The 53,230-nt window shown below is 44.5% G+C and carries 36 protein-coding genes, 1 tRNA gene, 3 pseudogenes and 2 riboswitches; of the genes and pseudogenes, 2 read left to right on the top strand and 38 right to left on the bottom strand.

All coding sequences use genetic code 11. The annotated features are described in order from the left end of the window. From AB4Z17_RS07165 to AB4Z17_RS07190, 6 genes and pseudogenes are all read right to left on the bottom strand, one after another. Positions 1-621 (bottom strand): annotated as a pseudogene (locus AB4Z17_RS07165) (sensor histidine kinase); the annotation flags it as partial. Positions 622-750: 129 nt separating this feature from the next. Further along, positions 751-879: a hypothetical protein gene (locus tag AB4Z17_RS07170; RefSeq protein WP_441958965.1), complete on the bottom strand. Its 129-nt coding sequence runs from the start codon at positions 877-879 to the stop codon at positions 751-753. 113 nt (positions 880-992) lie between these two features. Next, positions 993-7,085, bottom strand: coding sequence for an endo-1,4-beta-xylanase (locus AB4Z17_RS07175; protein WP_441958967.1), 6,093 nt, complete (start codon positions 7,083-7,085; stop codon positions 993-995). 327 nt (positions 7,086-7,412) lie between these two features. Further along, positions 7,413-7,802, bottom strand: a complete 390-nt coding sequence (locus AB4Z17_RS07180) for an endo-1,4-beta-xylanase (protein WP_441959007.1) — start codon at positions 7,800-7,802, stop codon at positions 7,413-7,415. Between the two features lie 305 nt (positions 7,803-8,107). Further along, positions 8,108-8,178: transfer RNA gene (locus tag AB4Z17_RS07185), tRNA-OTHER, on the bottom strand. A gap of 253 nt (positions 8,179-8,431) precedes the next feature. Then, positions 8,432-9,820 carry a family 4 glycosyl hydrolase gene (locus tag AB4Z17_RS07190; protein WP_441958969.1) on the bottom strand — a complete coding sequence of 463 codons (1,389 nt, stop codon included), beginning with the start codon at positions 9,818-9,820 and terminating at the stop codon, positions 8,432-8,434. Positions 9,821-9,995: 175 nt separating this feature from the next. Between AB4Z17_RS07190 and AB4Z17_RS07195 the strand changes: the two genes are divergently transcribed. Next, positions 9,996-10,847 carry an AraC family transcriptional regulator gene (locus AB4Z17_RS07195; RefSeq protein WP_441958971.1) on the top strand — a complete coding sequence of 284 codons (852 nt, stop codon included), beginning with the start codon at positions 9,996-9,998 and terminating at the stop codon, positions 10,845-10,847. Between the two features lie 271 nt (positions 10,848-11,118). On the opposite strand, the gene AB4Z17_RS07200 is transcribed toward AB4Z17_RS07195, so the two are convergent. The 7 genes and pseudogenes from AB4Z17_RS07200 to AB4Z17_RS07230 all read right to left on the bottom strand — a co-directional run. After that, positions 11,119-12,240, bottom strand: coding sequence for an NADH-dependent flavin oxidoreductase (locus AB4Z17_RS07200; protein ID WP_441958973.1), 1,122 nt, complete (start codon positions 12,238-12,240; stop codon positions 11,119-11,121). Between the two features lie 226 nt (positions 12,241-12,466). Beyond that, positions 12,467-13,492: an LLM class flavin-dependent oxidoreductase gene (locus AB4Z17_RS07205; RefSeq protein ID WP_441912441.1), complete on the bottom strand. Its 1,026-nt coding sequence runs from the start codon at positions 13,490-13,492 to the stop codon at positions 12,467-12,469. 103 nt (positions 13,493-13,595) lie between these two features. After that, positions 13,596-13,760: a hypothetical protein gene (locus AB4Z17_RS07210; RefSeq protein WP_441912440.1), complete on the bottom strand. Its 165-nt coding sequence runs from the start codon at positions 13,758-13,760 to the stop codon at positions 13,596-13,598. A 36-nt stretch (positions 13,761-13,796) separates the two neighbouring features. Further along, on the bottom strand, positions 13,797-14,774 hold the full coding sequence (locus AB4Z17_RS07215) for a TIGR03571 family LLM class oxidoreductase (protein WP_441912439.1): 978 nt from the start codon (positions 14,772-14,774) through the stop codon (positions 13,797-13,799). Beyond that, positions 14,767-15,891: an NADH:flavin oxidoreductase gene (locus tag AB4Z17_RS07220; RefSeq protein WP_441958975.1), complete on the bottom strand. Its 1,125-nt coding sequence runs from the start codon at positions 15,889-15,891 to the stop codon at positions 14,767-14,769. The genes AB4Z17_RS07215 and AB4Z17_RS07220 overlap by 8 nt, the downstream gene beginning before the upstream one ends. Before the next feature lie 166 nt (positions 15,892-16,057). Next, positions 16,058-16,360: an ArsR/SmtB family transcription factor gene (locus AB4Z17_RS07225; RefSeq protein ID WP_441912437.1), complete on the bottom strand. Its 303-nt coding sequence runs from the start codon at positions 16,358-16,360 to the stop codon at positions 16,058-16,060. A 403-nt stretch (positions 16,361-16,763) separates the two neighbouring features. After that, positions 16,764-17,079, bottom strand: a pseudogene (locus AB4Z17_RS07230) (DEAD/DEAH box helicase); the annotation flags it as partial. A gap of 314 nt (positions 17,080-17,393) precedes the next feature. Here AB4Z17_RS07230 and AB4Z17_RS07235 point away from each other — a divergent pair. Further along, positions 17,394-17,840, top strand: a complete 447-nt coding sequence (locus tag AB4Z17_RS07235; protein WP_441958977.1) for a GlcG/HbpS family heme-binding protein — start codon at positions 17,394-17,396, stop codon at positions 17,838-17,840. A gap of 127 nt (positions 17,841-17,967) precedes the next feature. Here the strand turns inward: AB4Z17_RS07235 and AB4Z17_RS07240 are convergent, their stop codons facing one another. From AB4Z17_RS07240 to AB4Z17_RS07360, 25 genes and pseudogenes are all read right to left on the bottom strand, one after another. After that, complete coding sequence (locus AB4Z17_RS07240; protein WP_441912435.1) at positions 17,968-19,107, bottom strand: zinc-dependent alcohol dehydrogenase; 1,140 nt, start codon at positions 19,105-19,107, stop codon at positions 17,968-17,970. Positions 19,108-19,259: 152 nt separating this feature from the next. Beyond that, positions 19,260-19,346 carry an IS3 family transposase gene (locus tag AB4Z17_RS07245; RefSeq protein ID WP_441959009.1) on the bottom strand — a complete coding sequence of 29 codons (87 nt, stop codon included), beginning with the start codon at positions 19,344-19,346 and terminating at the stop codon, positions 19,260-19,262. A 696-nt stretch (positions 19,347-20,042) separates the two neighbouring features. Further along, complete coding sequence (locus AB4Z17_RS07250; protein ID WP_441958979.1) at positions 20,043-21,494, bottom strand: amino acid permease; 1,452 nt, start codon at positions 21,492-21,494, stop codon at positions 20,043-20,045. Between the two features lie 154 nt (positions 21,495-21,648). Further along, positions 21,649-21,837: riboswitch (Lysine riboswitch) on the bottom strand. Between the two features lie 543 nt (positions 21,838-22,380). After that, a pseudogene (locus AB4Z17_RS07255) lies at positions 22,381-22,548 on the bottom strand (sigma factor); the annotation flags it as partial. A 95-nt stretch (positions 22,549-22,643) separates the two neighbouring features. Next, positions 22,644-23,786 carry a DUF6155 family protein gene (locus AB4Z17_RS07260; protein ID WP_441958981.1) on the bottom strand — a complete coding sequence of 381 codons (1,143 nt, stop codon included), beginning with the start codon at positions 23,784-23,786 and terminating at the stop codon, positions 22,644-22,646. Positions 23,787-24,118: 332 nt separating this feature from the next. After that, positions 24,119-25,030 (bottom strand): sensor histidine kinase, encoded by a 912-nt coding sequence (locus AB4Z17_RS07265; protein WP_441958982.1) that lies wholly within the window; start codon positions 25,028-25,030, stop codon positions 24,119-24,121. Positions 25,031-25,544: 514 nt separating this feature from the next. Continuing rightward, positions 25,545-26,711: a DUF4317 domain-containing protein gene (locus AB4Z17_RS07270; protein WP_441958984.1), complete on the bottom strand. Its 1,167-nt coding sequence runs from the start codon at positions 26,709-26,711 to the stop codon at positions 25,545-25,547. Positions 26,712-26,987: 276 nt separating this feature from the next. Next, complete coding sequence (sigK, locus tag AB4Z17_RS07275; protein WP_053374990.1) at positions 26,988-27,689, bottom strand: RNA polymerase sporulation sigma factor SigK; 702 nt, start codon at positions 27,687-27,689, stop codon at positions 26,988-26,990. Positions 27,690-27,852: 163 nt separating this feature from the next. Further along, positions 27,853-28,470, bottom strand: a complete 618-nt coding sequence (locus AB4Z17_RS07280) for an NUDIX hydrolase (RefSeq protein ID WP_441958986.1) — start codon at positions 28,468-28,470, stop codon at positions 27,853-27,855. 4 nt (positions 28,471-28,474) lie between these two features. Continuing rightward, complete coding sequence (locus tag AB4Z17_RS07285) at positions 28,475-29,125, bottom strand: HAD family hydrolase (protein ID WP_441913744.1); 651 nt, start codon at positions 29,123-29,125, stop codon at positions 28,475-28,477. A 13-nt stretch (positions 29,126-29,138) separates the two neighbouring features. Continuing rightward, positions 29,139-31,628 (bottom strand): outer membrane protein assembly factor BamB family protein, encoded by a 2,490-nt coding sequence (locus AB4Z17_RS07290; protein ID WP_441958988.1) that lies wholly within the window; start codon positions 31,626-31,628, stop codon positions 29,139-29,141. 804 nt (positions 31,629-32,432) lie between these two features. After that, entirely contained in the window at positions 32,433-32,780 is a 348-nt protein-coding gene (locus AB4Z17_RS07295) for a hypothetical protein (RefSeq protein WP_441958989.1), read from the bottom strand. 78 nt (positions 32,781-32,858) lie between these two features. Continuing rightward, a complete protein-coding gene (locus AB4Z17_RS07300; protein WP_076269462.1) occupies positions 32,859-33,830 on the bottom strand; it encodes an ABC transporter permease in 972 nt (323 codons plus the stop codon). After that, entirely contained in the window at positions 33,823-34,734 is a 912-nt protein-coding gene (locus AB4Z17_RS07305; RefSeq protein WP_441911272.1) for an ABC transporter ATP-binding protein, read from the bottom strand. The genes AB4Z17_RS07300 and AB4Z17_RS07305 overlap by 8 nt, the downstream gene beginning before the upstream one ends. Beyond that, positions 34,731-35,519 carry an SGNH/GDSL hydrolase family protein gene (locus AB4Z17_RS07310; RefSeq protein WP_441958991.1) on the bottom strand — a complete coding sequence of 263 codons (789 nt, stop codon included), beginning with the start codon at positions 35,517-35,519 and terminating at the stop codon, positions 34,731-34,733. The genes AB4Z17_RS07305 and AB4Z17_RS07310 overlap by 4 nt, the downstream gene beginning before the upstream one ends. Positions 35,520-35,557: 38 nt before the next feature. Next, positions 35,558-36,283 (bottom strand): uracil-DNA glycosylase family protein, encoded by a 726-nt coding sequence (locus AB4Z17_RS07315; RefSeq protein WP_441958992.1) that lies wholly within the window; start codon positions 36,281-36,283, stop codon positions 35,558-35,560. A 33-nt stretch (positions 36,284-36,316) separates the two neighbouring features. Beyond that, on the bottom strand, positions 36,317-38,095 hold the full coding sequence (locus AB4Z17_RS07320) for a glycerophosphoryl diester phosphodiesterase membrane domain-containing protein (RefSeq protein ID WP_441958993.1): 1,779 nt from the start codon (positions 38,093-38,095) through the stop codon (positions 36,317-36,319). A 186-nt stretch (positions 38,096-38,281) separates the two neighbouring features. Next, positions 38,282-40,411: a right-handed parallel beta-helix repeat-containing protein gene (locus tag AB4Z17_RS07325; RefSeq protein WP_441958995.1), complete on the bottom strand. Its 2,130-nt coding sequence runs from the start codon at positions 40,409-40,411 to the stop codon at positions 38,282-38,284. 220 nt (positions 40,412-40,631) lie between these two features. Next, positions 40,632-42,152: an S-layer homology domain-containing protein gene (locus AB4Z17_RS07330; protein ID WP_441958997.1), complete on the bottom strand. Its 1,521-nt coding sequence runs from the start codon at positions 42,150-42,152 to the stop codon at positions 40,632-40,634. A gap of 76 nt (positions 42,153-42,228) precedes the next feature. Then, a complete protein-coding gene (locus AB4Z17_RS07335) occupies positions 42,229-45,951 on the bottom strand; it encodes a DUF4430 domain-containing protein (protein WP_441958999.1) in 3,723 nt (1,240 codons plus the stop codon). Between the two features lie 170 nt (positions 45,952-46,121). Further along, a riboswitch (cobalamin riboswitch) is annotated at positions 46,122-46,323 on the bottom strand. Between the two features lie 147 nt (positions 46,324-46,470). Then, entirely contained in the window at positions 46,471-48,456 is a 1,986-nt protein-coding gene (locus AB4Z17_RS07340) for a methyl-accepting chemotaxis protein (protein ID WP_441959001.1), read from the bottom strand. A gap of 259 nt (positions 48,457-48,715) precedes the next feature. Then, positions 48,716-50,086, bottom strand: a complete 1,371-nt coding sequence (locus tag AB4Z17_RS07345; protein ID WP_441959003.1) for an ABC transporter substrate-binding protein — start codon at positions 50,084-50,086, stop codon at positions 48,716-48,718. A gap of 305 nt (positions 50,087-50,391) precedes the next feature. After that, positions 50,392-51,375: a carbohydrate ABC transporter permease gene (locus AB4Z17_RS07350; RefSeq protein ID WP_076269452.1), complete on the bottom strand. Its 984-nt coding sequence runs from the start codon at positions 51,373-51,375 to the stop codon at positions 50,392-50,394. Beyond that, the gene (locus AB4Z17_RS07355; protein WP_076269451.1) at positions 51,372-52,265 is read right to left on the bottom strand and encodes a carbohydrate ABC transporter permease; all 894 of its coding nucleotides are present in this window, start codon (positions 52,263-52,265) and stop codon (positions 51,372-51,374) included. Before AB4Z17_RS07355 ends, AB4Z17_RS07350 begins: the two co-directional genes overlap by 4 nt. Further along, on the bottom strand, positions 52,265-53,230 hold a 966-nt coding region (locus AB4Z17_RS07360), incomplete at its 5' end, for a DUF5696 domain-containing protein (protein ID WP_441959005.1). The genes AB4Z17_RS07355 and AB4Z17_RS07360, both read right to left, overlap by 1 nt.

Below are 53,230 nucleotides of genomic sequence, written 5' to 3' on the forward strand. Positions count from 1 at the left end.
ATCTTTGTGAATGACCGTTTTAGAAACCGCAAATACGTTGTCTTCACCTTCATACAAGAAGCCGAACTTGATCAAACCTGTCCAAGAAGGTAAATAGAAACGATCATCCGCTCCATAACCATCGCCGAATATGCGGGACGCATAAGCGTTATCGGCAAACCCGACGTCCACCCAGTGATGATTCGAGGTGAGAATGCTTACCGCTTTGATTTTTGTGTTAGGCTCCACAATATTGCTGATCGTCTCTGAAAGAGTTTTTTTCATCGATAGGTTATTTAAACCTTCAACCGGCTTGCTCGCATAGAACTCATTATTTAATAATAAATCGTTATACAGCACGTTCTGCAATCGATAATCGCTGGCTAGAATTTTTGAATAATCTTCCATTGTAGAAATCAGGGTGTGAAGGTTATTTTTGATGAGCACAAGCTCTCGAGATGAATTATTGATCTCTTTCTCAATAATGGCCTTTTGTGAAATCGTGTTGGAAAAATACGACTGAGTGGAAATAAATACGACAATGATTAATAAATTAGCGATGAATATTTTATTTTTAATGGAAATACCGCCTATATACTTCGAGAACCCTTTCATAGCGCGATTGCTTCCTTTCTCTTCCATACATCGTTTTTTTGTGGGAACCCTGACTATGAGAGTAGGCTAATCTGAAGGGTGTGGATAGGATGCCTTTATGCATAAGATATTTATGTGGGGGGATTACTTTTAAGAATAGCATAGGTTTAATAAGTGTCAATTTGAATTGCTTGTGTTTTTACTCAGTTTAAATTTACTAACAGCGGACTTCAATCCAATTCKACCGCTCTCAATCTCTTGCACGATGGCTAATTTATCTGAGGCGCTAAGTTTATTTTCGGACATGAAAAATACTCCCCTCACAGCAAACAGGTTATATATTATTTCACCTGTCTACCGTATGGGGAGCATATCAAGATTCAATCTGCAGAGCAGCCTCTTTAGGCTATCTGAAACTCTTATTTACTCCAAATTCGCTGCAGGATAACTGCCGCTTCGGCGCGAGTGAGRGAGCTGTTCGGCGCTAGTTTGCCGCTCGATCCTTGCACGATACCGGCATTTACCAGTGCTGCAACGCTGTCTTTCGCGTAAGAAGCTACCGATGCCTCGTCGCTGAATGCATCCAAAGTGCCGCCTGTCGGCAACGCTTTGCCTGCGGCTTTCGCCGCGCGCGCCGCGATGACCATCATGTCTTGACGCGAGATCTTGCTGTTTGGATCGAACAGATTGCTGCCCGTGCCTTGAATGATGCCGAGCTGAGCAGCGATCTTGACCGCATCGTAGTAGTATGCGGAGGAATCCACGTCGGAGAACATCGTTACGGAAGCATTGTTACCTTTAAGCTCCAATGCGCGAACGAGCAGCGACAGGAAGTCCGCTCTCTTGATGGAAGCATTCGGATCGTACGCGTTCTCGCTCGTGCCGTTAATGATGCCACGAGATGCCATCGCTTCGATCGCTTTCATCGCCCATGGTACGGATTGAAGATCTCCGAACGTTTTCACGACGAACAAAGCTGCATAGATACTGAAGTGAGTCGTCGAGAATTTGACCGTACCGCTTGCTGCATCGTAGCGGGCATTCGGCACAGGTGTCGCTTTGCCGCTGCCGTCGATGTACCAGATGATGATGTGATCCGGGTTGCTTAGCTCTTCAGCCGTCGGCGTGTAAGGTACGGAAACCGTTACAGGCGCGTTCGGGTTGTTCCAAGCGACAACGGAGTCGCCTGCCAAAACTTCGAGGCTAATGACCGGATGGTTACCGATTTGCTGGCGGACGTCATTGCTGAGTGCTTCTGTCGAGACCTTGCCCAAGCGAACCGATACGAACTCGGAGCTGCCGACTCTCGTGCCTGCCAGCATGTTGCCAGTAAGCTCGACCGTGCCGTTCACCGTCTTGATCACAAGTACTGTCGATCCGGAATCTTTCAGACTTTGAAGCGGCAATTGCACGTCGTATGAATTTGCGCCTGCTGTTGCAGGAATGTTGATCGTAACTTTTTTCTTGCCTGCAGCGTTAGTTACAGCTTGATCGAACGCTTTCTGCAGATTGGCGGCAGAGATGTTGGACGATGCCTTACCGTTATTCACGGTAACTTTTGGTGTGATCTGGCCATTTTCAGCCGGTTGTTCAGTCACCGGAGAAGGCGTGTCTGTACCGGGTTGAGGCGAAGCGTCGCTCGTTGTTGCAGTCACAACTGTGGATGCATCCGACACCAATTCCCCTTTAACTGCCTTCACGTAGTAATAGTACTTCGTCGAAGAGGTCAAATTCGTATCCGTGAATTCGGAAACCGGTACGCCGGAAGCGATTACCGTGAACGAACCGGATTCGGACGTTCCACGATAGACGGAGAACGTTACGCTCGTGTCTGAAGTGGTGTTCCAATTCAGCTTGATTGAGGATTGGCTTTGAGCATCAGCCTTCAATCCCGTAGGTGCCTCCAAAACCTCCTCAGGCGGCGTTACAACCAGAGGAATCGTCGTTGCATTTGCGACTGTGGATGCATCCGATACCAGTTCCCCTTTAACTGCCTTCACGTAGTAGTAGTACTTCGTTGAAGCATCCAGACCCGTATCCGTGAATTCGGAAACCGGTACGCCGGAAGCGATTACCGTGAACGAACCGGATTCGGACGTTCCACGATAGACGGAGAACGTTACGCTCGTGTCTGAAGTGGTGTTCCAATTCAACTTGATCGAGCTAGCGTTCACGGCAGAAGCCGTTACGTTCGCAGGCGCCACCGGTGGCGTTGCAGGAGAATTCTTACCGGAAAGCGTAAGCACTCCAAAAACGGACGTGTCTTGATAACCTTGRCCGGTCAAATCGTTCCATACGGCAACGCTCTGACGAGCACCGTTTTTACCATCGTTGATTTGCACGTCAAAGCCTAGCTTCATGTTGTTTTCCGGTGTGATCGATGTTAACGGTATTTTCATTTCTACCGTGTAGTTCGTTCCGGAAAGAGAGGTCGCTGACTCGAAACCAGCTGCTTTGCTTGATGGATTGAAAGATGCCTGGTTGTTATAGTTTACTCTGTATTGTCCATCATCCGATTGATAGGAAGCTGTCTTTCCATTATTCTCGTCTACGAACACTTCGACGGAATCTTGTTCATGCGCGTTAGGGCTAGTGCTGTCCAGTTCCGCATTACCAGTAACTTGGATTAGCATATACAGGTTGTGATCATCCCATAGCGCTCTGGCTACACCGCGTGCACCTTGCCAGGCCATCTGGAACTTGTTGATCGAGACTTCAGGCGCATCGCTCCAGATCGCGTCAATGGTACCGTCTATGACTGGCGTACCATATTTAGCGGAAGTTTGACTAGCGGTTGCCGAAGAAGGCGGGTGCTCCGCTATGAACTTGCTCGGATCGATAACGCCATAATAGGCTTGCTTTGCTTGCAGGTTGTTATCGAAGAGCAACGGCGGTTGTTCTTTTCTCCAGCTCGTCGAATCATTCAGACCCCAGAAGGTGACTCTTGCGATATTCGCGGCGTGCTCTTTGTAAATTTGGAATAGCTGCGCGTACAAGTAGCCTTGCGCGATTGCTTCCTTTTCGGTGATCGTGCCGCCGTTGCCGGCCGTTATGTCCAGTTCGGTAATGCTGACTTCAACGCCCAAGGAGATAAACCGCTCCAACGACGCTTTAACGTTGTCCGGCTTCGTGTTGACGTTGTAATGCGCCTGCATGCCGACGCCGTCGATCAGCTTCTTGCCAGGATGCGTAAGTGCGTACTTGTCGTTGAGCTCTTTGACCATATTGTAGATGGCCGTAGCTTTGTTCTGGTTATCATCGTTGTAATCATTGTAATAGAGCTTGATATCCCAAGACGGGTTCGCGTCAAGCACTTCTCTTGCCGCCAAGAACGCTTGTTCCACGTAATCGTTACCGATTGCCGTTTTCCAAGGAGAGGTGCGCAGGGCAGCAACCCAGTCCGTCGGATTAGAGGGATTGTCGTTCATCGCTTCGTTGACGACGTCCCAAGAAATCAAATTGTTTCCATATTTTTCTGCGTAGTGCGTCATAACCGTTTGGATGTGCGTTCTCATATTGGCGAGTGCCTCGTCGCGGCTCAAAGGCGAACCGTTCGAAGTAGTCATCCATGCAGGCGTCTGCTGATGCCATACGAGCACATGGCCGTGTACTTTCATCCCTGCGGCGATCGCTTTATCGATAAGCGAATCCGCATAAGTGAAAGTACCTTTCACCGCCTGCGTTGCATCTGGTTTCATGGCGTTTTCCGCCGTTACGACATTATGATGCAATTTGAGAAGCTCCAGGCGAGTGCCATCGAAATCCGCCGCGGATACCGCGTTGCCGATCAAGAAATCGTCTTGATACTTTGTCTTGATTGGCGTCAAGTCTTTTTGTACGGAGATAGGGATCGAGCCCGTGTTCACAAAGCTGATATCGTCGATGTAGAAAGAAGCAGTCTTGTTGCTGGAGCTCTCGACGTAAATGGTCAAAAATTCGTCGCCTACGCTGGAGTAACGATAGGTGCCTTCAAGCTTCACCCAACCGTCGGCAGCATTCACGGTTTTTGCTTGTATGGTGTTGTAGCTGGCGGTGCTGCCGTTGCCGACTTGCGTGGACAACTGAAGCTGCGAGCTGGTCGGCGAGATCAGCTTGACCCATGCCGTTACTTTGTACTCGCTGCCTTTGTCTACGTTCTGCTCGACGCGAATCGTCGGACCGTGCCAAGAGTCTGTACGATCTGCTACTTTCAAAGCATAAGAACCGTTGTCGGTATGGTTGGCTTCATTCGTAACGGTCAACGTTTCTGTTTTAGCGCGGCCATCAAAGCCGCCCTGCGATTGATCCTCGAACGTAATAGTAGTGAATGGCACAGCTGGAGTTCTTGGAGGTTCGGCGCCAGGCGTAACGTCTTTAATTACGAATTCGTCCATATAGAAGTCGGCTTTCGCTGTGGCGGTTTCATCTGGACTGTAGACGTTAGCTTCGATCCAAACTAGGAATTCGGTCGTGCTGGCAGGTACTTCGTAGCCTTTCAGTTCGAACGTCTTCCAAGCGGAGTCCGTAACGGCTTGGTTGCCGATAATCCATGGGTAGTTATCCGTACCGCCGGATTTGACTTTCGCGCCTAAGTGGTAGTTATCGGTTCCTTGAGCGGACCGGAGTTTGAACGAGATATCGTATTTATGACCGGATACCAACTTGCTGGTCAAATTAAGCGATACGGCGCTCTTTCTGTCCGAACGGTCCTTATACAGAAGGGATTTCGTTCCCTCGGATGCGTAGTCAGACGATACTACCGCAGTACCGGTGCCGTTCCATCCCAGATCCGTCCAACCGCCGAGCTGACCATCCTCAAAGCTTTGGGACAGGACGAGGAATCCTGGAGGAGGAGCTGCGCTTTTCTGGGTAATGACGATGTCGTCGATCGCGAAGCTTGTATTTTTACCGGCGTCTTCGGATTCGAAGTAGAGTTTAATTCCCGTAGCGGCGGTGTTATACGTATAAGTACCGCTCAGTTTCACCCAAGCACCGTCGGTGACCGTCGTCAACCCGATTACTTCCTTAAACTGGTCGTAGGTTAATCCAGATTGCTCAATCGATGCCTTTAGCTGCGTAGAAGCCGCTCCGGTATCCAGCTTAGCGTAGGCGGAAATTTCGTATTCAGCGCCTTTTTCAAGCATATTCGTCAACACTAGGCTAGGCCCGTGGTAATTTTGGGCGCGTCCCGTCACGAGAAGCGCGTTCGATCCGGAGTGGGAGACAGCATTCGTTACGGTCGCCGTAGCGCCGTTGCCGGTCCACCCATTTATGCCGTTTTCGAATTTCTCGACAAGAACGGCCGGTTTGACGACTTTCACTTGGAAATCGTCGACGTAGAAGCTAGCGGTTTTACTGCTGCTGCTCTGTAAGTAGACTTGCAGGGCATTGGCGTTCATGTCGTATGTATACTCGCCTTTGACTTGTACCCAAGCATCGGCTRTTACCGTTGCCGCGGAGCCTGGATTCAGGTACTCATTGGCTGCCCCAGTCTGTTGAGCGCCGAATTGAATGGTCTCGGAGCCGGTCGTTCCCTCTTTGAGTTTAACCCATGCGGAAAGCTCGTAAACTGATTCCTTGTTCAGTTTGCCGGTGGCGGCGAGGTTAAAGCCCGGGCCGTTCCAGTTGTCTGTTCTTCCTTGCACTAAGAGACTGCCAGTTCCGCTATGAGCGGTATTGGTCGAAGCTGTTACCGTCTCGGTACCGCGCTTAAACCATCCTTGCGTGCCGTTCTCGAAGTCGTTCGAAACGACGACGTTCCCGATCGCTTCCGGTGTGGGAGGCGTAGGTCCGCCGATCGCGGCTGCGAAGGTATTTAAAGTATCGTCTTTCTTAATGAGAATACGTCCCATCGCCAAGGCGTCGTCATCACCGCTCCAGGCTTTGAAACCGACTTTAATTCCGTTCTCCGTCGCGGCTGCTTTTACGTCCGCGTTGTAGTTGCCGTAAGGATAGGCAAGAAGGATCGGATCTTTGCCAGTAATTCCTTTCAGGAACGTATTAGCGGATTGGATTTCCGCGGCCGCGGTCGCTTTGGTGATGCTAGTCGTCCACACGGCTTGATCATGCGTCTTTGTATGGTTTTGAAGACTGATGTTCGGGTTGTTTTTAAGCGTGTTCAATTGGCTCAGCGTCATTCCCCAAGAACCGATATTGTCCTGGATGACGAAAGATACCGCTTTCATATTGTACTGCGTCAATACTGGAAGCGCGTTTGTAATAAAATCCGGTGTTGCGTCGTCGAACGTCAGCAGAATCGGTTTCGAAGGAGCGGTTGCCCCGTTCACGATAATGTCGACGTACTGTTCCGCGGATACGGTGGTATAGCCGTTATCGTTCAGATACTTCATTTGTTTTTTGAAGTTGGCTGTGCTGTATTGATAATCTCCGGATGGATTATCGGTGATTACATGGTACAGGATGACAGGTACCGTTGCGCTCGCTGCATTCACATTTGGAGCATACCAAATTTGCGGCACTAACAGTGCAGCGGCTAACAGTGATAGCAATAGCTGTTTGAAGCGTCTACTCATTTGATGTCCTTCCCCCTATAATGGATTTTGATGTCACCTAAAGCGCTTTCATTCTTGGTGTTGAATGGCTTCTCCTTCCCGTATCTTCAATTATAATGAGCGTTTTAATAGGGCGGCACCTAACGAAGTAGAGATTCTACTATAAAAATTAAAGAAGATATTAGATCCGAACATATGAACCACCTGCTAAATACAAATAAAAGGATATATCTAATAAATGAACATCATTCAGTAGTTATTGCTATTTCATTTTGAAAAATATGAAGGCTGTAACAGACCTCAACAAATGAGGATGGCGCGGAAACAACCTTCTCGCCATCCTCATTATTAGTTAATGAAACTTTTATTTACTCCAAATCCATTGCGGGATAACTGCCGATTCGGTGCGAGTGAGGAGGCACTCGGATCGTACGCGTTCTCGCTCGTGCCGTTGTTTTCATTAGCCTTATCGAATGCATTTTTCAACATCGCTTTTTTAACGACGTCCCACGAGATGATGTTCTGCGTGCTTCTCTTGTTTAACTTGCTAAAATGCGTGAGAACCACGTTAATATAGTCATTCATGTTTGTATACGTCCCAGCCTCGGTCAGTCCTGGGTTGGACGGAGTCAGGTCGGATTCAGAGATCTTAGCGTTGTTCAGCCACGGAATCGATTGGCTTTCCCAGACGAGCGTATGCCCATGTATTTTTAGGTCATTGTCGATCGCGCTTTGAATTTACGTGTATGCTTCTAATGGATCCTCTTCATCATCGCCAACCCCAAGCTCCCTAAGAGCCTCAGTATTAGCGATAAACTGCGGCAGAGTTACTGGTCAGCATGTTAGCTGCACCTCTAGTACCACGTCCACTCAGCATGTTTGACGTTACAAAGAACCAAGCATTTGATTTCATTTTAGTAATTATGTAAAATAATTGCTGAATTTCAGCATACATACCTAAACTGTTCAAATGTTCTCAGTTAGGGATTTGAAATATCCAAGAAATAAAAAAACGGCATCTCTGCCGTTCTGATAATAAGGTATGGTGGAGCTAGGCGGAATGAACCGCCGACTGATCGTTGCCAGCGACCTATTCACCCCTATCTATAACCCCATATTTAGTAGTTAACTCGCCGTTTTTATGGGTGTTAAACTGGTAATGGTGTTCTCCCAGCTGAGCTAAGCCCCCGTGTTATTTCTTCGCCTTACTTCGTCTTACTTTTAGGGTAGTGTAACCAACCAGCTCGTGCTCCCAACTGAGTTAAACCTAACAAAAATAGCTCATGCAATTTCAGCATGAGCTATTTCAAGTCTATTGTTTTGAAAATATTGTTTAGGCATTCAGATTGTATGTTTGCCGTACTAGTTTACTCATACCAATATTCGGGAATGATCTCCCTTTCCTTTTCCAACAACTCTTTAATAATTAAATCCGCATCATGTATGGAATTCACAAGCGGATCGGTCATCATCGCTCTTCTCAATTTCGTGAAGCTCCGTTCAACAACAGCCTCCGCAGTCAGTTCGTGCGTATCCAGCACCAGCTCCTGCATGCCCCGGATTCCCCTCGGCATTTCACCCATATGAAGCGGTTTGATTCCATCCATGCTTACTTCGCTTAACAACTCAAGAAACGAATCGTTATTCATGTTGGTCACCGCACCGTTATTGAGCGTATTAATAAAGAAACGCTTGTTCAAATTCCCCACCATGTTTTCGATAATATCCGTAGCGTGATCGGGTCCGAAAGATTTCATATAATCGGCGATAGGATTTTTCCCTGTGACGAAGTCATCCACTTGCCGCCACATTTCCTCATGCCGTTTATACCGGTCTTCCGTTTCCCAAATCGATAACGGCGGGATGGCGTCTTCCGTCTTGCCAAGTCCCTGCCAATACCGGACGTATTCTTTGGTATGGGCCGTACATGTTGGAATATACCCGAAAATGTTATAAAGCTCATAAGTGATTGCATCGTTATAAAGCGCCTTTGCTCCTCTATCCCCACCGTTGTTTTCCGTTCCTGCCGACCTCCTTAATGCCTCGGCAATCGGAGCCATAACATTCTTTCCGTCATACTCCGCCTTAAGCAGCCAGGTGAAATGATTGACACCGGCAACGCGGAAATCAAATTTCCGGTCGATCTCCTCTTTGAATTCGCTTTGATCCTGAATGATACCCGCTCTAATCGCGTAGTAAGCTTTCTTGTTCGGCATGTGATGGGAGTCGCAAAGCGCAAAGGATTTAAGTTTCGGAGCATATCGGCTTAACGCGATCCCATGTACGGTAGATGGATTGATGTAATTGATAACCCACGCATCTGGACAAAGCTCCTCAATATCTTTAGCGCATTCCATAATGACTGGCAGCTCTCTCATTGCCCTGAATATTCCGCCTGGACCGATGGTATCCCCAGAGCACATCCGAATTCCATATTTTAAAGAAACCTGGCAATCGATGCCACGGTATTTGACGGTATCCTCAGCAAAGCTGAGAACGACGAAATCAGCTCCCTTCAATACCTGTCTCCTATTCGTCGAACCTTCCACTTTGAGAGATACATTGTTTTCCTTTGCAACCATTTCAGCGAGCCTTACCATCTTGGATAGTTTTTCTTCGTCAGTATCTACTAAAGAAAGTGTTCCGTTATTCAAATATTTAGAGTGAACCATTTGCCAAATTGACTGCCGCCCAAAGAAAAGACTCCCAGCCCCAATGATAACTACCTTCGGTTGTGAAACATTCGAATCCATCATGATCAAGTCCTCCTAACTGGTTATAACCTAATTATAGGAGAATGGTTTAAAAGTAGAATATGAGATAGTTTGACCTTCATGTCAAATAGTACGAATATTTGTGATTAATAAATCCAGTGATATACTAAAATAATATGAGAAATGTCTTCTGGTTAAGGAATGTAGAGGGATGCCAATGGATAAGAATATGACGGATATGGGAATTCTGAATGAATTGTCGGAATTGATCTCGCTTCGAATGAAATCGTTCTTTGAGCTTACCCACGACACGAAATGGATTGAACACAAGGCACATACCGACTATGATCTTTGGTTCGTTCAATCCGGAATCGTTACCATTACTATCGATGGTTTTGAACATACCGCAAACCCGGGAGATGTGGTCTTTTTTTACCCGGGGGTTCCCTATATGGCAGCAGCTAGTGATAAGGGATGCCGGTTTATTTACACTCATTTCGATTTTGAAATCGGCAAACAGCAACGAATTCTAAACGATTTTCAGCTCTCGGGGATCATACCGCAAGAGCTGATCCGGGAAGAAGCCATTTTGTTCGGCAAAGCCTTTACGCAATCGAATTTATTACGAAGCATGCCAGGGAACCGTTTATATTTAAAGGCTTGTCTAACGGCCGTTATTGCCAAAATTATTGAACTCTACGGACATGGCCAATATACCGGCTCATTTCTGAATGGGAGAACGTCAAGAAAAGTGGAGAGCAATTTGGACGTGTTGCAGCCGGTATTCAAATATGTTAATAACAATCTGCACAAATCTATTAAAATAAATGAGCTTGCAGCGTTTGTAGGCATATCAGAAAAATACTTTATCACTTATTTCAAGAAAGCCTTGGGCATTACTCCGGGACAATATATTTACCAGATTAAAATGAACAGGGCAAGAGAATATTTGAACGAAAAGAAATATACGATTCAACAAATTGCTAACCTTCTGGGTTATCCTGATCCGTTTACGTTTTCGAAATCTTTTAAAAAATACTATAACGTTGCACCTTCAAAGTTCGAGTAAAAAGCTGTCAGAGGACATGTCCCCAGACAGCTTTTCGCCTCCCGTTTCAGTTCAGGCACAAAAATAACTTGTTTCTCATTGACCCGATAGCGATCGCCGAGGTTCAAGCGTAATTTATATGAATATCATCAATAAATTGATAAGATGGGGATCCTTCATCAGCATCTAACTAAAATTAAAAAGCCATTTTGTTATGTGTTCTGGCTCTGTCCAATATCTCCACGCTTTTTCAATGGACTTAGAGAAAGATTTATATTTGCTCTAACTCTGCTTAAACGATGGGGAACCAACCTGGTATGCTTTTATAGTATTCCCACATCTGATCTGAAATCACCAGCTCTTTTTGATCTTCTTTTGATAAAGTGGTACGAATTTTTTCTTCTTCACCAGCTTCTACCTTCTGTACCCAATGCGGTTCCATAATCAGTTCCCGCCCTAAAGCGATTAAAGGTATCCCTGTTTCCAATGCTTTCATCACTTCATCGGGTGTGCGCARCATCCCAACACCCATTACTGGAATTCGATCACCAACTCGATTATGAACCATTACACCACGCGATGTTTGATCATTTGCATCACGGATCGAGCCGTTCCAAAATGCTCCCACCGAAATGTGGAGGTAATCCAGTTGCTGATCAGCCAATCTGTCCACTAAATGCAACGTATCATCCATGGTGATACCCGGATTCTCCCTTTCTTCAGGAGATAGACGATAGCCGATGATGAAAGGTTTTTTTGCATGTTCCTTAACGGCTTTCTTAACTGCTTCTACAACAGCTAGCGGGAAAGCCATACGCTTTTCGAGCGTGCCTCCCCATTGATCCGTTCTTCGATTTGAGTGTGGAGAAAAGAATTGCTGAATTAAATACGTATTGGCACCATGAATTTCCACTCCATCGTATCCTGCTTCGATGGCTCTTCGAGTTGCTTCTCCAAAGGCCTTAACCATATCAGTTATCTCTTCAGCCGTCATTTCACGCGGTTCCACAGCATCCTCGCGTTCCGCTGCTACAGCACTTGGGGCAATGGGCTGAAGATCGGGCAGTAGCTCAGGCGGACACATTCTACCGCCATGAAAAATTTGCAAGATGGCCTTGGATCCTTTTTCTTGGATAGTTGTTGCTACCCGTTTTAGACTAGGAATTAAAGAATCAGAATCCGCTCCAAATTCGCCAGGGAACCCTTTTCCGTTTCTGGTTACGTAAGTGCATGCGGTAATCACGATGCCCACACCACCGGCACGCTCATGATAATAGGCAACTTCTTCATCTGAAACCTCACCATTTTCATGGGAAGCAGTATTGGTCRTGGGTGCCATCACAATTCGGTTCTTTATTTCGATGCCAGAACGGAAAGTAAATGGTTTAAAAGCAACTTCRAATTTAGAATTCATGTTTGTATTTCTCCTTTTGTGTTATTCAGGTAGGTTAACGCTGCCTAAATATTTTCATTTCTAACTTGATTATCTTCAGCTTTGTTCGAGACCCGACTATAGCAGCACCATATCAAGTCAGAGAAACCAACGAGATAAAACAATTAACTTGATAACTATCCTCTGTGTATCCTACCATTTTTATGCTACCGACTAGCATGGTTTAGGTATGATGCTTACTAGTGGGTTACGGCTTGATGATATCTGCGAGGATTTCGTAGGAACGCAGGCGTGCCTCGTGGTCAAACACCTGGGCGATGACCATTATTTCGTCAGCTTGGGTATCGTTCAAGAAAGATTGCAGCTTTTCTTTCACCGTTCCAGGACTGCCGAAGATGGATGAGCCGAGCTGCTGCTCCAACGCTTGTTTCTCGTACTCACTCCATAAGCTGTCCATGCTGTCCACAGGCGGTTGCAGCTGCACTTCCTTGCCACGGATCAGGTTTAGAAATTGCTGCTGCAGCGTCGTTCCCAAACGGTTCGCTTCCTCATCCGTATCGGCGGCAATAACGTTGACGCCGACCATCGCGTATGGCTTCTCCAGTACTTTCGAAGGCTTGAAAGAACGCCGATATAATTCCATCGCCGGCACGGTGTTGCCGGGCGAGAAGTGACTAGCGTAAGCAAACGGCAGACCGAGCTGACCGGCCAGCTGTGCGCTGTACCCGCTGGAGCCGAGCAGCCAGATGGGAATAGTTAGGCCCTCCCCGGGGATCGCCTTGACATGCATAGTGCCTGATGCTAACGAGGGATCGAAATAGGCCCGCAGCTCATCCAATTGCTCATCGAAATCCTGGCCGTCATTCCTGCCGTCGCGACGCAGCGCGCGAGCGGTACGCTGATCAGTACCGGGTGCCCGTCCAAGACCGAGATCGATGCGTCCCGGGAACAGTGATTCAAGCGTCCCGAACTGCTCCGCGATCACTAGCGGCGAATGATTGGGAAGCATGATACCACCTGAGCCTACCCGGATTGTGGATGTGCCAGCCGCCACATGGGAGATCACAACGGAAGTGGCGGAGCTGGCGATAAAAGGCATATTATGGTGTTCCGCGAGCCAGTATCGGTTATAACCCCACTTCTCTGCATGCTGGGCAAGGACCAGTGTGTTGCGAAATGACTCGGCTGGACTGCCGCCGGCGACAATAGGAGATAGATCTAGCACGGAGAATGGTATATCACTCAGTCTTTTGTTTGTTTTATTTGCAGACATATCGTCTTCCTCTTTTCATAATTGTTATTTTGCCGCGTTCGCCAAAATTTCATAAGAACGCAAACGGGCCTCATGATCGAAGATTTCGGTGTGCGCCATGATTTCATCCGCCCCGGTTGCAGTCCGTTGACGGATTAGATTTGTAGCCCCATTGTTCGGCTTTCTTTGCCAAAAGAAGGGTATTGGCAAGTGACTGTTCAGCCGAACCACCTTCAATGATAGGTGAGGGATCGAGCACGGATAATGGCGTATTCGCAATGTTTGACATGATGGCATATTTCCTTTATTCATTATTGTGTGAGATTCATGTTGTAATGGTCATCTGATGGGTAGGGAAATAAGGCAATACCTCTTCACCCAGCTCCTGGATGACCTCCTCCGGAGGACGCCAGGAAAAATACAGGACAAAAGCGAGATGGTTGACGCCTATTCGCTGAAATCTATGAAGCAACTCCACCAAATGATGGCGTCCGAGACGATAGCCTAATGGAATTTCCTCCGGTGAATCATCAGGATTTTCCGATAAATCAATAAATAAAGTTTGAGAGAATGGTTTAAATACGCCGGGCGCTTTCATCTCCGTCAATGTGCGATAATCCCGGATAAGCATTTCCTGTTTATCAATACTTCTGGGGTACTGTATCCAACCATCGCCATGTTCAGCAATCCAATTCATGGATTGTTGGCTGAATCCCGTCACCATCGTCGGAATTGCTGTTACGGGACGGGGAATCAACTGCATATCACTGCCGTCAAAAACGCCTAGGTTCGATTCAATCGCTGCATTCTCATTCCGCAGTAGCCCGTCAAGAAATTCATAGCTCTCCCGGAAGAGCTCACCTCTATCCTCTCTTTGGACTCCCAAAGCCGTAAAATCCATTTCGCGATCCCCCGAAGCTACACCCATAATCAATCGGTTCGGAAACAAGCGGTGTATCGATGCGGCTTCCTTTGCAACCCGGACCGGGTGACGTAACGGAAGGACGACACCCGCAGTCCCTAACACGATTTCTTTTGTATGCGCGGCGAGATAAGTTAAATAAATCCATAAATCATACATTTGGCCATTATCGTCTATGTGAAGATTCTGCATGGTTACATCCCGCAGCCAAAGTGCAGCAAATCCATAATCTTCGATTTTGCGAGCAAGATGCAGCTGATTCTCCATGTGCGGCGTCTTTGTCATCTTTTCGGTTGGTAACACAAACCCAAGCGTCAACTTATTTTTCTGATACATTTTAGGGTATCCGTCATACTCCAACTGCTTGCCCACCTTAATCATTTGTAATTACTAATTCCTGTTCCTTTATATTGGCTTTTGGTCCTAAAATTTCTGGATTAAACTCCCGCAGAGGCTGCTCTGTCAGGATGCGCTGAGGCCAGTCATGGTTGGCAAGCGCTCCTTTACCCAAGGTAATAAGATCAGCATCACCACGCATCAATAACTGTTCCGCTTTATCAGGATCTTCGAGATTGCCATTCGCCATCACTGGTACAGTACCGAATTTCTTAGCCAATGCGGCAAGTGTAAGTTCAGTTCCTTCAAATGCCGGCCGAGTCGCATCATATTCGGTTACATGGATATAATCCAGGCCCGCCCTGCTCAAACTTGAAAAAATGATTTCGGCATCCTTTTCGGCCCCAGCCCATTTATGATAGTAATCACTGACTTTCCCTTGAGAGATACGGATTCCTACGACAAAATCAGTCCCAACCGCTTCACGCACTGCGTTAGCGACCTCAATCAGAATACGGATCCGGTTCTCTGTTGAACCTCCATATTCATCCGTTCTTTCATTCATATAATCCGTCAGGAACTCATCAAGCAAATAGCCGTTGGCACCATGGATTTCCACGCCATCGAACCCTGCTTCTTTTGCCCTCTTKGCCGCTTCCGCAAAACCATGAACAACCTCTTGGATGTCTTCTTTTGTCATTTGTTTTGGTTTCTTGTAAGGTCCCTCCCCGACRTAGAACGGAAGCTGTTCACCTTTTGCTGTTAAGTCAGAGGGCGCGATGATCTCGCTCTTATAACGATTTCCTTGTGACTGCGCACCTGCATGCATCAATTGGACAATGATCTTTGATCCGGCTTGATGAACCGCCCCGGTTACTTTTCTCCATGCATCGATATGCTTCTCATTTGCAATTCCTGACTGGTTCAGATACCCTTGGCTATACATTTCATCGGGATAGACGCCTTCCGTGATCAAGAATCCAAAACCGCCCTTTACAAAGCTTTCATAATAATTCATCATGATTTTGGTTGCTTGCCCGTCTTCAGATGCGCTGATTCTGGTCATTGGCGCTACACCAATACGATTCTTTAGTTTCAGTTTACCAATCTGTATATCAGACAAAAGACGGGGAAATTTATTTAGGTGAGCAGCTGTTGTCATGTCGATTTCTCCTTTAAATTTGGTTGGTATTGTTTAACAAATTATGCCCCATATTTGGATAATTCATTTGTATATCTATATATCTATTTTTATCGATATATTAGGGAATTAGATACATGGAAGATATCCAATGCAGGGTATCAGCCATGTATGCCTGTATCCGATCCTATAAATCATCTTTCATAAAAACAGCCAATTCTTGAATAGCCTCTTCGTTTCTTTTGTAATACGTCCATTGACCATAGCGGTTCGCTTGTAACAAACCGGCCCTTTGAAGCAGTAAAAGGTACTGAGAAACGGTCGATTGAGATAACCCTGCCTTTTCCTGAATGTGGCTGACACAAACCCCGATTTTTTTACTGTCACCGCCCTCTTGCGTGGGAAAGTGTTTCTCAGGTTCCTTTAACCAATCGAGAATATTCAAGCGTGTTTCATTCGCCAGTGCCTTAAAGATGAGTATTGGGTTCATGACAATTATTATATCGTTAAATCTCGATATGTCAATGCATTGTGATGCCATAGTTGAAAATACTGTTCTCAGTCCCTTTGTATACCTGTCACCTTCAATATTCCGAGCCCATCCCCACAATTTTTCGCCGTTAGAGGGGGTACGGCTCCCCGAGGTTAATCTTAAATTAAGATACCTAAATAAAAAAACAGACTGTAGGTTTTTATAACCAAAGCCTGTTTTGTTATTGTTGTGTCAGTCTCCCTCTCGAAAATCCTATCTTTATTAATGATTACCAACACAATTGAAATCTTACAACAAAATGCTGGTCTAATTCTATTTTAGAGCAGTGTATATTACCCATAGAACTAATACCTTCGAGTCATACTGTCACATCTCATTTATTGATTTAGTAGCATCCGTCTCCCTTAATTATTAAATAAACAGATTGCTTTATCCGATTCACGGTTGAAGATAGTCGGCGTAATTTCAACTTTCTCCAATTTAACCAGCAGTGATTTGACTATTTTGGATATTTCCGGCGGCATTGTTGCCGAGAAGAATAGAGTTTGTTTTTTGCCGGGCATTTTTGTAATGATTTTCTTCACATTAATAAAGCCCATATCCAGCATTCTGTCGGCTTCATCAAACATTAATATTTGGACATATTATAAATCAATACATTTTTGATTGATTAAATCGATGAGTCTGCCTGGAGTTGCAATAACAATATCCGCACCTAGTGTAGTATAGTTATCTTTGCTTAAAGCTTTTAAAAATCGCAGGTATAATATACAACTCCTTAAATGTCATTTTGTCTCCTTCATTTATATATATTAATCACGCAACTTTTAACATTTCCTGTATTGTCTCCACAAACCATTCCTTTCCGTCATAACACTTTAGGATAATACAATAGAGAGCAAGAAAAGAAGCGGAATCTTACCCGCTCCATTTATGGATGTACGAATGCCTATGATGACGGGATCGAATGCATACCTAAAGCGCATAATTCATATCATGTATCGAATCAGTCGAGAGGGAGAGGACGCAGATGTTGAAAATCACTCTAGAAGTCGCCAAAGTGTTGATTCAAGCAGCGGAACTCCGGGCAAGGGAGCTCGGGATCGCGGAAGTGATCGCCATCTTAGACGATGGCGGGAATTTCGTTGCTTCTCATCGGATGGACCATGCCTGGCTGGCCAGTGTCGACATCGCCCATAATAAGGCTTGGACGGCGGTCGCGCTAAAAATGCCCACGGCGAGCCTTGCTCCGTTGGCGGTCCCGAGCGGGGAGCTGTACGGGATCAATACGACCAACCACGGACGCGTTGTCGTGTTCGGAGGGGGGATTCCGTTGTCGTTCGATGGGAGAATCGTCGGGGCGGTCGGCGCAAGCGGCAGTACGGTCGCAAACGACATTGAAGTTGCGGAAGCAGCGGTACGGGCTTTCGAAACCTATCCGAAGGCACGGATCGGGTCTTCTGGGAGCTTGCTGTAAACCTGGCGGCTCTAGCCCTATAACGAAACTAGGTCCCGCGAATATTGGCGAAAAATCAACTAAACACTTGGGGCTGTCCCTCAGGGTATAATACCCCGTGGCACAGCCCCTCTTCTCATGCCATCATTTAAGGCTTCAGGACGAATTTAATGCATTCGTCCGCATGGTTGTAAAAGGTGTTGTACGCGTTATGCGCCTGATCGAGCGGCACTTTATGTGTGATGATCTCCGTCGGATCGAACTCGCCTGCCATAATTTTTTGATACAGCATCGGCATGTAATGAATCACGGGCGCCTGTCCCATGGTCAGCTTCACGTTTCGTTCCCAAATGTTTCCGAACATGAACTGGTTGTATTTAGAACCGTATACCCCAGTAATCTGAATCGTGCCGAATTTCCGCACCGCATTCATCGCGATGTTGATCGGGCTGAGCGTTCCGCCAACCAGCTTGGCCTTCTGCTCTTCTTGCTCCAATGGCGTCTTCTTGCCGTCCATTCCGACGCAATCGATGACGACATCCGCACCCCCGCCCGTTATTTCTTTTATATGGAGCCCCATGTCTTGGAAATCTTCAAAGTTGAAGATTTCGACTTTATTCATTTTTTTGGCATGGTTCAGCCGGTACGGGATATTGTCGATCGCAATGACCCGTTTGGCCCCTTTCATCCACGCGAATTTTTGCGCCATCAAGCCGACTGGGCCGCAGCCAAGCACCACCACGGTATCCCCCTGCTTCACGCCGCCGTTGTCCACGCTCCAATAGGCCGTTGGCAACACGTCGGACATGAACAGGAGCTTCTCGTCCTCCAGTTCGCATGATTCCGGAATAACGAACGGCATGAAATTGCCATACGGCACGTACAGCAATTCGGCTTGTCCGCCTAAGTACCCCCCGTAACGTTCCGTAAACCCGAAGTAGCCGCCCGTATCTACTTGGGGATTCGGGTTGGAGTTATCGCATTGGCTCTCCATGTCGTGTTGGCAGTAATGACAATTGCCGCAAGAAACATTAAACGGCAGAACAACCCGGTCGCCTTTCTTGACCCTTGTTACCTCGGGACCTACATCTTCGACGATCCCCATCGGTTCATGTCCGACCACATACCCGGCTTGAGCTTGGATCGCTCCTTGGTAGATGTGAAGATCGGAACCGCATATGGCGGTCGAGGTGATTCTGACGATAATACCGTCTTTTTTCTGAATCGTCGGATCCGCAACCTGTTTCACTTGCATGTTATTTATGCCTTGGAAAGTTACAGCCTTCATAATCGCCCTCCTGTTATGACATGCCTTGAATTTGCATGCATCCTTCTATTATGGAATTGGAGAGTAAGGATCATACATTCGATGTACGGTATTTTCGACAGCCGCGGAGTGGATTCCCCTGATCTCCTTGACACATAGTTAAGACCAAAGAATCACCTAGATTGTAGTTCGTACTCCAGAGGCGTTTTATAACCGAGAGCGGAGTGTATGCGTTTGGTGTTATAAGCATTTCGATATATTCAAAAACAACACGTTTCGCTTCCCCTGCGGTAGAAAACCCTCCTTGATTCATTAGTTCGCGTTTTCATGTTTTTATGTCGCCAAATACAGAAAACCACCGGTCTGCAAAGGGAGTGAAGTAAGAGACAGGGCGTAGTCGAACTATTTCCCCACCTCTCCTTCCCGAACCGGACTTGCGCCTCTCAGCGCATCCGGCTCTCCATTTAAGTGTTGCTCAAAGCAAAGGCGACTTCATCATAATAGGACTCAATTGCGCGGTGTTTCTCTGAATGCAGAATGTATGTGTTTTCGGCCTGATTTCGCCATGTGAACCACCTTTTGCGTCTTTCTGCCTTCTTCTAGCACTTGTAAGACAGCTTCCACTTTAAAGGCCTTGTCGTACTTTCTTCGTTTCAAAACAAACAACCCCTTTACACAAGTTAATCTTGTGTAAAGAGGTTTGTGGGAAGTCCAGATGCTGGCCTTGTACTCTATTAAATTAAGAGATATGTCCACAGTTCATTACTACATTTTTCTACAAAAATGTTCAACTTCCTTTTCATGCTCTAATAAAATAAAAACTCAAGCAAGATTCTCTTAAGTTTCGTAATATTTGTTTTATGGTAAATGCGGCTCTCAAAAATGCTACATCCTCACGAGCAACACACAGCACTCCACATGACTTGTCTGTCCCATTGCTCATGATTCCCTGCATTCTAGTCAAATTTACAATCTTTAAGAGGAATGACTTTGGTCTTGTACACAAATTTATAGCCTAGCCATACACCTAAGAATAACGGAATTCCGATATAGGAAACAAGCACGCCATACCAATCGATCGTTTCTCCAGTGAAAGCTTTAAAGTTCTGGCCGATAATAACGAACATGCATAATGCAAAGGCAAAAAGTGGACCTAACGGGAACCACTTGGCTTTATAAGGAAGTTCACTTAAATCCCGACCTTGTGCAACGAATGCCCTACGGAAACGGTAATGACTAATTGCGATTCCAAGCCATGTAATAAATCCGCACATGCCAGAAGCATTGAGCAGCCATAAATACACAACCCCATCACCGAAGAAGGAAGCTAGGAACGCAAGCATGCCGACTGCACAAGTGACCAGCAGCGCATTAATAGGAATACCGCGTTTGTTCAATTTCTCTAGGAACTTAGGTGCTTTGCCCTCTTTGGCAAGTACCCACAGTACACGTGTAGATGCATACATTCCCGAGTTACCAGCAGACAGCACCGAAGTCAAAATGACGGCATTCATAATAGCAGCCGCGAAGGCGAATCCCGCTTTTTCAAAAACAAGGGTGAACGGACTAACTGCAATATTCTCAATACCAGCTTGCATCAAGCTCGGATGTGTAAAAGGAATCAGCATACCAATTACGAAGATTGCAAAAATATAGAAAAGCAGAATACGCCAGAAGATCTGTTTAATGGCCTTCGGTACGTTCTCACGAGGGTTCTCACTTTCACCCGTTGCAATGCCGACAAGCTCGGTTCCTTGGAAGGAATAACCCGCTGCCATAAAGATACCAAGAAACGCTAGAAAACCACCATGGAACGGCCCACCGTCTAGTGTGAAATTACTGAAGCCAGTTGGCTTCGAGCCTCCCATTATACCAAATATCATAAGCACCCCAACAATCAAGAAGATGATGACAACGGCAATTTTGATCAATGCAAACCAGTATTCCGATTCACCATATCCTTTGACAGACAGTAAATTCAAACCGAAAATAATGGCAAGGAACAGGATGCTCCACAGATAAGAAGGACTATCAGGAAACCAATATTTAATAATAAGAGTTGCTGCTGCAAGCTCAGAGGCAATCGTAATCGCCCAGTTAAACCAGAAATTCCATCCCAGGGCGAATCCCAAAGAAGGATCCACGAAGCGGCTCGCATAGGTGTTAAAAGATCCCGATTCCGGCATATAGGTTGCAAGTTCTCCCAAACTAGTCATAAGGAAGTACACCATAATACCCACCGCTATATAAGCGAGAAGAGCTCCCCCTGGACCAGCTTCAGCTATTGCACTACCACTAGCAAGGAACAAGCCTGTACCAATGGAGCCTCCTAGTGCAATCATCGTGAGGTGACGAGCCTTTAGCCCGCGTTTCAACTGCTGTAGCTCAGTCGAATTGTTTGATGACATTAAAAACACTCCTTAATCATGATGTCGATCCATTGTTCTGGAGTGGGAAACAAGAAGAAACGGTGACACTGTCTTTCAGAACAAACGTTTCTTATGGTCACAAAAAAAAACGCTCACAGAGGTGAACGTTTTATATCATTCCCAACTTATCTTCTTTGAAGATAGCTCATCACAAATTTACTTATCATAAATTTGTGACAGTTCTGCACCTTCCGGCAACAGTCCCAGCCCAAATGCCCAGAGCAGCAATCAAACTTCGGCGGTAGTTCCTTTCAACAGCTTCAATGACGTTCTCTGCGTCTCCACTGATTTACTTCTAACAACCGCGACCTCTACCTCACCGTTTGATAGGATGAGGGTTGTATTCAATTTAATTTACAAGAACATTATAGCGAACATTGAGAGGGTAAACAATGGTATAAAAAGTATATTAGAATCTAAAACCGAGGGAGAGTAACATAATGTGAAATAAGAGGGTGTCCCATAAACTGGACATTATTTATTTCTTGTCATAAGTCTTGCAGACATGTCGGTGGGATTTTTGCTCATCCAAGTTAACAAACCGTGTTCTCATTCGTTGCAGTTGAAGGGATTTTGTCTTTCATAGTGTCGCTATTCACGTAACTGAAAAGATAGGATATAAAATGAATAAGTGGCTAGATGAGTAGGGATTAGACGCAGATTATTGACCAAAAAAATCAATGAACAAGAAGTAAAAGAAGGGTGCACGACTTCTCGGCACCCTTTCATTAGCAACACTATACACTCTACATGTCTGGAGTATGTATACAGTAAAAAAAACCAAACGGAATCTCTGCCATTTGGTTTCTTTTATTAACATCGTACAATCAAACCCTACCTTTATCACTAGATCAGATGTAATATAAGAGCTGTCTTTCCTAGTCTTCTTTAAAGCCCGAAGGTGCATAAGTATTTCATTCTCGATACAACGAGCAGCAAATGTAGCGAGCTTCGTCCCTTTCCCGGTTTAGAAGCTCTCGATCGCTTTAATTAGACCGATTGTCCCAATGCTAATTAAGTCCTCAAGATCCTCCCAGTGTTGTTGATTTTTTAAAATTTTGCGGATAAAACCTGGTCAATTTTACATTACTTAATTAACATATAGTAAGTAATGAGACTACACTAGCTTCATACCAACTCTGAATTTAATTCACTTAGGTTGTCATAAAATCCCCATCCGGTACCTATTGAATTAGATACAACACTGTTAATGCGAGACTCATACTCTTTAAATAGCTCACCCGTTACGTCTAGATTCACCCTGTCTATAATATCAGCATATACCGATACAACACTTGAATAGAAGCGTTCGTTGATATCGCCGTATGTTACGGTAAACTCGACGCCATTTTCAACATAAATAAGCATTAGCTCAAGCGTTAACCTTTCATTTCCCGTAAACTTCTCAAATTCGGAAATCGCTTTTTTCGCTTCTTTCAGTCTCAGTTTTCCATGTCCGCTTTTCGGAAAAAACTCATTTTCAACCTTATCCCTATACTCTTGAAAAAGAGCTTTCTCAGCTTCTTCGCCTATAATCCGTACGGCAAGAATCTTACCTATCTCTTTGCTGACTTCAAAGCTTGTTATAATCAACTCTCTCAGCTGATCAGGGCTCATTTGCTTCAAATGTTTGTTTAACGCCGACTTTGTAAGCTTTGCCGCCTTCGATGCTTTCGGCTTCTGGTGAGGCAATTTCGGAGATACTTTGTTCTGCTTATGGTGAAGTAAGACGTTGACTTCATCGCAAGCAAACTTTTCTGGATCATAGTCTTCCTCCAGCCACTCTATGAAATGATTGTGATCCGGATGATTTGGCATTCGGATCGCTTCCAACATATGCTGAAAGCCCCATGGACCGCCAATATCCTCAGGCGGGCAATTGCGTGCACCTCCCAAGCAAAGTGGGTATAACGATTCTTCCTTCGCACTCTCTGGGTCTACAGAATTTATTTTTACCAGTTTGATTGAATGCTCCCAGCCATCTCCAAAGTCATACATGTAGCTGATGTCCGTATTCTCAAGATAAAGATGACTGATTACCGTTTCTTTCTTTGCATTCAGAGTCTTATTTTGTTGAAAACCGTATTCCGGGTCAATCAATCCGATAATCTTTCCACTAACGTTAAAATGATATAAATGCGAATCGGTCCATCCCATTACGATTTGAATAATAGTATGTAATTGATGAAAAGTAATTTCCGGATGAAACTGAAATTTCCGCCATATTTTCGGCTCAATTGCGTTCAATTCGATTGTACAGATATAGTTCACTACGATTTTCTCCTTTTTTGGGGATTTGTTCACTAAATTGGATTAATCCTATCTTTAAACGTTAATTAATTAGTTTATCGTTACCTCTTAATTTTTCATTGACGACAGTGTTTGTGAAGTCAACCCTATCCGCAAATCCATCATCCGATTCCCGTTTGGGGGTCCTCAAAAAGATCTAAACACAGCGTAACATTCCTCGAAATCGGTATACGACTCTTCTTATATCAAAAAGTATATCACAAACCTACATTCGAACAATCAACCAGCCACTGTTGATATGCACGTCGTCCTCGACAATTAGAATTTTGGGGTGGTTCGTGTCATTGTACACGTCAACTCTCCTTTACGATTTTCTTAAAAGCTAAGCTGATGCAAAACTGCTCATCGTTCAGGTCAGCTTGCACATAACCATTCATTTTCTCCATCAGTGATTTCACGATAAAAAGTCCCAGTCCTGAAGATTGGTTCGTACGCGACGGATCTGCTTTGTAAAAGCGAGTAAATATGTTGTCAAGGCTCAGCAGATGATTTCGCTTCAGTACATTGGAAAAATGAAACAAAACCTCGTCCTGCTTCTCCTCATTACGAATGCTTAGAGCACCTTCACTGTGCATAAAGTAATTTTTGATCACATTCTCAAATACTCTTTCCAACGCACTTTCATTTCCCACTATAAATAGCGGTGCTTCCACCATGCAGATGTTTGGTTCATAGCCACTTCGCAAAAAATCGTCGATAAAGGTAAACAGACGTTTATTTAACACTTTTATCACATCAGCTGGCTCAAGCTCCAAGATGTAATCTGGGTTTTTCAGTTTCGTATATAGGAACAGCTCGTCAACAAGTGTAATAATCTGTTTCATTCTAGTCTGTGCCAGACTAACATACTCTGTTTTTTCTTTAAGATACTCGGATCGTTCCGCCAATTGCAGATAGCCGTCAAGTGAAGTCAGCGGGGTTCGTATATCGTGGGACAAGCTCATAATGGTCGCGTGGATTTCTTCCTTTTGTTCGCTAAAATCTTGCTTCAACTTTCGTTGATCACGAAGCATTGCATTACATAAATCGATTAACCGATGAATTTCTTTTGGCTTAATTTGTGTTTGTATCATTTTGAATGAGTGATGGTCTGATATAAAAGATAATTGGTTGCCGATATCCTTAATTTGGTTTTTGTAATATACAAGATAAACGGATTGAATGATTAAAGCAGCCAGTATGATGATTAAAACAATATAAAACATAGAATTACTTCCTTTCTGACACTTGAACCATCTCGTTCTTCTGTATTTCAACTCTCTAACTCTTGGAAATTTGTACTTGAAGAATATATTCAATAATTCATAATTATTTCCTCAATAACGGTCTATTTCGACAACATTCAAATTTATACACTAGTTATTGTCTCAAGAAGGTACCATTAAGGCAATAAACCACATAATAATAGTTTATACAGTGCATGTATATCCATAGAGACAAACAAAGCCCAGACAGTATACTGCCGGGCTTCAACTTGCAAGAAAATGTGGCTCTTAGCTGCTATATTATTACCAACAACACACAGCAATCCACATGTGTCGAGTAGACAGTGTGAACAAACTTTATACGATGAGCACCATCCCGGTGACTTATCCTCCAGCAAGACTATCTCCTCTGCTCGCTGTTGTCTTATTTTAATATTTTCATTTCCTCAAGAACACATTATGCGCCGACCTATTCAAAGGCTGCAACCGCATCAACCAACGCTGTCAACTGAGTCTATAACGTCTCTGTACTGAGCGTAAATCCTTCGACTACGGCATCTTCGTCGATCTCAATCAGGATGCATCGTTTCCCTTGATAATTCACCTGTCTCACATATTTTAAATCCTGCGGGCTGACCGAAATCGAGGCTACCTTTGTATCGATCTTAATCGATTTTGRAGTGAATTTCGGCATAACGCTGCTTGCCTTCATTTCATAGTTCCTATCGTCGACAATCGTTTGAAACGCACGTTCCACTTTATCCGTTGTCACGTTATCTATGCCGCTTATTGTCAGCACACGTTCCACATCTTTATAATCCAACTTCGGGGGTTCTTCTTTATCTTCGTTGGTTTCGATTACTTGGTGGATCTCCTCGTACACCTGTGCGAGAGTGGCTACGTCGAGTTGTTCGCCCACCACTTCCTTCACGATGTCTTCGAAAATAGCCCTCTCTTCCATTGCCGTCATGGATCTTTCGGCATTTAAGACCTGTCCGATGAAGTGCGGATCTGGATAATTCGATTTTGCCGTACAATACAGAATGCGGTTCACATCGGAATAGTTATCCGTCACGCTAGGGTAAAAGAACCCGTGCTCCGGCGAACTTAACTTGATAATCGGATCTACAATGACATTGTACTTAAATTCCCTCTCCACATAATCGAACAAGAGAGTCTTCTTTTGCTTCTCCGTGGAATTCATGCTGCATAGAATGAACGGATGCGCGAACAGTTCGTCCTTCCCGCTCTCTTCGGCTTCTTCATTTCTGCCCTTGGTCGGCCGGAAATACTGTCCACGAACGAACGTGACTACTGTATCCTGTTCATACTTGGTATCCACCAACATTTTATCCACCAACAGCAGCATCAGGTCCTTCCATTCTTCAGGATTGCCTGTCGACAAACCTTGGTGAAGTATCACTCGCGTCGGATCCTCTGCTTCCTCCTGAAACTTCAACTCGAACAACTTCTGATCCAATTCTCCGGTCAGCAGTTTTTTGAAATTCCCCATATACAACTCCTGCTTCTCTCTATCCACCAGAGCAAACGCCTGGCTCTCCCAATGATAGACCTCGTTGCTATCCTTCATAATATACACGTTGAGAATGTCGTTAATATTCATCATATCGTGATCCAGCTTAAATTGCTTGCGTATATGCGCGACTTCTTTCTTTATCATGATTCGTTAGACAACTCCTAAGAAGTAAATTGGTTTTATCAGTATAAACGATATAACAGCCCTTCGCTAGAAGGGCTGTTAATGTTACTTATCTTCAGTTCCGTTCCAAACCAGCACCGCCACACACTCCACATGTGTGGAATGCGTATACAGAAAAAAACCAAACGGAATCTCTATCGTTTGGTTCCTTTTATTGATGTAACATAGTTCAATCTATTCATAACTTTATTGCTACATACGATAATGTCAGATGTACTATAAGAGCTCAGGTCAGTCTCACCGCTTCGCCTTATAAAATTCATGATAAAGCTTCATTAGAGCCCTCTTCTCAATCCGCGAAACATAACTCCGCGAGATCCCGAGCTCCTTCGCAATCTCCCGCTGCGTCCGCTCATCCCCGCCATGCTCCAGACCGAAGCGCCCGATGACAACTTCCTTCTCACGGTCATCGAGTATATCCAAATTCTTATATATCTTCGACTTTTCAATTTTCAACTGCACCTTATCGACGATATCATCCGCTTCAGTACCGAGGATATCGATCAGCGTAATTTCATTGCCTTCCTTATCCGTTCCAATTGGATCATGAAGTGATACGTCTTTCCTAGTCTTCTTCAAAGACCGAAGGTGCATAAGTATTTCATTCTCGATACAACGAGCAGCAAATGTAGCGAGCTTCGTCCCTTTCCCGGTTTGGAAGCTCTCGATCGCTTTAATCAGACCGATCGTCCCGATCGAGATCAAATCCTCGAGATCCTCCCCAGTATTGTCGAATTTTTTCACTATGTGAGCGACAAGTCGAAGGTTATGTTCGATCAAAAGATTTCGTGAACGTTGATTACCTTCCGCCATCAGTTGCAGATGTTTAGTTTCCTCCTCCTCTTGAAGAGGCTGGGGAAAAGCATTATTTTTGACATAAGAGACAAGTAGCGAAAGCTGTTTAATAAATAGTGCTATTGCCGAAAACAATCCTGGCATGCTCAGTCACCCCCACGATGTATTACAGATGAACACTGATGTCTGTTCTCCATTATATGTGGGTAGCCGCCTAGAAGTGCATGTACGGTATTTCGACAATTGAAAATAAAGCCGCTTCATCTCAAGGTATATAAAATATTACGATCCCGATTATTGCAACAGGTCAATCCAGAATAATCTCTTTATTTGGGTTTTCCAGAAACTCAAACAATGTTTGAATCTGTTTTTTGGTGTTTCTCTCCGCAGACAGCTCAGGCAATTGATCTATCTCAAAAAAATCAACCGCGCTTGTTTCTACTCCGCCAGCGGCCTCTCCACCAACGATTTTACAAAGTATAAAAAACTTATATACATGGTAAGGCTCAGGCGGATGATCATGGAATTTTTTATCCAATACAGCGAGCAAACGAACGGGCGCAACATCAAACCCTGATTCTTCTTTGACCTCTTTCACTGCAATCTCCGAAGGCGAATAACCGATATCCGCCCAGCCTCCCGGCAAAGCCCATGCGCCATCCAGCTTCTCACGAACAAGCAGTATTTTATTTTCCTTAAAAATCACACCACGAATATCGACCTTTGGCGTCGCATAACCAGAATCACTTGCGAAAGTTAGAGCAATTTTCTCCTCACTGACCAAAGTATAGTTCATCATAACTTCTATACTCATCTGCCGCAGCTGTTCATAACGTTCTATATCATAAACATCCTTCGTGTACGTAAGTCCCGTTTGAGCAATCGCCTGCATCTGTTTCGCCCACTCCAACCACTTCAATTCCATCTGTTTATCCCTCTTCTTTCATGATGTCAAGAAATTCAGATACGGTTTTCAAAATAGCATCGGGCGGTATATCAAACACGCTGCTTTGGAACGTTGACAGCCATTGCACGCCATAGGTCCGTAAGCCAGCAGATTTACCTGCCACAATATCTGCATTGCTGTCGCCAATAAATACGGTTTTGGATTTATCAACGCCAAGGATTTCTAATGCCTTATATATACCTTCGGGATCAGGTTTGGGCTTCACGACATCATCACCAGTAATCACCACATCAAAGTAACTTATTAAATTCAGCGCTTCAGATGAAATCTGGAACGCTCGCCTGCTTTTTCCTGTGATGACTCCGATTTTGATCCCCTTTCCCTTCAAATGTTCTAGCAAATCAATAATAGCCTGATCCTTTTCGATGGTATCAAAATGCCCCTGCTTGTAAATCGCATAATAGTCCATAATCGCTTGTAAAATGAATTCTTCATTCCTGAAATGATTTGCGATGATCTCCTCTTCTGTCGGACCAAACATCGCTATGAGCTCTTCATTCGTAACATCTCGATTGTCATATGTTTTGAACACGGTGTTAAAAGCTTTAAACGATAATGGCAAAGTATCTGCTAAAGTCCCATCAAAATCAAATAATACGGCATCAATTGGCATAACACACTTCCTTCTATTTTATCTTACTAAAATACCCATTCGAAGAGCCTACATAAAGCTGCCCATCAATAACCGATAAATAACCACTCAGCAGTTGATTTGGCGTAAAATCGTAATACCCAACTCGAACGTCTGAGAGTCTATTCACTGCTTCTCCAGTCGATTCATCTAACACATACATATTACCGAGACCCGGAAAGACGCCGATCAGCTTGCCGCCATAATGAACAACTGAAGCGCCATCCGTTTGCTTGCCAGGAACCCCCGATGTTGTCCAGCGCTGCTCTTCCTTTTTCAAATCAAAAGACATCGCTTTACCATTCAGGCGATAATATAACAAGCTTCCTTCTATTTTCCCGAATTCAGCTCTTCCTTCTAATGTAAATAACGGCCTGCCTGACTTAACTTCGATTAAAGAGCTTTTCACGTTTTCACTATACAAGTTATTATCAGATGACTGCTGTAGAAAGATATAATTTTCATCAATAATATCGTAACGGCTATAACCGGCAAGAGGCAGGCGAAGCCCATCCTTGCCTGTCTTGGCATCTACTAGCACTAATTCATCCACCGTCCTCGTCCAAAAAGCTTTCGAACGCTCCGCATAACGAACGCTATCCGTCACTTCTTGAACTGAGGCCGCTTTACGCTCCGGCTTCTTCCAGAGCACCTTTCCAGTCAACGGATCATAAGCTTGCAGCTCATTCAAAATGACAGGGCTCATGTCCTCACCAGCCTGTACAAGCAGTACGTCCTGATTGCCGACATCACGCACCAATTCTGAAGCTTGAGCTAGCTCAATATTCCAAAGCTGCTTGCCTGTTCCCATGCTCCACCCGATGAGATCATAAGTAAACTTTTCTTCCGTTGTGCTGACTCGCTTTGATTGTACGGCTGAGATCACGTTTTTGGATACAGCAAATGAGGTTACATCCTTACCATTGTCCAGCTTCTTTTGCCATATTTTTTGTCCGGTAGCTGTCTTTAATGCCTGAAGCGTATGAACTGGACGGTCTTCTTGCATAGAGCTTTTAAGAAACGCTATTCGTTCCTTATCCTGCGATAAACCGTAATCATGTCTTCCAAAGCCAAAATCAAACTGCCATTTCTTGCGACCCGTAGCAGAGTCAAGCGCATATATATTCGAATTATTATGCATACCGCTGAAGCCGCCATCCTCGCCTGCGATGAGGAGAACATTACCAACCTTTTCAAGTAGAAAATTGAATCCGAGATCGGACTTGAAGCGCCAATCCCACTGCATATGCAGCGAAGGTACAAGAGGTCCTTGAGCACTAACACCATATTGTGGCGCAATTAGTTCGGGGGAGTCTCGGTATATCGAATACCGAAGTGTCCCCGCTTCTGACCAAGCAACGATAAGCTCATTTTGGTCACCCTCATAACGCCATAATGGAAGGGTGCGAGCTTTTTTTTCTAATGGTGCTACATTTTCGGAAGACTCTTCGAACGAAGGTTCACCAAAGATCGCCTTCACGCGAGCTTTCTCAAGACCAGGCACAAGTACACTCCGCACAGCAGCAGCTACCGCTTGTTTGCTATTTTCAATCTCAAACAAAGGCGCAGCACCACCAGCTGACGTTACTTGATCCTTACGAATCCATAGAAGGCCATAGGATTTATCACCTTCGGTACTATCCGGTACGGCAGCTCCATACCAATCCCCATATTGCTTGTAAGCATAAAGGGTATCTCCCTCTTTCATCGTTGTCGCATCACCTTGTGAATTCGGATACCACTTCGCTTTAGCACTTTCTTTTGCTTTTAACGATAACGGTGCTATATCATTCACTTGAGCGGCTTCTTTCGTTAAATACCACACGGGTACAAACCCGCCGTATCCCGATTCGTCCTGAATTTCGGCAAAATCATCCGATAAAGTAACGACTTTATATTTTGTCCGAGCATCTACAGAGATGGACTTAACAGCTCGTGTTCCTCCCCACCACTCATAGGCATTCGTGTTCGTATATAATGTAACTGGCTTATTCAGCTCTATCGCATTCTCTTTAGCTACAAGATTATTTTCTGATGAGGACGACGACAGCTCCTTGATGGCAGGCAGGAAGCTCCTGCGATTCCCTGAAGCATCCGTATCGTAGAACACAGCGTATAGCAGCTGCCCTTCCTTGGACCATTGAATGACGAGTTTTGATTGGCCTTCTTCATATATGTATTGATCAATGACACTCATTTCACCGTTCATCATGATGTAATTCTCTCCAGATGATGCTGGTATTCCAAAAAGCGTATGAACCTGATCTTGGGTCAGATCATCTTTTATTTCACTCTTAATCGTATCGATCGTAATCGGTATAGGAGTTGCGACTTCTTCTTTTTGGACGAGCTGCACAGCATTCGCGGGTGTTTCCTTAGCGGATATTTGATTTGATGGCATGTCGTTAATGGCATTGCCCTCACAACCAACGAGCAAGGCGAGCAGCACAACGATTGCTGTTGTTTGATATTTTTTGATAATCATCAATACAAGGCCTCCATTGCACACTAAAATCTAATGCGCCCGTAGTTTGGCTTTATTTGGTAAGTATGACGACTAGAGTGATGAAAAAGTTGCGTTTAGGATGACAGTTCCATGTTGTCTGTAAGTTGATTCAGAGAGTTCAGACCAATGAAAAATCGGTACGACTTTTTGAGAGTCTGTTTGAAGTATCAGCTCTCTGATTTCACAGAGAAACATCAACTAGTGACAATCTAAGAAACTGTTGTTGTATTACCTCCTTTTTGACTTAGCTGGATGGCGATTGCAGCACCTTATACACGCAATAATAAGACTAGTTTTTAGTTCTATCTGTGCGGTTTTGGTCAATTTGAGCGAAATAGAGCTAGTTTCTAGATCTATTTCTGTAAGTTTCGCGCTTCAAAGGCAATTCGGCGGGATACACACAATAATAAGACTAGTTTTTAGTTCTATTTGAGCGGTTTTGGTCAGTTTGAGTGAAATAGAGCTAATTTCTAGTTCTATCTCTGTAAGTTTCGCGCTTCAAAGGCCATTCGGCGGGATACACACAATATTAAGTATAGTTTTAGTTCTATTTGTGCGGTTTTGGTCAGTTTGAGCAATATAGATCTAATTTCTTGATCTATTTCAGTATAACTCGCGCCGCAAAGCTGCTTCGGCGGGATAAGCCTCGTGGGTAAGTCGTGTTGACAAACCGTTCCCCCAGCAGCCCGATATTACCGGTTGCGCTAATCATTCCCTAGCGAGCTTATAATGCCGCGCAAAAAAAAAGAACGATTCGTTTGACCGAATCGTCCTTTCATAAATTTACTTCTTATCCACCTGAAGCAGCTTAACCGTTTTTGTAGAAAAAGTATCCTTCAGCTTTTCCTCATTAATGACGTTCAGCTTGACCAAGCTTGCAATTTTTGAGCCATCCGGCTTCGATAACATTCGCCATAGCTCCGGATCTGGCAGCGCCTCATAAAGCTTGTTGTCGTCGTATTCCTTACGCTCCTGCACAACCACTTTTACTTTATGGCTCCCAATCTCCAGCTCGCTTGCTTCCTGCTCAGCCAAGTAGCTCATAATGGTCTGCCTGAGTTCTGTCAGCTCCTGCTCTATTTCTTTTTGCTTTTGTTTTTGCTGGTAATATCTGCGTACCGTTTTGTCCAACCTTATCACGCTCCTCTCTATTACATGCTTATGCATAGAAGAAGCATTTTAGGATGAGTTAGACAACCTGCAGCACGATCAATAAATATCTTTTCTCATAAACACCGTAAATGAAACGAGCAGCGAACCGACCATCCAAGCGGCCAGCACGGCAAGCGAGAAGCCCAGCGTCATGCCCTCGATTGGAGGAGCAGATCCACTGACATAGTCCATCAAACCAAGATTGACCATGAACAAATATTTGGCCGAATCCCATGAGGATACCATGTTGCTTAGAATAGCGCCTGCGATTAAGCATGCAAGCATTGTACCCATACCGGCTGCGCTGCTTCTCATCAGAATGGACAGCATGAACGATAACGTTCCCACTACAAGCGAGATAAACCATGCAAGTCCAAACTGCTGAATGATAAACTGCCATTGTGACACGAGGCGGACGCCTGATATGTCGAGCTCGCCTCCTTGTGTGGAGAAGCCAGTCAATACGGGAGCCGACCAGCCTTGATTGCCAAACATAATGGCTGAGATGAGGTAAGACAACAAACCGAATATGAAAATAACTAAGGAAACGGACAAAATCAGCGCGATATATTTGCTGAGCAATATTTTAAACCTGCTCACCGGACGGGTGAGCAGCAGCTTAATCGTTCCCATGCTCCGCTCTGAGGAGACGATATCTACCGCAATAATCATGATGAGCAACGGGAGAAACAGCTCCGCTGAGTTTTGAACAAAACCTCTAATGAAGGTTGGCGCTCCCGGCTCGGAGGGATTCACATTATTGTTCAAATAATATTCGGATTGTTTGATTTGAATTTGAATTTGCTCTCGCCATTGTCCTGCGCTGCTCAACCGATTTTGCATATCCACAATTTGCTGCTGCAATTCGGTACGCCAATCCACGTCACCCAGCCGCTCCTTTATGGATTCTGCCTGTTTCGCCTGCGCATACGTAAACATCGAGAGAAGAACGATAATAATGATCGAGATGACGATAAAACGTCGTTTGCCGACCAGCTTCGTCATTTCATTTTGAACGAGATTAATCAATCGACTCGCCTCCTGTCAGCTCAAGAAATAGATCTTCAAGCGCGGGAAGCTTCCGATTCATCTCCAGCACACTTACCCCAGCCTCAACAAGCTTGCGATTCCACTCTCCAACTGCGTGTTCAACGTAAGCTGTCGTAACCGTATCCGTCGACTCTCCCAGGACAGCCGTAACATCGCCAAGTATCGATCGTCCCAGCGCTTGCGGCTGCAGCCGCCATACTAGACGTTCTTCGCTGGACAACAGCTGCTTAACCGAATCCACTCGAATGATCTCGCCTTTGGAAATAATCGCAACCCGGTCACACATCAATTGAATTTCATGCAGCAAATGGCTCGATACGAGCACGGTCAATCCTTCTTCCTCGGCTAGAAACCTAATAAAAGCCCGCATTTCTCTAATACCCGATGGATCAAGCCCATTCGTTGGCTCGTCCAATATGAGGACATCAGGCTTGCCAAGCAGTGCCTGAGCAATCCCAAGCCGCTGCCTCATCCCGAGTGAATAGGTGCTTACCTTATCATTCACTCGATCCTGCATGCCAACAAGCGCAACAACCTCATTGATCCGCTCCTGCGTAATTCCATTAATCATAACGGCAAAGTGACGGAGATTGTCCATTCCGCTGAGAAAAGGATACAGCTCTGGATTTTCTACAATACATCCTAAATGCCGCATCGCTTTTGTAAAATGTTTCGCAATATCCAAGCCGCATATATGGATGGTGCCGGAGGTTGGCTTAATTAAGCCGACCAGCATACGAATGGTCGTCGTTTTTCCTGCTCCGTTAGGGCCTAGAAAGCCAAATACTTCGCCGCGCTTCAGCTCAAAGCTTAAGTCCTTGATGATCGTCCGCTTGCCTATCACCTTCCGTAAACCCTGAACTGCTAATGTAATGTCGCTCATGATTGTCCTCCTGCATCAGCAATTAACGCGGCTACCCGCTCAGCCATTAAGCGATACCCTATCTCATTCGGGTGGAAATGATCCGTAAATAACAGCTTCTCTGCATTCAGCTGAAACAAATCATAGGTCGGAACCAGAACAGATCTCGAATGCTGTGCCAGAGTCTCCGCAGTTTTACTATTCCAGTTCCTAACCACAGTCGACATCAACTCACCATTTTGGAACTCGCTGAACGGATTATACAGTCCAAGCAAATAAACGGTCGCTTCTGTATTAACGGCACGAATGCTCGTCAAAATCGTTTTTAGATGATTCAAGTACGCTTCTTCTAATCCCGAAATGCTTGCCTCAGACAGATCCGTAAGCGATTGACCACCGAGAAATAAGTCGTTGCCGCCAATGGTCATCAGAATAATGTCTGCTTGTCCAATTTGCCGCTCGATTTCCTTTTGTTTCATCTGCTCCACTAGCTCTGACGAGGTAAGTCCCTTAATGCCTAAGTTAATTAAGGAAACATCAGTACCGGACTGCTTCAGTTGATCGCTGACATAACCCACATACCCTTTTCCTTCGATGTCGCCTGTACCTCTCGTTAACGAATCCCCTAATGCAATAATCTTTAATCCGCTTGATGATTCTACTGGTTGTTCCGTATCTTGCGATACAGATGATTGGCTTGCTGTTCCGAATAAATAATCCTTTATCGACCAGCCTAAGGCAAATATCCATAAGAGACTGGCTAGAAACGCAAAAGAGGTAATCATACGAACTTTTTTACTATGCATCCCCGTCACGCCTTTCTATTTCTGTAGCTGTTATATAGTTAGCTGAACCATGTCATTACTTGCTGCTGCATCTGTGCTTTGTTCTGTTCAAACTGGCTTTTTCTGTGACCATTTGCTCCTGAGGGATGCGGCATTTCGAACAAGCATCTTTCTTTATCTATCCATCCCTTGTCAGCGAAATGCTTTACTACATCGGATACCGACTTGCCAAGCGGGATGACAAGCGCATCTTTTACCGCCAGCAATTCTGGAAGAAAGATACTCTCAGCATAGTGATATAGCGTCTTTGATTTCAAAATAACAGGGCTGTGCCCAGTGTAATTTTTACCCTTTATGAACACGGGATACCTTATTGCTGAAGTTGTATGCAGTAAATCTCTAAGCTCATAAAATAATAGCTCGCTGCTCTTTATGCCAAGTACTGCTGGCAATCCAATTTGATCGAGCATGTCGATCAAATTTTTTCGCATAGAGCCTGCAAAGCTGGCAAGCTTCTTCGCGCGTTGATCAATGAGGTCAAAAGACACCCCGTTTACAAGATCCTCCCGCGCGCTTCGTATGGCTACCTCCATTTGGGTAAAGCCTGGCGTAATGCCAATAATCATCACTTTAGCAGCAATATTCACATATTCGTAAGGCACGTAATAAATCGACATGTCCTGCTCTTCATGAAGAAGCAATTGTTCTACAAACAGCTGCTCCTTGGACAAGCTGCCGGGCGGGAGCGACTCAATAAAGGATTTATATTTTTCAATTTGTGTCACCGTTAACCGCCCCTCCGCTCAATCTGTATGTTCTTACTTCAGCTCAACCATATTGTGTGCGCGCGCAGGATAGTCGGTAATAATGCCGTCAATTTCGAATTTAAGCACCTCTTTTAAATTCCGCTCGCTGTTCACTGTCCACACCCATACCTCACGRCCTTTTTTATGCGCACGCTCCACGAGCTGCTCTGTCAGCATAATCTGCTCGATGGTATAAAAATCAACATCAAGAAGCGAAAGATCACCGAGTGCAAAATATAAAATTTGCCCAATTTTAATTTCAGGGTTCAGTGACCGAATATGCTGAAGCGTAGACCGATCGAATGATTGAATATAACAGTCCTGCACCATATCGAATTGTTCAATTAATGCAACAACATGCTCAGCCAATTGTTCGCCTGAACCGTATGGCTTAAGATCAATGATCAGCTTCGACTTCCCCAGCACTTCTCCAAGCACCTCGGATAACATGGGGATTCGCACAATCTCATCGGGTTCACCGCCAGCTTTGGCAATGTTCAGCCTCGCAATTTCGTCATAATCCAGCTCGCTCACCCGCTTCGGCACACCCGCCATTCGCTGTAAATTATAGTCATGGTTCAGGACAACTACGCCATCCTTTGTCATCTGTACATCAATTTCAACAGCATCAATGCTTTGCGCCACTGAGCTGCGAATCGCTTCCAGCGAGTTTTCCGGCGCAACGAGCGTATCGCCGCGATGAGCAGACAAGAGCACGCTCCATTTTACATAAACCAATTGATCATTAGCCGCATAGCTGACAAACAGCGCAAGCGCTAAATAAGCAGCCAATATAGAGCTGTAGAGCACTCGTTTCCTCGTTCTGCCTTTTAGAAAAGTCATAAGACGCTGCTCAAGGGGGCCAACCCAGCCATTTTTGAATAAACGGAGCTGATCTCGCGGCATTACGCCTCGTGTACGTTTAAAGTGATAGAAGAGCCTTGTCAAAAAGATAATATTAATCGGCACGAGCAGCAAAGTGAACATATAAGTTAGCACCGTTGTTAGCGTTAATGAATAATGATTGGACACCGCTTTTAGCACATTGATGTCCAGCCACGCTGGCAAATATGCAACAGATGAGATGACGACAAAACCAAGCGCGAATACGAACACATTTAGCAAAAACAGATTAACAAAGATCGATAACCGCTTTCCCTTCGTCAATAAGAGACTGCTTCTAATTGCTACTCGAATGGATTTGTCTTCGATCATAATGAAATGCAAAACAAAAATCCATCTCAATATGGTGTACACGCCCGCCAAAAGCAACAAGCCGTATAAAGAAAGCATCATCATAGACGAGCTCAAGACGCGGCTGTTAAAAAATATCGGGACGTTAAATTGTGCAAAAAGGGAAGTTGACAGCGGCGATTCAATAAACGGCACAAGAAACAATAGGAAAAACAACAGCTGAATCAAGCCGAATCCAAATAGTTTAGGCGTCTGTCTCAGCGTCGTCAGCACGGCATCTGAGATCAATACCTGTTTGCCAAAATAATGCTGCTGAGAAATCGTAATAACTACGCCAAACTCGATAAAAAGCACAAGTACAGCTACTAAACAGATCGCAATTAACCCAGCAACGCCCGTGTAGCTCAGACCAATTTTATATACATCGCCATTCAATACAGAGCCCGATCCAAGTACACGAAGCATACGGTTAAAAATAAAAGAAATAATCGGAATGATGACAAAGCTCGTTAGGAGCATAAATAAATATTCAAACAACAAATGTTGCTTATAAGTTTCACGAAAGTCACGGATACTTCTACCAAGCCGCTTGAGCATGAACATTCATCCTATTCATTGTATGGTAATCAATAAAGCAAGAAATGGAATTGCTAAGCAACTTCATTTCCTTATTATAGCTATTTACCTACCCCCGCGTCGAATCGGAAAAATACAATAAAAAATCCGTTCTCTTCAAGTGAAGAAAACGGATGCTCATTTTTATAAAAGCTAACATCTGCCAGCCTATTGTTTCTTAATCGAATTATTTTTCAAAATATCGTTTTTCTTTTGAACCAGCTTAGCTGTGTATAAGGTATTGTTTTCAATAATGTAGGCAGGCGCTCCTGTTCCCGCGTACAAAGTAGTGATGCCGATTGCCGCCAAATTGGTTTTAATCGTATTTCCTCTAATCACTGCTTTAAGAACATCATGCGGATCATTTCGTTTCCAATAATCGTTAATACGCACAATCTCCGTCTTATCGGAGGTTAGCTTTTCCGCTGTAATCGTATTATTCTCCAGCAGCAGGTTTTTCGCCGATTGTACACTAATAGCTTGAGAGTTGCCTAATAGCTCGAACGTCGAATTTTTGATCGTCAAATCAAGCTTCGGATGTTCAGCAATCACTAATGTGCTAAGCGCTGGCGGTGATTGAAAGGAACAGCCATCGAACACATATTTGCCGGCTTGTGAAATCGCAATCGATCCAAATTTGCCCGTTCCCGCGGCTCCGATAAATTCGCAGTTGTTGTAAGTGGCAGGAGGCAGCGTTAACCCGGAATCGGTATTAAAGCCGGTTACCTTTAAGTTATCGATGATCGAGCCCTCGGTTATTCCGCCCGTTACGACCCTAAGCTTGCCCTCGCCGTTAATCGTTATGTTTTTCAATCGAATCGGTTTTCCCCAAAGCGATAGACCAGAATCACTCTTTTTGTTGTTATTCATAACGATGTTCGATGCACTCACTCCAAAAGCATCCTTCGCACTAATTAAAAACATAGAGTCCGTAAAGGTCATGCCGTCTATTTTGATATTAGGACCCGTAAACGACGTATAGGAATCATTCATTTTGTTATCGATAAATGTGGCATCATGAGCCGCTGCAATGCGAGAGCCGTCAAAGTGATTGCCTTTAATCATGGCCCCTTTAAATGGATCGGAGATGGCTAGCCCAATTGCACCTTTTGATGCCAAATGATTGTCTTCTACGATTGCGTCTTTTCCATCATATAGAATGACATCGTACGAAGCATTATCGTGAAATTTATTGCTTTTGATCGTAATATTGCTGTTGCGGTGTCCGTTCTCGCCAAAACCGCCCTCCACATCTATTCCCGACTGCGGCATCGTCCCTTTGATATGATGAAGAACGTTGTTCTCAATAAGTACTTGGTCAGCACCGCCGACCGTAATCCCTTGCCTACGGTTATAAGCAAATTCAGAATTTTTCACAACCACGTTTTTCGTTACACTTTTGTTCCAAAATTCCACATAGGCGCCTTTTTTGGTCGCTTGCTCGAATACAAGATGGAACTGCGTCGCTCCTTCCGGTATGTCGATGAGCTCGCGCACCTTTACATTTGCCAGCTTCTTAATAAAAGCTCCGTTCGCTTTATAGAAGAAGATATCAAATTTATTTGGCAGTTTAATCGCATTCGACAGTTCAAATTGTTTTTCTGTTTTAAAAATCGTATTCGTAAAATTAAGCGGCTGCTTCGTTCGAAGCTTTTTGGCATTCGCGACATTTTTTCCTTTATCATCGAATGCGCCTAATACAAAATGGTCTTCATACAAATCCTTTGCCATCGTGCCGTAACCGCCTAGTATGAGACCATCGCCTGTAAAATTAATCGATTTCACGCCGTCAATGGTAATATCATAAGCTCCTTGCGTAAAAATGCCATAACCCGCTTCATGTGTGCCTGAGCTGTGCTTATTGTCTTTTTTAGAATAGTTATGTGTTTCCCTGTCACCTGCATAGGTCCCGCCTCTCAGCGTGACGTTATGAACGCCATAACCCAAATACATGAGTTGATACGACTCTTTATCATTTGTTTCCTTCTGGAGCACCGCATCCATCGGGAGATCAAACACCATATTGCTGACCATATTAATCCGGTTAGCTTTATCGATTAAATAGGTACCCGGCGGCAGTGACGTCGTCGTTTTCCCATTTTTAACCGCCCATTGCAGTGCATTGTTAATGCCCTTTGTTGTCTCAATAGGATGTGTACCATCGTTATAAATGCCAAACTTAGATAGTTCAATTAGATAATAGTCTTTAGAATCCGGCGCTTCTGCCGAAGCCTGATTAGGTATTAGCAATAGCTGTAATCCAAGCATTAGTGACATGACTAGCTTTAATATATTCACTTTAAGCCTCCTATTTGCGGTTCAAATCATCTGATTGCAAGAAATAAGTGCTCCTCCTTTCAACCTCTTAAATATACCACTACCAATATTCTTTATAAAGAACAAAATCCTGAATTTGGTTCGTTTAGTGAAAAAAGGGGCTTCCTTCCTATGTATGAAGATGCAAAAAAAGAAGCGAAACAAAAGAGCAGCTTGCTCTTTCATTTCGCTTCTTGTGAATTTAGGCTGCCGGCAATTCCAGCAGTTTATCGGCTACTACGGCTGCCATTTCTCTCGTAACGACCGCTTTCGGATTAAAGCTGCCGTTCGAGCCCTGCATCAAGCCGTTTACATATACGGCATTGACGTATGCTTTTGCACTTTCATGAATGCTGCTCTCGTCTTTGAAAGGAAGTGAATCTGTGCTGCCCTTAAGCTTGAAAGCTTTGGCAATCATGATCGCCATTTCTTGTCTTGTTACCGCTTGGTTCGGTTTGAACGAGTCTATTGTAATCCCTTGAATGATGCCCAGTTCCTTGGCACGCATAATGGCTCCGTAATACCATGCGCCAGGCTGAACATCCTTGAACACTTTGGCTGCTTCATTAGCAGGGGCTTCCTCCAATAGATTGATGAGCAAGGTTGCGAACTCAGCTCTTGTCATCTGCTTCTTCGGATCAAAGCGAAGCTCCGAACCGCTTACCCCTACCATAACTTTGGCTTCGAACACGCTATAAACGGCCTCATAGGCCCATACGGAAATGAGGTTATTGTCTACAAATTGCGGCTTGCTGTCCGTCAATTCTGTATCCGCCGAAATGTTGAACAGCGCCGGCTTTTGCTTGCTATAGCGGTCGTACGCGGCTAACGCCATCAACGCTTGCTCCGTTGCCATCTCATTTGATGGCTGACCAAGTGCATGTGCAAAGCTGCCATCCGCAAGCTGGAATCTTAATAAGCTCGTTAGGAGATTCCCGTTCTTTTTCATAAAACTGGATTCCATTGGACTAACTCCTACAGCTGACAAAGCAATAATAGCTTGAGCTACGCTCTCACTGTTGTCATCACCAAACGCGTTAAAGCCGCCATTTACTTGCTGCTCAGAAGACAGCCATTTTACAGCTTTATCGATTGCACTTTTCACTTTTGCTTGCTCTTGGTAAGGAGCGAGTGCGCTAATCGCCATGGCGGTTATATCTAAATTATCCTCGGATTTCTCCGATAGCGGGAATGCTCCACTCGTATTTTGCTGGCTGAGCAGCCAGTCTATTAACTTCGTACGTGTCCATATGGCACTTGCTGGCACCTCATAATTGCCGCTATCCAAAGTAATCAATGCAAAAATCACGCCATTTRTGCCTTGATTCGTCATTCTCGAATGATTGTAGATGCTTTGAATGAGATTGTAGCCAGCGAAGGAGGCTGCATCTTCACCTGCCGCTCTAATCGCAATAGCCATTCGTTCAAGGTCGGTTACTTTGCGGAATTCACCTTTGTTCTCTTTTAAATAAGAAGTCAGCCCGCTTAAATAGCTTGCTGGCACCGCATGACCAGAACGATATAAGGCAATCGCTTCCCAATCGCTAATGGTGCCGCTGCTTAAGATTTGTTTCGCAGCTGATGTCATTTCATTCTCTACCGCCATCGTTTCTGCCGCTGCCGCGCGCTGCATAGGCAGCAGAGCCGTACTGACGCAAGAAAGCATTAATGCGTATATAATCATCAATAATAACGATTTAAGTGATACGGATTTTTTGTTCATCCTGAATCCACACTCTCCTTTCAAGAAAATAGCTGTCCCGCAGCTATTGCAATAGCCTACGAGACAGCTTAGTAAATTATGATTTCAATTCATGAAGTCGGATGATCGTAACAGCTGCCATCTCACGTGTAACAAGAGCTTGTGGATTAAACTTGCCGTTATCTCCTGTCATCAGACCTTTTTGGTAAGCTACATTTACATAAGGAACAGCCCACGCTGCAACAGCGTCACGGTCCTTAATTGCTGCTTGTGGTGCATTCTCATCAGCTAGACCTTTAAGTCTAACTAAAACGGCAGCCATTTCTTGTCTTGTAATCGGTTGGTTCGGTGCAAAAGAAGTTTCAGTTACACCTGACATCAATCCTTTTTCTTTGGCTGCTTTAACATAACCATAATACCATGCCCCACTGTTAACATCCTTAAAGCCGGAATCCTCCATAATAGGGTCTGCTCCGGAATACTTAACCATTAGCGCTGCAAATTCAGCACGTGTCAAATTACGTTTAGGCTCGAATGTTGCATTGCTCGTGCTTGTGCCTTGCATGAAGCCTAGTGCCGTTGCTTTGTTTACTGCTTCCAAAGCCCAGCTTGCAATTTTTGATTCATCTGAGTATTTCGTTGCATTAGGCTGCTCTGGCTTATCGCCACCGCCTACTCCGCCTATTCCACCTGATTCACCTGGCTCTGTTGGAGCGCCAAGATCTTTACCTAAATCCTTCGTATACTGCCAGCGCAACACGTCTCCATTTTTCAAAGTATAGGAACCCGCACTAATTTTAGGGAAAACGCCGTTAACGGAGTACATCCAGCCGCTTTCCTTGCCTTTATCGAATTCAGCAAGACCGCCTATCGATTTCACATAAGTGCTTGAGCCTGATCCGGAATAATCAATAGTTATACTTTTATCTTCAAGTGCACGTTTCAGTGCAGTAAAAGCAGTATCGCCATCTTGTATAGTTACCGTAATTGGTGCAACGAAATCCCCTTCGTTTATCGAACGTTTCTCAACGGACAGTGTAACCTTCTGAACAATTGGAGCAGTACCGCCATCGCCACCGCCAGGATTGTTTACAGCAGCAGTTTTGTAAGCAAGAAATTGTGTAAAATGTTTCGTTTGAATAACTAAGTCGTTATTTTTTTTGTAAGCATAAACCTCATCCGTACGAACGGATGAATCTGCATATTTCTTAATTGGCGTGAATACACCTGCTTGATCAATGAAACCAGCTTCCTTGTCGCCTTGACCCTTCAGCGTGATGGATACATGCTGATTAAATTGAATTTTTGCAGAACCGCCAACTTGAATGCGAACGGCTATGGATTCCACTTTCTTGCTGTCAGCTGATAAAACGGCCTCCAGCTTGGAAGCCAGACCACTTTCATCGATGCTTAGATTTTTTGGGAGTGCTAGTGCTTTATCCCATGTCGTTGTTGTCACCACTGTAGCAGCTGGAATTTCAAGTACTGTAGTACCGCGTGTCGCTGTTACTTTTGGCAATGCTGTTGTTTCAAACGTAAGTGTTACATTGTTTGTTACTTGACCACCGCTTGCTGCGCCAACTACAACCTCTTTCTCGTTTTTGTTGATGGCAAAGCTTTGATCCGTTGTATCCCCAACAACACGTGGTACGGCAATTGAGATTAGATCTTCACTATCTTGTCCGCCAACAAAAGCAGCCCCAAGCGCTTTAATCGTAATCGCGCCGCCAGTTGCAGTTCCAGTTAACGAAATCGTTATTTTATTTCCATCTCGCGTAAAGGTATTAACTTGAAGGCCTGTATTTCCTGGATCAATTGACCAGTTTTTAATGTCCGTTGCTTGATTAGTGAACTCATCGCCTACAAGTTTTACTTCAATCGATGGATCTACAGCACCATTGGCAATCTTCGAACCCGAAGAAATAGCCGGCCATCTGCTGTAATAGAAACGAACCTCATCGTTTTCTTTAAGCTCGTATTCACCTGCGCCAACCATTGGAGCAATGCCATTCACTTCATACATCCAGCCATCATAACCGCCAAATGTACCCGCTGCTTCTCCGTTTATGGCAGAAACATACTGTCCGTAGCTGCTGTCTTCAATTTTATAGCTGATTTTAGGATCTGCTTGATTGAGTGCTTGTTTTAGCACATCTAATGCAGTGACTGGCTTAACCGTGTTTTTCACCGTTACCGCTTGTTTGCTATAAATCGAACCGGAACGGCCATCTACCTGCAGCTTAGCGGTTACAGGAACCCGCAGCGTAATTGTAGTGCTGTCTTCTTTACCAACTAAAGCTGCTCCCAATGCTTGGATGGTCACTGCTTTTTCTGTAGCTTTGCCTGACAAATGAAGTTTAATCTTTTGATCGCTTTCTTTCACGATCGACTCAATCGTCAGTCCCGATACGTCAGAGTTAATTTTCCAATTGCTCTTAACTAGCGCGTTGCTGTTGAACTCATCTCCAACAAGCTTTACATCAACTGATGGATTAGTTGCGCCATTTACAAGCGTTGTTCCAGTTGTAATATCTGCATAACGGCTATAGAAGAAACGAACCTCGTCGTTAGCTTTAAGCTTGTAAGAACCTGCGCCTACGTTCGGAGCTATGCCGTTGACTGAATACACCCAGCCATCCCAGCCGCYAAAGGTGCCCGCATTTTGTCCTGCAACCCCTTTAATATAAGGGCCATAACTGCTGTCTACAATAATGTAGGAAATTGCTGGTGAGGCATTATCCAAAGCGGTCTTAAACGCATCCAACACTGTCGGCCTTTTAATTTGAGTGAAGTTTACCGGTTGCTTGCCATAAACAGAACCCGTAACGCCATCAACACTCATATTGACAGAAATAGGTTGTTTAATTTCCTCTAAACGATGCCATACCGTTTTCTGATATTTAATATCAAGCAGGGCAATAAGCGCCTGCTCAGTCGCCATTCCATTAGATCCGCCGCTAAGAAGGTATTTAAATGATCCATCCTGAAGCTGGAACAAAGAGAAAGAATCAAGTACCGTTTTACCGTTCGCTGTCCAGACATCAGACAAAATATCCTCGCCAATAGCCGTTATTCCGGTCACTACAGTGGATAGACTATTCGAGTTATTGTCGCTAAACATAATATGTTCTTGGTTTAGCTTTATCGTTTGTAAATAACTTTTCACTCTTTCAATTGCCGCATGAACAGCGCTGTCATCCTGATAATTTCCAAGTGCAAGCAGTCCCATCCCTGACATATCTGGATCAGACTTCGTTCCGAAGTAAGCAAAGCCTCCATCAGCCAGTTGCTTGCTTAATAAAAAATCTACTGCTTTTTTCTTAGCAGCTGCATCCCATTTTCCAACGTTGCTGCCCAGCTTTTCGCCAGTATCAAGTGCAAGCATTGCCCACATATGTTTGTTTGTTGAACCAATGGCTCCCGTAGCAGCATCTTGCTGCGATGCCAGCTCGGCATACAGATTGCGATCTGTTTCCCACGCATGAGCAGGATCTTCGCCCATAGCAAGCAATCCGAATATGTAACGGATATGCTCAGTTCCTCCATTATCCGGTTTTAGTACCGGATTTGTAGGCTCCTGTGTCTCCCAGCTTGGCAGTTGCCAGTTGCCGTCGTTTAAATTTACGCCCGCGCCCCAAAGCGCTACGATTTCCACCCACGATGTCAACGGCTTTTTCTTGTTTTTATAATACTCTACCGTCTTATCAATCATCTCATTCAATGACGTATTCGCAGAATGATCTGCCGCTTTACCTACTTGTGGTGCAAATAAAGTAAACACCAATACAAAACTTAAAATTGCAGGCAAACTCTTTTTCATAAATCTCTTAAAATTAAGCAATGTTTTCTCTCCCTTTAATCATTTTTGGCAACAAAAAAACATCTTTCCGTTTGTGGAAAGATGTTTGGATAAACACGTGCGCATGGAAGCATAGGAATCCACCTATTGCAAAAGCACGAATAAACATCTCCCTCCCATCCTCGTGAGAAATATAGAGCGCTCCTATGGCAGGTCTCCTGGCTTCGCTTCATTGCTTAGACGATCTCCTTCCCGTCATGATATGACAGTGGACAACATGATCGTCTGCTCCGCGATACAGTGGCGGGACCGCGTCGGATTTTGACCGAACTTCCCTATTAAGCTGCTTGTGAATGATAGATTCACGGCAGCACCATATTAGCTATTCTATGAAATTGTAAGTGCTTGTTTTGTGAATTGTATCAAATTTGAAAGGATTAGACAAAGGTTCTGACCGTTTTTTTTCAACTTGTACGATTCCCTATTCGATTTCATGCGCCTATGACTAGTATTTCATCATAAATATACTTCAGCTCCAAATTACTCAATTTTGAATCTCTTAATCGAGCGCTGAAGCTCCTCCGAAAGCTCATTTACAGATGAAGCAAGCTGCTGCGTTTCAGCTGCGAGCTGATTTTGCCGCTCAGTGTCCGCTGCCGATTGCGCAGCATGAGTGGAAGTATCCTTGGCTACCTGCGCCATCGATTCAACGGAAGCGCTCACTTCCTCGCTGCCTGCTGCCATCTCCTCCGTTGAAGCAGATACGTCTTCAATTTGTGAGGCAACAAGGCGGGATTCCTTCCATATCGTATCAAATGATACCTTCAGCTCCTGAACGATGAGTAATCCTTGTTCCATTTCTTGCTCTCCTGCAGTGACCGCGCCAACAGCATCGGCAGTCAAGGCTAGCACCTCATTAATCGTTTCTTCGATATGGCCCGCATGAGCCGAAGCCTGTTCAGCCAGCTTTCTCACTTCACTTGATACAACTGCAAATCCACGGCCATACTCCCCTGCATGCGCCGCTTCTATAGCAGCGTTTAGAGCGAGCAAATTCGTCTGATTTGCAATAGCAGCAATCGTGCCTGCCATCTCTTGGATTTCGGAAGAGCGCTCATTAAGCTGCCCGATCACTCGTGATATCGAAGCCGTTGCCGCGCCAAGCCGTTCCATTTGACCAACTGCTTGATCCGATTTTTCATGGCCCAGCTCCGCTGCTTGCAGCATATCGTTCGACGCTTCCGACATTTGGCTCGAGGAGTGAGCAATCCTTCCTACGCTCGTCGCCATTTCCTCCATTGAGCGAGCTGCCTCAACTGCCCCGTCCGCTTGATTTTCCGCGCCAATTGCCATCTCATTCACAGAGGAAGCAAGCTGCGAGGAGAGCTCTCGGCTTTGCTGCGAGCCTACACCCAATCGGCCTGCAAAATCCGATACGGATGCGGCATTGTTCCGAATCGTCCGCATTAAACTTTGCATATGGGCAATGAAATGATTGATTTCTTCACCAAGGCGAGCAATTTCATCATTTCCTTTATTTTCTATGCGATAGGTAAGATCCGCTTCGCTAGAATTAAGATTAATTGCTGCATGAACAATATTGCGAAGCTTACGTCCTACCATAAATTGTGATAGAAGAAACAAAATAACCAATACAACAGCCATCAGGCCGCCAAACTGCATGACAACCATCGTTCTTTCTGAAGCGATGAGCGCATCTGCCTTTTCTTTTGACAATGCAACACGTACCCCGCCCCAATGTTTGCCTTCAATAATTAAAGGATAGGAAATATCCCACGTTTCTACCGTTTTCCCGTCTATGAGTCTATTATATTTTTGCAGGAGCACATCATCCGTCTTCGTATTCGTAGCGGCATTGTAGCCTGTTTTATCGTTAAAAATCCGATTGGCCCGATAGTTTTGACTAAGAAGTCCCTCGTCGCCCCAAGCATCTTTTGATTCTTCTCCCATCGGGCTGTAAATGCTATTATGTGTTGGGATATAGCCCGCAAAATTCGGATTTTCTGAATAAGCGCCTGCAATAGCAAAAATAACATTTTCCTCCGTCAGAAAACTATCCATAATGCCTTGCCAGCGGTAATCCGTATAACGGTCATAGGCACTATCATATTTCAGTTCATATTGAGATAGCGGAATGGACTCTCCATTGTACAAAATCGATTCTTTTCCCGCATAGGATGAGTCCTTTAGTCTTTTTTCTGCCACTTTCTCACTTTCAGGATTTACAGTCAATGTATCGTTGAAAAAATCCTCTTTAAGCTTGTTTCCGTCCCATTTCGTTCCATCATCTAGCACAACACCTGTTTTAAAATCCTGCTCCGTAACATTCTCAAGTGTGCGAGCTAGCGATAAAACCATCGTGCGACCCTTTTCCAGAAGCTGCTGCTCAACAGCTATACGAGTGGATTTCCATTCATACATGAGAATCACACTAACGATTATGACTAATGCGGCGGCCATGACTAGCATAAATTTATTCGTCAACGAGCGTAATCCCATCTTCATTTTTGATAACCCCCATTGTTAATTTATCTATATTAAGCCAGTTTAACTAAATTGTTATGTAAATTAAACCAATTAGATTGAAACTTCTTAAATAATACATATTTATATTGAAATTATTAATTATTTTATATGACTAAGTTAATGAATTACTAAGCTTAGGCTATCCACATACCTTATTAATACAAAAAAATCACCCTATTGCCGCAAACTAAGCGACATAGGGTGATTTCGAGATTAGCCTACTAAAGGTAGACTCCGATTATTTCAACGATTCACGAACCTCTAGCGTACGTTTATTCCATTTTTCCGTTTCTGGGATCAGTTTATTAATATCTGCTCCATCAAAAATAATTTCATTCAAAATATTGTTCCAGTTGTATTCAGACCAAGCAGGAATGGTTACGCCCGGCTGAATTTTTGCATTTTCTTTTGCAATTTTTACAGCTTCCTTGTTTTTGCCTTCCCACATTGGCGTTTCATCATAATAAGCTGTCAATTCAGGATCGATGACCGAAGCATTTGCCCCTTGGTCAATCTTCCATTTTTGGGCTTCTTTGGAGAATTGGAAGCTAATCCATAGGAAAGCTTCTTCTTTATGCTTGGAACCGCTGAGCAGTGAAAGCGGACCATAAATACTATAACCTGGTTGGCTTACTTTTCCTCTTGGGAAAGGCAAAACATCCCATTCAAATTTTGCATCCTTTTTGAGGCCTGGAAGTACCCAGTCTCCGCCGATAGCAAAGCCCGTTTTACCGTTAATAAATTCTCTTGATACATCGCCTTGTTCCTTAGCCTTCGCATTGCTCTGCATGGAGCCGTCTTTCCACACAAAATCTGAAAGCCATCTAACATCGTTCATTACATCTGGCGTATTGAGCAAGCTTTGTGTCAAATCTTCATTTAGGTAATGAATGTTTGCAGCATGTCCGTCAGCAATTGCTTTTGTGCTAAGAACGCGCATTTGAAATTCCGGCTGTGTTGTTAAGCCATATTCCCCTGCTTCTGGATCGGTAATTTTTTTGGCTATATCGCGGAAATCATCGTAAGTCCAATCATTTGCTGGCATTTCAACACCATGCTTAGCAAGCAAATCTTTATTGACGAGTATCCACATCGGAACGTCAACGAATGGCACAGCCAATTTTTTGTCTTTATACGTCATCGTATCAAAAAATCCTTGAGGCAGCTGAACATCTTGGAATGTCATATCCTTCTCGATATAAGGAGTCAAATCCTCAACCAAGCCAGCTTGGTCAAATGAGATCAAATCACTGTCGATCCAAGTTAAATCGGCTGGTGTTCCTGCAGCTTCCAAAGTAGCGATAATCTCCATAATTGGTTTGCCGTTTACAGGAATCTGTTCAATTGTAATCCATGGATATTTTTCGTTAAACATTTTGTATAATTCCGTGTAGGAATCGGACCATGAAATGAGTTTAATCGTAACAGGCTCATGCTTCTCTTCTGTAGCCGGTTTGGCTGCATCATCCGTAGGTGCATCTGTCGCTGTATTATTAGAAGGAGTGTTAGTCGTTTTATTCTTTTCTCCATTGCCGGAGCAAGCTGAGAGAACGACTGAAAATAACAAGACCATACACAACATCCATGTCAAAGCGCTTTTGTTTTTCATTTTTTGGCCTCCTAAAAGTTTTGTGAAGCAAAACTAGCTTCGTAAGCATAAGCTTTAAGTTTTGTAGAGCAAAACTGGCTTCGTAAGCTTAAGCTTTAAGTTTTGTGAAGCAAAACTAGCTTCGTAAGCATAAGCTTTAAGTTTTGTAGAGCAAAACTGGCTTCATAAGCATTGGCTTATTTCCGTAAGCCTTCCCCTCGTTTTTTGCGGTTTAGCATTCTTTATAACGTTGAAACCGTTCCAGCAGCTGTTTGCCGAAACATCACCCCCCCAAAGAGCTGCTGCACCTTAGCGCAGACAGCGGACTATTCAACAATTCCCGTTCTTTCAATACCGCTAACGAACCAGCGCTGAAGGAACATAAACACGATGATCGGCGGTAAAATGATAAGGAAGGCTGCGGCCATTTTGGTGCTCTCCGTAATCGGATTAACGATGGTTCGCGTATTTCCGAGCAAGGACGGATTCAGCACATCCTCCAGCATATCTAGGCGGATCGACAGCGGCGTGAAGCCTTTGGTAAGAAACATCGATGGCTCATAATACATGTTCCAGTACCAAATAAATGAGAAGAGAAACACGACTAAGCACGCTGACCTTGCCAGAGGCAGCATAATTCCGAAAAACAGCCTTGCTGTAGAAGCTCCGTCCAGCTTCGCTGCTTCCTCCAAGCTTGGCGGCTGCGCTTTGAAAAACTGCCGGAATATGAGAATAAATAATGCTCCCTTAAGGCCTTGCCCGAATATAGCCGGTATGAGAAACACAAAAATCGAATTCAACAAGCCGAGCTTGCTGAATATAACGTAAAGCGGAATGATGATAACCTGCGGCGGAATCAAGAAGGTCAATATGATCAGCGCCGTAAAAAGTCCCTTGAATGGCAGCTCCAGCCTAGCAAGCGCATAGCCGGTCATCGCACAAATAATGACCTGTACGAGCGAGCATGTCACCGATATAAGGGCAGTGTTTCTGAGCGCTTCCGGATATTGCAAACCTTTCAGCGCTTTCGTCACATTTTCCCAAGTAATCTCGCGCGGAATCCACTTTACCGTCGGATCAAGAAGATCACTCATGTTCTTAAACATCGTGCTGACCATATAAAGAATCGGCTGTAAATAAAGGTAAGCGACAATCGAGAGCAGCAAATAGATGATGAGCTTCGCCAGCAATCCGTCAGACAAGCTTCGTCCGAGCACCAGCATTTTCGTTTTCTGGGCTTTGCGGCCCCATAGAACTCCCCTTACGCTGCGGCTAACCTTCTCGAACTCAGACTTCATCGCAGTAATCATGAATGTACCCTCCTTGTCTTGAGGCTCCGGTTAAACAGCCATAATACGAGGGCGATCAGCGCGAAGATGAGCCCAAAATAAATCCAAGCGAGCGCACTGGCGTAGCCGTAACCGGTATCGACCTTAAACATGTTGTCTTTAATATGCTTCAGCACAGGATTAAGCGGGAATGTGAACAGGTCGATAATCGTGTAGAGCACATTCAAGCTGATGAATGGCACACAGGCTGGCAGCGTAATTTTCCAGAAGCTGTCCCAAGGGGAGGCGCCATCGATCCGCACAGCCTCATAAATCGTTGGTGAAATCGTCTGGAAACCGGCAATAAAGATTAGAATCTGCACACCCGAATACCATAAAATTAGAATCGCTTTGCCCAACACTGCCATTACGGTCTCTGCAAATTGCTTGCCAACATATTCCTCAACTATCGGAAGCAAATTGTACTGCTCCAGGAATGGAATATCTCCCGCTCCTTGCAAGAACAGCTCTGAGAGCACTTGCCCTGTTGCAAAAATAACTGGAAGAAAAAACAGCGCACGGAAAATAAATCGTCCAGGGAATTTCTGATTCAGCATTAATGAGATCAGCAGGGCAAAAATAACGATGATCGGAACCATTAGCAGCATTTCTTGGAAATAAGTGATAAGTTCAATTGGGAAAATGTTATCCTTCAAAAAAGCATCCCGAAAATTGCGCAATCCGACCCATTCATATTTAAATCCTCCGACCGCTACTTGCACCTTGTTAAAGGACATAAATAACGACCAGCTAATCGGGATAATGACGAACATCGCAAACCCGATAATCCATGGCAGCATGAACAGCAGTCCCATTCCGTAGCGCTTCCAGAGATGAAGGCGCGCAGCACGGACTCTAGCTTTTGCTTGCATTAGGCGCCCACTCCCTTCTCTACGACGAACGTCTTGCTGTTGTAATCGACGATTACCCGTGTGCCGTCCTCATAAACGGTAGCAAACCGATTTTCAGACAGCTTTTCGTGATTTTTAATTGTTTGGGAATACAAACCTGCTAGGGAATCGAAAGCCTCGTATTCCTTTAAAATGCGATCTGTCCACTTTTCATATTGACTGCTGAATAAGAAACTCGCAGCCGTATACTTGAGCTTCCGTGAATCCTCATGTGTGAGGAAGAAAGAAGGAACGGCTCCGTATTCAATCGCTTTTAAAAACTCAGTTTCTACATCATTACGAAGATTGCCATCTCCAAACGAATACGATACATAACCATGAAGCGCGATGGGATAAAAAGGAACCGTCTCGTCGACCATGAAATCGTAGCTGGATTCATGCGGCAAATTAGCAATAAAATCACTTTGGCCAACTGCGTAGTCATTCCCGCGATATACGCCAGCCGTGCCAAGCGTCTTCTGCGTGTATTCGAGCAAGCCATCGTATACAGCAATCGTGTCCGAACGAGTTTCTATGCCTGATTGATCATAGTCATGGAATACCATTTCACCCATCCAGTTGTACAAAATGCCGGATATGCCGATCTCCTTCAGCTTCTCAATCGTTTGATAGGCCATGGCAACGGTGCGTGACGGCTTGCTGATAAACCATCCCTCATCAACAAATACCGTTTCATCAATGCCGCGAATACCGTTCGTTTTGCCAGATAAATCGGAATTGTCCGAATCGATCCAGACAAAATCATCCTCGAACATGACGTCAATGCCATGCTTTGTCATATTGGAGACAAAAGCCTTGGCAGCCGTCTCGCCGCCTAGCGACTCCTCAATTGGAAAACGGTCATAAAGATCGTAATCGCCTTGATTTTGCCAGCCGTAATAAATGACCTTCAGATTGGCGACACCCTTCTCCAGCAGCCCATTTAC

It is taken from the genome of Paenibacillus sp. TAF43_2 (assembly GCF_052113545.1).
Classification (GTDB): Bacteria; Bacillota; Bacilli; order Paenibacillales; family Paenibacillaceae; genus Pristimantibacillus.

What these genes read in the sequence shown, in the direction of transcription:
- AB4Z17_RS07190 (WP_441958969.1), bottom strand. Translation starts at nt 9,820, where the DNA reads ATGATGGATTCGAATGTTTCACAACCGAAGGTAGTTATCATTGGGGCT.
- AB4Z17_RS07195 (WP_441958971.1), top strand. Translation starts at nt 9,996, where the DNA reads ATGGATAAGAATATGACGGATATGGGAATTCTGAATGAATTGTCGGAA.
- AB4Z17_RS07205 (WP_441912441.1), bottom strand. Translation starts at nt 13,492, where the DNA reads ATGTCTGCAAATAAAACAAACAAAAGACTGAGTGATATACCATTCTCC.
- AB4Z17_RS07210 (WP_441912440.1), bottom strand. Translation starts at nt 13,760, where the DNA reads ATGTCAAACATTGCGAATACGCCATTATCCGTGCTCGATCCCTCACCT.
- AB4Z17_RS07215 (WP_441912439.1), bottom strand. Translation starts at nt 14,774, where the DNA reads ATGATTAAGGTGGGCAAGCAGTTGGAGTATGACGGATACCCTAAAATG.
- AB4Z17_RS07225 (WP_441912437.1), bottom strand. Translation starts at nt 16,360, where the DNA reads ATGAACCCAATACTCATCTTTAAGGCACTGGCGAATGAAACACGCTTG.
- AB4Z17_RS07235 (WP_441958977.1), top strand. Translation starts at nt 17,394, where the DNA reads ATGTTGAAAATCACTCTAGAAGTCGCCAAAGTGTTGATTCAAGCAGCG.
- AB4Z17_RS07240 (WP_441912435.1), bottom strand. Translation starts at nt 19,107, where the DNA reads ATGAAGGCTGTAACTTTCCAAGGCATAAATAACATGCAAGTGAAACAG.
- AB4Z17_RS07250 (WP_441958979.1), bottom strand. Translation starts at nt 21,494, where the DNA reads ATGTCATCAAACAATTCGACTGAGCTACAGCAGTTGAAACGCGGGCTA.
- AB4Z17_RS07265 (WP_441958982.1), bottom strand. Translation starts at nt 25,030, where the DNA reads ATGTTTTATATTGTTTTAATCATCATACTGGCTGCTTTAATCATTCAA.
- sigK (WP_053374990.1), bottom strand. Translation starts at nt 27,689, where the DNA reads ATGCCAGGATTGTTTTCGGCAATAGCACTATTTATTAAACAGCTTTCG.
- AB4Z17_RS07280 (WP_441958986.1), bottom strand. Translation starts at nt 28,470, where the DNA reads ATGGAATTGAAGTGGTTGGAGTGGGCGAAACAGATGCAGGCGATTGCT.
- AB4Z17_RS07285 (WP_441913744.1), bottom strand. Translation starts at nt 29,125, where the DNA reads ATGCCAATTGATGCCGTATTATTTGATTTTGATGGGACTTTAGCAGAT.
- AB4Z17_RS07290 (WP_441958988.1), bottom strand. Translation starts at nt 31,628, where the DNA reads ATGATTATCAAAAAATATCAAACAACAGCAATCGTTGTGCTGCTCGCC.
- AB4Z17_RS07305 (WP_441911272.1), bottom strand. Translation starts at nt 34,734, where the DNA reads ATGAGCGACATTACATTAGCAGTTCAGGGTTTACGGAAGGTGATAGGC.
- AB4Z17_RS07310 (WP_441958991.1), bottom strand. Translation starts at nt 35,519, where the DNA reads ATGCATAGTAAAAAAGTTCGTATGATTACCTCTTTTGCGTTTCTAGCC.
- AB4Z17_RS07340 (WP_441959001.1), bottom strand. Translation starts at nt 48,456, where the DNA reads ATGAAGATGGGATTACGCTCGTTGACGAATAAATTTATGCTAGTCATG.
- AB4Z17_RS07345 (WP_441959003.1), bottom strand. Translation starts at nt 50,086, where the DNA reads ATGAAAAACAAAAGCGCTTTGACATGGATGTTGTGTATGGTCTTGTTA.
- AB4Z17_RS07350 (WP_076269452.1), bottom strand. Translation starts at nt 51,375, where the DNA reads ATGATTACTGCGATGAAGTCTGAGTTCGAGAAGGTTAGCCGCAGCGTA.
- AB4Z17_RS07355 (WP_076269451.1), bottom strand. Translation starts at nt 52,265, where the DNA reads ATGCAAGCAAAAGCTAGAGTCCGTGCTGCGCGCCTTCATCTCTGGAAG.